Source organism: Enterobacter sp. 5-4 (genome assembly GCF_000612205.1).
GTDB classification, from domain to species: Bacteria; Pseudomonadota; Gammaproteobacteria; order Enterobacterales; family Enterobacteriaceae; genus Enterobacter; species Enterobacter roggenkampii.
Map to the genome: position 1 here is coordinate 1 of NZ_JFHW01000029.1, position 57,284 is coordinate 57,284.

Annotated in this window: 51 protein-coding genes; 15 read left to right on the forward strand and 36 right to left on the reverse strand. The window is 57.9% G+C overall.

Features of this window, described 5'->3' with window-relative positions:
- From AA74_RS01000000122370 to AA74_RS0119905, 24 genes are all read right to left on the reverse strand, one after another.
- Window positions 1–190 (reverse strand): hypothetical protein (locus AA74_RS01000000122370; protein ID WP_032667633.1); only part of this gene is annotated, 190 nt, incomplete at its 3' end.
- Between the two features lie 65 nt (window positions 191–255).
- Window positions 256–666, reverse strand: a complete 411-nt coding sequence (locus AA74_RS0119795) for a hypothetical protein (protein WP_223825724.1) — start codon at window positions 664–666, stop codon at window positions 256–258.
- A 231-nt stretch (window positions 667–897) separates the two neighbouring features.
- Window positions 898–2,316 (reverse strand): serine/threonine-protein kinase, encoded by a 1,419-nt coding sequence (locus tag AA74_RS0119800; protein ID WP_025913114.1) that lies wholly within the window; start codon window positions 2,314–2,316, stop codon window positions 898–900.
- 24 nt (window positions 2,317–2,340) lie between these two features.
- Entirely contained in the window at window positions 2,341–4,956 is a 2,616-nt protein-coding gene (gene tssH, locus AA74_RS0119805; RefSeq protein WP_025913115.1) for a type VI secretion system ATPase TssH, read from the reverse strand.
- A gap of 38 nt (window positions 4,957–4,994) precedes the next feature.
- On the reverse strand, window positions 4,995–6,038 hold the full coding sequence (gene tssG, locus AA74_RS0119810) for a type VI secretion system baseplate subunit TssG (protein WP_025913116.1): 1,044 nt from the start codon (window positions 6,036–6,038) through the stop codon (window positions 4,995–4,997).
- A complete protein-coding gene (gene tssF, locus AA74_RS0119815; RefSeq protein ID WP_023344384.1) occupies window positions 6,035–7,906 on the reverse strand; it encodes a type VI secretion system baseplate subunit TssF in 1,872 nt (623 codons plus the stop codon). Before tssF ends, tssG begins: the two co-directional genes overlap by 4 nt.
- A 2-nt stretch (window positions 7,907–7,908) precedes the next feature.
- Window positions 7,909–8,472: a type VI secretion system baseplate subunit TssE gene (gene tssE / locus AA74_RS0119820; protein WP_008502634.1), complete on the reverse strand. Its 564-nt coding sequence runs from the start codon at window positions 8,470–8,472 to the stop codon at window positions 7,909–7,911.
- Window positions 8,465–9,277, reverse strand: a complete 813-nt coding sequence (locus AA74_RS0119825) for a type VI secretion system accessory protein TagJ (RefSeq protein ID WP_025913117.1) — start codon at window positions 9,275–9,277, stop codon at window positions 8,465–8,467. Before AA74_RS0119825 ends, tssE begins: the two co-directional genes overlap by 8 nt.
- A gap of 9 nt (window positions 9,278–9,286) precedes the next feature.
- Window positions 9,287–10,285: a hypothetical protein gene (locus AA74_RS0119830; RefSeq protein WP_025913118.1), complete on the reverse strand. Its 999-nt coding sequence runs from the start codon at window positions 10,283–10,285 to the stop codon at window positions 9,287–9,289.
- A 16-nt stretch (window positions 10,286–10,301) separates the two neighbouring features.
- The gene (locus tag AA74_RS0119835; protein WP_008502637.1) at window positions 10,302–11,099 is read right to left on the reverse strand and encodes a PP2C family serine/threonine-protein phosphatase; all 798 of its coding nucleotides are present in this window, start codon (window positions 11,097–11,099) and stop codon (window positions 10,302–10,304) included.
- A complete protein-coding gene (gene tagH / locus AA74_RS0119840; protein ID WP_025913119.1) occupies window positions 11,096–12,856 on the reverse strand; it encodes a type VI secretion system-associated FHA domain protein TagH in 1,761 nt (586 codons plus the stop codon). The genes AA74_RS0119835 and tagH overlap by 4 nt, the downstream gene beginning before the upstream one ends.
- An 86-nt stretch (window positions 12,857–12,942) precedes the next feature.
- Window positions 12,943–13,296: a T6SS amidase immunity protein Tai4 family protein gene (locus AA74_RS0119845; RefSeq protein ID WP_025913120.1), complete on the reverse strand. Its 354-nt coding sequence runs from the start codon at window positions 13,294–13,296 to the stop codon at window positions 12,943–12,945.
- Between the two features lies 1 nt (window position 13,297).
- Window positions 13,298–13,720, reverse strand: a complete 423-nt coding sequence (locus AA74_RS1000000123150) for a putative T6SS immunity periplasmic lipoprotein (RefSeq protein WP_071580364.1) — start codon at window positions 13,718–13,720, stop codon at window positions 13,298–13,300.
- A 67-nt stretch (window positions 13,721–13,787) separates the two neighbouring features.
- Complete coding sequence (locus AA74_RS0119850) at window positions 13,788–14,270, reverse strand: type VI secretion system tube protein Hcp (protein WP_008502640.1); 483 nt, start codon at window positions 14,268–14,270, stop codon at window positions 13,788–13,790.
- A gap of 681 nt (window positions 14,271–14,951) precedes the next feature.
- On the reverse strand, window positions 14,952–15,617 hold the full coding sequence (locus AA74_RS0119860; protein ID WP_025913122.1) for a hypothetical protein: 666 nt from the start codon (window positions 15,615–15,617) through the stop codon (window positions 14,952–14,954).
- A 98-nt stretch (window positions 15,618–15,715) separates the two neighbouring features.
- Window positions 15,716–17,215, reverse strand: a complete 1,500-nt coding sequence (gene tssC, locus AA74_RS0119865) for a type VI secretion system contractile sheath large subunit (RefSeq protein ID WP_025913123.1) — start codon at window positions 17,213–17,215, stop codon at window positions 15,716–15,718.
- A gap of 3 nt (window positions 17,216–17,218) precedes the next feature.
- Window positions 17,219–17,743, reverse strand: a complete 525-nt coding sequence (tssB, locus tag AA74_RS0119870; RefSeq protein ID WP_008502644.1) for a type VI secretion system contractile sheath small subunit — start codon at window positions 17,741–17,743, stop codon at window positions 17,219–17,221.
- A 75-nt stretch (window positions 17,744–17,818) separates the two neighbouring features.
- Window positions 17,819–18,835, reverse strand: coding sequence for a type VI secretion system protein TssA (gene tssA / locus AA74_RS0119875; RefSeq protein ID WP_023293800.1), 1,017 nt, complete (start codon window positions 18,833–18,835; stop codon window positions 17,819–17,821).
- An 11-nt stretch (window positions 18,836–18,846) separates the two neighbouring features.
- Window positions 18,847–19,563 (reverse strand): type VI secretion system-associated protein TagF, encoded by a 717-nt coding sequence (gene tagF / locus AA74_RS0119880; protein WP_008502646.1) that lies wholly within the window; start codon window positions 19,561–19,563, stop codon window positions 18,847–18,849.
- Between the two features lie 16 nt (window positions 19,564–19,579).
- Window positions 19,580–23,200 carry a type VI secretion system membrane subunit TssM gene (tssM, locus tag AA74_RS0119885; RefSeq protein WP_025913124.1) on the reverse strand — a complete coding sequence of 1,207 codons (3,621 nt, stop codon included), beginning with the start codon at window positions 23,198–23,200 and terminating at the stop codon, window positions 19,580–19,582.
- A 3-nt stretch (window positions 23,201–23,203) separates the two neighbouring features.
- On the reverse strand, window positions 23,204–24,442 hold the full coding sequence (locus tag AA74_RS0119890) for a DotU family type VI secretion system protein (RefSeq protein ID WP_008502648.1): 1,239 nt from the start codon (window positions 24,440–24,442) through the stop codon (window positions 23,204–23,206).
- 17 nt (window positions 24,443–24,459) lie between these two features.
- The gene (gene tssK, locus AA74_RS0119895) at window positions 24,460–25,803 is read right to left on the reverse strand and encodes a type VI secretion system baseplate subunit TssK (RefSeq protein WP_025913125.1); all 1,344 of its coding nucleotides are present in this window, start codon (window positions 25,801–25,803) and stop codon (window positions 24,460–24,462) included.
- Between the two features lie 28 nt (window positions 25,804–25,831).
- Entirely contained in the window at window positions 25,832–26,335 is a 504-nt protein-coding gene (gene tssJ / locus AA74_RS0119900) for a type VI secretion system lipoprotein TssJ (RefSeq protein WP_023344389.1), read from the reverse strand.
- Between the two features lie 23 nt (window positions 26,336–26,358).
- A complete protein-coding gene (locus tag AA74_RS0119905; protein ID WP_025913126.1) occupies window positions 26,359–26,853 on the reverse strand; it encodes a hypothetical protein in 495 nt (164 codons plus the stop codon).
- A 1,004-nt stretch (window positions 26,854–27,857) separates the two neighbouring features.
- Here AA74_RS0119905 and AA74_RS0119915 point away from each other — a divergent pair.
- Entirely contained in the window at window positions 27,858–30,146 is a 2,289-nt protein-coding gene (locus AA74_RS0119915; RefSeq protein WP_025913127.1) for an FdhF/YdeP family oxidoreductase, read from the forward strand.
- Between the two features lie 21 nt (window positions 30,147–30,167).
- On the forward strand, window positions 30,168–31,064 hold the full coding sequence (locus AA74_RS0119920) for a LysR family transcriptional regulator (protein WP_025913128.1): 897 nt from the start codon (window positions 30,168–30,170) through the stop codon (window positions 31,062–31,064).
- Here the strand turns inward: AA74_RS0119920 and AA74_RS0119925 are convergent.
- Together AA74_RS0119925 and AA74_RS0119930 are read right to left on the reverse strand one after the other, a co-directional pair.
- A complete protein-coding gene (locus AA74_RS0119925) occupies window positions 31,043–31,801 on the reverse strand; it encodes a phosphate/phosphite/phosphonate ABC transporter substrate-binding protein (protein ID WP_025913129.1) in 759 nt (252 codons plus the stop codon). The two genes, AA74_RS0119920 and AA74_RS0119925, sit on opposite strands and share 22 nt — an antisense overlap.
- Window positions 31,794–32,765 (reverse strand): fatty acid desaturase, encoded by a 972-nt coding sequence (locus AA74_RS0119930; RefSeq protein WP_025913130.1) that lies wholly within the window; start codon window positions 32,763–32,765, stop codon window positions 31,794–31,796. The genes AA74_RS0119925 and AA74_RS0119930 overlap by 8 nt, the downstream gene beginning before the upstream one ends.
- A gap of 148 nt (window positions 32,766–32,913) precedes the next feature.
- Here AA74_RS0119930 and AA74_RS0119935 point away from each other — a divergent pair, with 148 nt between their 5' ends.
- Both AA74_RS0119935 and gap read left to right on the forward strand, forming a co-directional pair.
- On the forward strand, window positions 32,914–33,894 hold the full coding sequence (locus tag AA74_RS0119935; RefSeq protein ID WP_025913131.1) for a GlxA family transcriptional regulator: 981 nt from the start codon (window positions 32,914–32,916) through the stop codon (window positions 33,892–33,894).
- A gap of 78 nt (window positions 33,895–33,972) precedes the next feature.
- The gene (gene gap, locus AA74_RS0119940; RefSeq protein WP_021240396.1) at window positions 33,973–34,983 is read left to right on the forward strand and encodes a type I glyceraldehyde-3-phosphate dehydrogenase; all 1,011 of its coding nucleotides are present in this window, start codon (window positions 33,973–33,975) and stop codon (window positions 34,981–34,983) included.
- A 41-nt stretch (window positions 34,984–35,024) separates the two neighbouring features.
- On the opposite strand, the gene AA74_RS0119945 is transcribed toward gap, so the two are convergent.
- The gene (locus AA74_RS0119945; protein WP_025913132.1) at window positions 35,025–36,212 is read right to left on the reverse strand and encodes an MFS transporter; all 1,188 of its coding nucleotides are present in this window, start codon (window positions 36,210–36,212) and stop codon (window positions 35,025–35,027) included.
- Window positions 36,213–36,327: 115 nt separating this feature from the next.
- Between AA74_RS0119945 and AA74_RS0119950 the strand changes: the two genes are divergently transcribed.
- Together AA74_RS0119950 and AA74_RS0119955 are read left to right on the forward strand one after the other, a co-directional pair.
- Window positions 36,328–37,284: an AraC family transcriptional regulator gene (locus AA74_RS0119950; RefSeq protein ID WP_008502659.1), complete on the forward strand. Its 957-nt coding sequence runs from the start codon at window positions 36,328–36,330 to the stop codon at window positions 37,282–37,284.
- Between the two features lie 102 nt (window positions 37,285–37,386).
- Window positions 37,387–39,072, forward strand: a complete 1,686-nt coding sequence (locus AA74_RS0119955) for an alpha,alpha-trehalase (RefSeq protein ID WP_021240398.1) — start codon at window positions 37,387–37,389, stop codon at window positions 39,070–39,072.
- A 64-nt stretch (window positions 39,073–39,136) separates the two neighbouring features.
- On the opposite strand, the gene AA74_RS0119960 is transcribed toward AA74_RS0119955, so the two are convergent.
- Complete coding sequence (locus tag AA74_RS0119960) at window positions 39,137–41,239, reverse strand: TonB-dependent siderophore receptor (protein WP_025913133.1); 2,103 nt, start codon at window positions 41,237–41,239, stop codon at window positions 39,137–39,139.
- A 112-nt stretch (window positions 41,240–41,351) separates the two neighbouring features.
- Complete coding sequence (locus tag AA74_RS0119965) at window positions 41,352–41,606, reverse strand: GlsB/YeaQ/YmgE family stress response membrane protein (protein WP_008502662.1); 255 nt, start codon at window positions 41,604–41,606, stop codon at window positions 41,352–41,354.
- Between the two features lie 208 nt (window positions 41,607–41,814).
- Here AA74_RS0119965 and AA74_RS0119970 point away from each other — a divergent pair, with 208 nt between their 5' ends.
- Window positions 41,815–42,546, forward strand: a complete 732-nt coding sequence (locus AA74_RS0119970; protein ID WP_008502663.1) for a flagellar brake protein — start codon at window positions 41,815–41,817, stop codon at window positions 42,544–42,546.
- Between the two features lie 38 nt (window positions 42,547–42,584).
- Here AA74_RS0119970 and emtA read toward each other — a convergent pair whose 3' ends face one another.
- Window positions 42,585–43,196 (reverse strand): membrane-bound lytic murein transglycosylase EmtA, encoded by a 612-nt coding sequence (gene emtA, locus AA74_RS0119975; protein ID WP_008502664.1) that lies wholly within the window; start codon window positions 43,194–43,196, stop codon window positions 42,585–42,587.
- 107 nt (window positions 43,197–43,303) lie between these two features.
- On the opposite strand from emtA, the gene ldcA reads away from it, so the two are divergent.
- Both ldcA and AA74_RS0119985 read left to right on the forward strand, forming a co-directional pair.
- The gene (gene ldcA / locus AA74_RS0119980; RefSeq protein WP_025913134.1) at window positions 43,304–44,218 is read left to right on the forward strand and encodes a muramoyltetrapeptide carboxypeptidase; all 915 of its coding nucleotides are present in this window, start codon (window positions 43,304–43,306) and stop codon (window positions 44,216–44,218) included.
- 97 nt (window positions 44,219–44,315) lie between these two features.
- Window positions 44,316–46,049: a potassium/proton antiporter gene (locus tag AA74_RS0119985; protein WP_021240401.1), complete on the forward strand. Its 1,734-nt coding sequence runs from the start codon at window positions 44,316–44,318 to the stop codon at window positions 46,047–46,049.
- Window positions 46,050–46,144: 95 nt separating this feature from the next.
- Here the strand turns inward: AA74_RS0119985 and dadX are convergent, their stop codons facing one another.
- Both dadX and AA74_RS0119995 read right to left on the reverse strand, forming a co-directional pair.
- Window positions 46,145–47,215 carry a catabolic alanine racemase DadX gene (dadX, locus tag AA74_RS0119990; RefSeq protein WP_008500515.1) on the reverse strand — a complete coding sequence of 357 codons (1,071 nt, stop codon included), beginning with the start codon at window positions 47,213–47,215 and terminating at the stop codon, window positions 46,145–46,147.
- 9 nt (window positions 47,216–47,224) lie between these two features.
- Window positions 47,225–48,523 carry a D-amino acid dehydrogenase gene (locus AA74_RS0119995; RefSeq protein ID WP_025913135.1) on the reverse strand — a complete coding sequence of 433 codons (1,299 nt, stop codon included), beginning with the start codon at window positions 48,521–48,523 and terminating at the stop codon, window positions 47,225–47,227.
- Window positions 48,524–48,844: 321 nt separating this feature from the next.
- Here AA74_RS0119995 and AA74_RS0120005 point away from each other — a divergent pair, with 321 nt between their 5' ends.
- Entirely contained in the window at window positions 48,845–50,377 is a 1,533-nt protein-coding gene (locus tag AA74_RS0120005) for a SpoVR family protein (RefSeq protein WP_023293929.1), read from the forward strand.
- Window positions 50,378–50,493: 116 nt separating this feature from the next.
- On the opposite strand, the gene fadR is transcribed toward AA74_RS0120005, so the two are convergent.
- Complete coding sequence (fadR, locus tag AA74_RS0120010) at window positions 50,494–51,213, reverse strand: fatty acid metabolism transcriptional regulator FadR (protein WP_008500512.1); 720 nt, start codon at window positions 51,211–51,213, stop codon at window positions 50,494–50,496.
- A 201-nt stretch (window positions 51,214–51,414) separates the two neighbouring features.
- Between fadR and nhaB the strand changes: the two genes are divergently transcribed.
- Both nhaB and dsbB read left to right on the forward strand, forming a co-directional pair.
- Window positions 51,415–52,953, forward strand: coding sequence for a Na(+)/H(+) antiporter NhaB (gene nhaB / locus AA74_RS0120015; protein ID WP_023293930.1), 1,539 nt, complete (start codon window positions 51,415–51,417; stop codon window positions 52,951–52,953).
- Window positions 52,954–53,096: 143 nt separating this feature from the next.
- Entirely contained in the window at window positions 53,097–53,627 is a 531-nt protein-coding gene (gene dsbB / locus AA74_RS0120020; protein WP_025913136.1) for a disulfide bond formation protein DsbB, read from the forward strand.
- Between the two features lie 115 nt (window positions 53,628–53,742).
- Here dsbB and AA74_RS0120025 read toward each other — a convergent pair whose 3' ends face one another.
- From AA74_RS0120025 to AA74_RS0120035, 3 genes are all read right to left on the reverse strand, one after another.
- On the reverse strand, window positions 53,743–54,183 hold the full coding sequence (locus AA74_RS0120025) for a YcgN family cysteine cluster protein (RefSeq protein ID WP_008500509.1): 441 nt from the start codon (window positions 54,181–54,183) through the stop codon (window positions 53,743–53,745).
- 93 nt (window positions 54,184–54,276) lie between these two features.
- Complete coding sequence (locus AA74_RS0120030) at window positions 54,277–54,936, reverse strand: fumarylacetoacetate hydrolase family protein (RefSeq protein ID WP_025913137.1); 660 nt, start codon at window positions 54,934–54,936, stop codon at window positions 54,277–54,279.
- A 47-nt stretch (window positions 54,937–54,983) separates the two neighbouring features.
- A complete protein-coding gene (locus AA74_RS0120035; protein WP_008500507.1) occupies window positions 54,984–55,259 on the reverse strand; it encodes a YcgL domain-containing protein in 276 nt (91 codons plus the stop codon).
- Between the two features lie 123 nt (window positions 55,260–55,382).
- Between AA74_RS0120035 and minC the strand changes: the two genes are divergently transcribed.
- The 3 genes from minC to minE are packed head-to-tail and all read left to right on the forward strand — an operon-like array spanning window position 55,383 to window position 57,199.
- The gene (gene minC / locus AA74_RS0120040; protein ID WP_008500506.1) at window positions 55,383–56,090 is read left to right on the forward strand and encodes a septum site-determining protein MinC; all 708 of its coding nucleotides are present in this window, start codon (window positions 55,383–55,385) and stop codon (window positions 56,088–56,090) included.
- A gap of 23 nt (window positions 56,091–56,113) precedes the next feature.
- Window positions 56,114–56,926 (forward strand): septum site-determining protein MinD, encoded by an 813-nt coding sequence (gene minD / locus AA74_RS0120045; protein WP_008500505.1) that lies wholly within the window; start codon window positions 56,114–56,116, stop codon window positions 56,924–56,926.
- Window positions 56,927–56,929: 3 nt separating this feature from the next.
- Window positions 56,930–57,199: a cell division topological specificity factor MinE gene (minE, locus tag AA74_RS0120050; protein WP_008500504.1), complete on the forward strand. Its 270-nt coding sequence runs from the start codon at window positions 56,930–56,932 to the stop codon at window positions 57,197–57,199.
- The last annotated feature ends 85 nt before the right edge of the window (window positions 57,200–57,284 follow it).

Sequence of the window (57,284 nt, forward strand, 5' to 3'; positions counted from 1 at the left end):
ACGTCAGCAGATTCTGCGTCGGGATGGTCACCGTGACCGGCTGGCCCAGCAGCTTACTGCGGTCAATGCGTGCGTCCGTGCCGAGCACGGTCAGCGTCAGCGCGAACGACTCGGACATCGCCTCTCGGCCCGTCAGTTTCCAGAACAGAAGCCCCTCCACCGGGAGCTGAACGGTAATTCGGTTGAGCATAATCTTTATTCCATCTAGCTTATGCGATGCAGATAAGAGGTTCTGCATCTGTGATAAAGCGTCATTCAAGAAAGGGGCTTTTCCCTCTTGATCATCCAAAAAACAAGAGAGTAGATTTTCAGTGACTCTGATGTGACAAATAAACCTACATTCAACCAGATGTTTGAAAAATCAAACATACTTACTAAAAGAGGGAACAATGAGACCGAACATCTGAATGAAATCAAGCGAAATAATTCCTGAGCGAGTGCAAGTTTAACCGCTCCGATCTTTCGCTTGAAGAATAAACAGGCCGAAGTACACAAAGAGAGTAATAAAAGTAAGTCAAGCACAAAAAAAAGCATGACCAAAATGCTGAAACCATCACCTGCATAATAATGCAACGAATCACTAAACGCTTTTGCGTCAGAAATGAATGGAATTCTGTGCTGGCGAACTGAATTCACGCAATAAAGCAATATTGCGAGAAGATCCATACTTCCCCAGAAATACCATAGATGGCTATTTAAATGAGCGAGCTTGTTTTGTGTACGCCCGTTATTGTTATTTAAAAAAATGGGGGAGCACATATTGGCTTCAACTCAACCCTCCGGGTTAGGAATAAATTCAAAACGCACAAACAGGAGAGACAATCTTCTCGTACTCCTTTGAATGAAGCCTAAGACTTCAAAGATCGTACACTTCCATAGTCTCCCCTGTTTATATTCCTACGGATTCACCAGCCAGGTGCCCGGCTTGGTAATATCCAGCGTCTGGCCACGCGTTCTTCCGTTGCCCTGCAGTTCAATCTTCGCCTCACCAGCCGGCAGCTTGAGCGATGCATAGCCGTTGGTTCCCGGGCGCAGCGCTTTTGGCTCGCCGTTCACTTTCAGCGTTTCGCCGTCGAGGATGCGGATATAGACCAACGCAACAGGACTCGCGGCAGGCGGTGGCGTCTGCTGTGCCGTCGCCGGTTCGCTCACCTTCACCGTTTCTGGCTTCACGTCTGGGGCGTTCGCGGCGGTTTCGGTTGGACGCGTCTCTGCCGGTGCCTGCGCAGCCTGCTCTGGCGCATCTTTGCCGCCGCTAAACAGCATCGCGCCAGCGACAACGCCGACCAGCACGCCTGCGGCAACCATGCCTGGGATCCTGTAGCGACGCCAGTCGAGCAGCGACGCCGGCTGTTCTTCCTCCACCGGTACCAGCATGGTGCCGGGCTTTTTCGCCGTCAGCACGTCGTTAATCCCGGCGACCGGCATCTCTATCAGCGCGGCGAACTCATCGATGGACTGTGGACGGTCCTCCATGTGCAGCGCCAGCGCGCGGTCAATGGCCTGCAGCAGCGGAATGGAATAGCCCTGCGGCATGATTTCCACCAGCGGTTTGCAGGTATCCTGAATCGAGCGCACCACGCTGACCGGGGGCGGAGAACCCACAATTAGGGTACGCAGCACGGCGCCGAGGGCGTAAATGTCCGTCCACGGGCCCTGCTCGCTTTCGTTGTCGTCGGTGTACTGCTCAATCGGCGCAAAGCCCGGGCGCAGCATGGTTTCCGTTTCGTCGGAAAGGTTACCGATGGTGCGGCGCGCGGAGCCGAAATCGAGCAGCACCGGCAGGCCGTTATCCTGGATCTGGATGTTATCCAGAGAGATGTCGCGGTGCAGGTAGCCTTCGTCGTGGATGGTCTTGATCGCACCGAACAGCATCGGCAGCGTGCGGCGGATCCAGGCTTCGTTGATCAGCTCCGGCTTTTCCTCGCGCAGGCGCGAAAGCGTGGTGCCGCTGTAAAACAGCGTCCCCATGTAGGCCGTGTCGTTTTGCACCCAGAAACGCAGGACGTGCAGCAGGTTCGGGTGGTTAAAGCGCGCCAGCAGACGGGCTTCCTGGATAAAGCTGTTCAGGCCCGCGGAGAACGCTTTGCCAAAGCGCTCGCTGCGCAGCACCAGGGTCATGTCGTCGCCGCGTACGGCGAGCGAGGAAGGCATAAATTCTTTGATAGCGATAGTGCGTTCGAGCTGGTGATCCCACGCGCGATAGACAATGCCAAAACCGCCGCCGCCGATCACCTCTTTGATTTCAAACTCGTTGAAGCGGTACCCGACCGGGAGCGCGTTTGGGACAGTCCGATTGTTATCATTATCCGTCATCTTTTACAGTTCTCTTGATGATTATTACGCGGCAAACTGACAGTGAAACTCGCCCTGCTCGCAGGTGACGTGCAGACGTCGGTACTGTTCGTCGCTGCGGCTGGCGGTAAGTAAGATCTGGCTCATCTGAGGCAGCAGGGTGTTGGTCAGAATAGCATCCACCATGCGGCCGCCGGACTCCACCTCGGTGCAGCGCTGAACAATCTGTTCCACCACGCTGTCGTCAAACTCAGAAATAATGCTGTGATTCTCCTCCAGACGACGCTGAATGCGCTTGAGCTGCAGGCGAACAATCTGCCCCAGCATCTCGTCGCTGAGCGGGTAGTAAGGCACCACCAGCAGGCGACCCAGCAGCGCCGGTGGGAACACCTCCAGCAGCGGCTGGCGCAGCGCGCCGCTTAAGGCCTCAGGCTCCGGCATGAGGTCCGGATCGGCGCACATGGCGCTAATCAGCTCGGTGCCGACGTTGGAGGTCAGAATAATAATGGTGTTGCGGAAATCAATGTGGCGCCCCTCGCCGTCTTCCATCCAGCCTTTGTCGAAGACCTGGAAGAAGATCTCGTGGACGTCCGGGTGCGCTTTCTCAATTTCGTCCAGCAGCACGACGCTGTATGGACGGCGGCGGACGGCCTCGGTTAATACCCCGCCTTCACCATACCCTACGTACCCCGGAGGCGCACCTTTTAAGGTGGAGACGGTGTGCGCTTCCTGGAACTCGCTCATGTTGATGGTGATGACGTTCTGCTCGCCGCCGTACAGAGATTCGGCGAGCGCCAGCGCGGTTTCGGTTTTACCGACGCCGGACGGACCGCACAGCATAAAGACGCCCACCGGCTTGTTCGGGTCGTCCAGCTTCGCCCGGGAGGTTTTCACGCGGCGGGCAATCAGGTCCAGACCGTGACGCTGGCCGATAACGCGCTGGTTCAGCGTGTCGGCAAGGTTGAGTACCGCGTCGATCTCGTTTTTCACCATCCGGCCCAGCGGGATCCCGGTCCAGTCAGAGACGACCGCGGCGACCACGTTTTCATCCACCGCGGCAAACAGCAGCGGCTCGTCTCCCTGTAAGGCGTTCAGCGCCTGCTGCTGCTCCGCCAGCTGGCCGCGCAGCTCGGCGGTATCTTCTTCGCCCGCCGCGAACAGCGCGGCGCGCAGGCGGATAATCTCCTGCACCAGGCTGCGCTCTTCTTCCCAGCGCCGGGCCAGGGCTTCGCGTTTTGTCTCATACGCGTCGCGTTCTGCGCGTAATGCCGTGACGCGCTCGGCGTCACCCGCCCCCACGCGCGCTTCGCGTTCTGCGATCTCAATTTCCACGTCAAGCGCAGCAAGGTGGCGCAGGCAGTCTTCCAGCTGCGCAGGCGGCGCGCTCTGGCTCACCGCGACGCGGGCGCAGGCGGTGTCGAGCAGCGCAACGGCTTTGTCCGGCAGCTGACGCGCCGGGATGTAGCGGTGGGACAGCTTCACCGCCGCGCTGACCGCTTCGTCGAGCAGCAACACCTGGTGGTGCGTCTCCAGCGGCGACACGGTGCTGCGCAGCATCAGAATGGCTTTCGCTTCGTCCGGCTCGTGAACCTGCACCGTCTGGAAACGACGGGTCAGCGCCGGGTCTTTCTCAATGTACTTTTTGTATTCTGCCCAGGTGGTGGCGCCGATGGTGCGCAGCTGGCCGCGCGCCAGGGCTGGCTTCAGCAGGTTCGCCGCATCGCCGGTCCCCTGCTGGCCGCCTGCGCCAATCAGGGTGTGGATCTCATCGATAAACAAAATGATCGGCGTGGGGCTGGACTGGACTTCGTTAATGAGCGCCTGCAGACGGGCTTCAAACTCGCCTTTCATGCCTGCACCGGCCTGCAGCATACCGATATCCAGCAGCCACAGCTGAATGTTCTGCAGCGGCTCCGGCACGTCGCCGTCGGCGATACGCAGCGCCAGCCCTTCCACCACCGCCGTTTTCCCGACTCCGGCTTCCCCGGTCAGCAGCGGGTTGTTCTGACGACGGCGCATCAGGATATCGACCATCTGGCGGATCTCCTCGTCGCGCCCGACGACCGGGTCAATCTTCCCTTCCCGGGCGCGGGCGGTCAGGTCCTGACCGTACTGGGCCAGCGTCCCCTGAGCAGCCGGTACTGCACCCGCCGGTGCGTCGACAGCGGCAGCGGCCTGCTGCGTCTCTTTGCTGTTGGCGCAGATGGTATCGAACTGCTCAATCAATACCTCGACGTTAAGGCGGGTGAACTGCGCCGAAATGCTTTTCAGCACGTTGGCCAGGTTCCAGGTTTTGAGTATGCCGATCAGCAAATGGCCGCCGCGAATGCGGCTGACGCCAAACTTCAGCGAGCCGAAGACCCAGGCGCGCTCCACGGCGCTGTCGATATGCTCGGAGAGATCGGAAACGGAACTCGCCCCGCGCGGAAGCACATCCAGCGCGGCAACGATATCGCGCGTCAGCTGCTGCTCGTCGAGGGCAAAGTGGCGGATGACCTGCTGCAGATCGCCATCCTGCTGCTGCATCAGCTGATGCAGCCAGTGCACCAGCTCAACATAGGGGTTGCCGCGCAGCTTGCAGAACGCAGTGGCGCTTTCCAGAGAGGTAAATAACAGCGTATCCAGTTTGCCGAAAAGCACGGCACGGCTAATTTCTGACATGTTAGTTTCCATTAACAATGATTCGGTATACGGAAGGATTACCGCTCTGCGCGATACACCAGATCGCCGCGCGGGACAGGCTGCGGCTGAAGGCCCAGCCAGGTGTTATAGCCTAATCGCCCATTGCTGCCGAGCGTGGCGCCCTGCACCGCGTCTGCGCGCAGGATCACCCGCGTTTCCCATTCAAACTCCACGCCGGCGTACTGACGCACCCAGTCGCGCAGCTCGGTGACCCACGCTTCACCCGGCAGAAAGCGGTTGTACTCCTCCGCGCTCAGCGGGCCAATCTCGATGCGAAACTTATGCTGCACGTCGCGGACGGCGACGCCGAGAAAGGCGGATTCACCCATGCGCGGCATGCGGCGTCCTGCTCCCAGCTGCGCTTGCTCGCGCGTGGAGAGCGGCATCCACTGCGGCACGTTGCTGACCAGTTTGACCGGCGCCTTAAAATAGCTGCGCAGGATCTTCTCCAGCCCCTCCGGATCCCGCCCATGACGGGTCAGGTGCCCGGCGTGGGTAAAGCGCGCGTGCGCGCTCAGGCTGCCGTTGTCCATCTGACCCGGCTGGCCCATCCCAATCAGCGACGCCAGATAGCCCTCAAAGCGCTTGTTATCGGCGCGGTCCAGCGAGACGGTGGGCTGCGCATCCGCCCAGGCGCGGTAAAACAGCAGCGCCAGACGATGGTGGAACAGATCGGCAAACGCGCTCAGGCTGGTGTCCTGATGATGATAAATACGCTCGCGGGCGTACTCGGTCATGTGGACAGGCAGCGGGCCGTTCGGGCCAAACAGGCCGAAGCTGAGGATAGACACCTCATGCAGCCCGCTCTCTTCCCGCTGACGCACCCTGGCCAGCGTCGACGGAGCAAAACTCATCGACGGCTGCTGGCCGATGCGCAGCGGTTCAAATTTTGGCAGCGGCGCGCGGCCCAGCGGGTAGCGCTCGCCGCCCTGGGCATCAATGCGCCTTAACAACTGAAACAGATCGTAGCGCCAGGGCGTCTCGCGGACGCCGTGCCAGAACGCGTCCGGCAGCTTCGTCAGGCGATGCACGCGCAGCGGTGCAGTGGCGGCGTCACTCATATCAGCGCCCTTTTACCCATGCGCGGCGCCCAGTAGCCAATCTCGCCGCGCTGCTGACTCTTCAGGGTGAACTCGGTAAAGCTGTTGATGGAGACCAGGCGGGCAAAGAGGCGCTCCATCACGCTGCCAAAGAGCCACGGACTGGCCCCCGAAAAGGCTCGCTCATCCACCGTCAGGGTAATGCCGATCCCGCGGGCGAACACCACCGGGCCGGGTTCAGGCACGCGGCGGTGAACCGGCTCCAGCACGCAGTGGCGAACGCCCTCCACCTGACGCGCCACAGGCGTTTCGGCCAGGTTGGCGTACAGTCCTAACAGCTGACGCAGCGCGGCCGCCCCCTCCTCATTGTCACTGTCCATCAGGCTGAGGTAGTTCATCTGCAGCTGGCTGATAAGCCGCCAGGTGCTGAACCCTTCTGCCAGCGCCGGACGCGGCGGCGTCGGCCCTTTACGCAGGGTGAGGGATTTCACCGGCATGGAGTCAGCCATAATGAACTCCCCGAGCTCCTGCTGCAGCATCAGCGGCAGGTCACGGCTGGTGCAGAGCACCTCCGCAGAGATATAGCGCAGATTTTCCTGCCACGGCGCGTGCTGTTCATCCACCAGCGAGACGAAGACCTCCGAGCCGATATAGCCGGTACGGGTGCCGTAGCGCAGCGCGTGCTCGGACAGCACGCGCTGCTCGCGTCGCAGGGAAAAATAGGCCCCGTAGTTGCCCGCATCGCCGCTCCAGGTGCTCCAGAACGGACGAAACGTCTGGTCATCACGCTGGCCGTCCGCGCTGCCATAGATTTTTTTTACCGCGTAGATTTCATAATCCAGCGGACGGATGTTATCGACCACCAGATGGTATTCATGCTGACCGTCATTTAGCTTCTGCCGCGCCGCAACTTTCGGGAAAAGGTTGATGACCGGGGTGCAGTGCAGCGCCAGATGGCTGGCATCGACCACGCGCTCCAGCTGTTCATCCGACTTATCCAGCAGGATGAAGATGTCGAAGGCTTTTTCTTCTTCACAGCGCTGGATCAGCGTGCTCAGGCCGCTGAGGCTAATGAAGCGGAAACGGGCCGGAAACGCGAAATACTCCTGCAGCAGGCGATAGCCGTCAAAGTTGCGCAGATCGTCCGGCAGCAGCGCCTGGTCAGGCTCAAATCCCTCCTGGCGCAGCGCGTCCGTCGCCAGCAGCTGTCGCTGCGGCTGCGGGCTGACCGTCTGACAGACGATCCCGGCGTGGTGCTCCATCACCAGCTCCAGCAGCTTCAGCGCCTCGATATCCGGACCGGCGAGGAAAAACTCAAGACGGTCGAAATCCAGGTGCCCGAGATGTTGCGGGCCGTCGCAGGCGATGCGGATCCGCAGGGCGCTGCCGATCCCCCGCTGGCTCAGACCCAGCTGTGCGAGCGGCAAATCGGCAGGGACTCCGCCCAGCTCAACCTTGTCGATTTTCAGCGGCAGCAGGTTGACCTCGTGCGCCGTGGTATAGCTGCAGGTCACGCCGGTTTTTTTCAGCGCCAGGCTGTCCATCATGGTACCGCGCGGCACGATGAAGCCCTTGCTCAGGTCGCCCCGGCTGCTGTCGGGCAGAATCTCCGCAATCGCCATCGACGGCGTGGGCGCAAGATAGTTCGGCGCAATCATCTCCAGCAGACGCTGGGAGAAGCGCGGAAACTCCGCGTCCATTTTCATCTGCACGCGGGAGGTCAGGAAGGCGAACCCTTCCATCAGACGTTCGGTATACGGGTCCGCCACGTCGATGCCGCGCATGCCCAGCCGTCCGGCGACTTTCGGGTAGCGTTCGGCAAACTCGGCCCCCATTTCGCGCAGGTAGGCCAGCTCACGGTTGTAGTATTCGAGCAGTTTACTTTCCATGATTACCCCGCATCTTTCAGTTCAAAATGGCCGTTTTCCAGATCGACATCGGTGCGAAACAGAAACTCCAGCGGGTACGGCACGCACCATAAACGCCCTTTGATCTCGATGGAGAGCACGTTGTGCAGATCCAGCGAGGAGGTATCCGACACGCAGCGGACCTGCAGCCCCTGCGGCAAAATGCGTGGTTCAAAATTGATGATGGCCTCGGTGAGCTTGCGCTGAATGTCGTGCCATTCGATGTCCGACATTCTTTTCCCGGCCAGGGGCGCGACGCCGAAGTTAACCACCGAGCGGCTCACGTGCGGTAGCGCGCTTAAATCGCCGGAGGCATCGTGGTTGATGGTATTAAACAGCCACTGCAAATCGCGCAGCACATTGCGGCGCAGGGCGGCGTGGGTGATCAGATTGCTGTTGGCCGACTCACGCTTTTTTTCCGGGTCGTTATCAGTGAGGCGATCGAGCAGCGAGGGCTGCATTTTGTCGCGCGCCCCCACCTTCTCCTGCCTGCTGCGGGCTTGCCAGCCGCTGCGCAGCAGATCGCCTTCGCCAGCGGGATTACTCATCGGCTCCATCCGTCGCAAACGTCACGAGGCTTAACGACAGCAGCGGGCTTTCGCTTTGCTCGCTCAGCCAGGCCTTCTGGCCCTGGCCTTCATACAGCGTGCCGTCAGTATCGAGCGGGTGCCAGTCGGTGGTGCGCCCCAGTTTAACCGCGTCAGAGGCATCGGCCGCAAACGGGTAACGCGCCGGGATCTGGCACACCTGCTCCGTCCCGTCCGTCAGGCGCACCAGCGCGTGACGCCAGACCAGGTCGGTCACGCTGGCAGGCGCCTGGAAACGGATCTCCGCGATAGCGTTAAACGGCAGCCAGAAATAGCGCCCGTTGACGATGGTTTCGCACACCGGGCCGAGACGGGCATCGCCGTCCATCAGCCAGTCAAAGACCTGCGTCTCCTCGTTTTCGAGGGTAATCTGGCCGGGGGTGGCCTGCGCCTGCTCAAGGGCTTCCAGACGCAGCGCCTGCGCGCGCTCGCCCTCCTCGCTCAGCGCCGCCGCAAGGGTGGTTAGCCACGGCCACTGGGTTTCAGGCATCGCCGGACGCGCCTGTCCCGCCATCACCTGCGCGCGCTGCAGCTCGCCCTGAATGGACTGCTCCAGCAGCGTGACGGTGGGTTTCGCCTGCGGCTTCAGCGCCAGCCAGCTTTTCAGCTGGGTCAGGGCACGCGTCCAGTTGCCGCTAAGGGTTAAGAACTGCACGAACGCGGCGCGGAGGTCGGCATCCGCCGGACGAGCTTTGATTTCTGCTTCCAGACGCGCGAGCGCGTCGTTGAGCGACTCACCCGCCAGGTGTTGATAGAGCGTATTCATCGCCATTCCTTAATTTGCCGCGCGCCATGCGCCAACGGCCGGATCGCGCAGCTGAGGACGCAGGGTGTCAATCAGCACGATATTCAGCGGGGTGCCGGGTGCCACCCAGGCGCTCCAGGTTTTTTTCACCGCGGCGATACGCGCCTGCAGCTTTGCATCGTCGCTGGCGGTTTCACGGGAGATCTCCACCGCGACGGTGCCGTTGCTCTTCCAGCTGTTCAGGGTGCTGTCGTAAGGCAGGATCATCCAGCTCTGGTCGCTGTTTGGGGTGCTGAATACCATGCGCTCTTTGTTGACGGAGGTGATCAGCGCGTTTTCCGGGTCGGCGCTCTGATTCAGCCCGGTGACCGGGAAGCCATGAATGTACGTTACCGCCATCTCTTTCTGCCCGCCGTTGCGGGACTGCGACACAACGGTGTGTCCGCTCAGCCAGCTGCCATTCCCGCAGCGGGTGGTGTCAGAATCCGAAATGAAGAGCGCCGGTGCAGAGGCGCCCCCTTCCCAGAAGGTGCGCAGGTGGCAGCCGTCCTGCAGGGTAAACTCCTGCCACGGCGTACGGTCGGCGGCAACGGTACGGGAAGCCACGTTCTGATCGGGCGGCAGTAACGCGCCGCTGGCTGGGGTGGCGGTGACGGTCGCAGCAGGCGCGGCCTGCTCCTGTTTCACCACCAGCGCCCAGTCCTGCGCTTTGCCTGCCGTGCCCTGCGCCAGCGTGGTACCCGCCGGATCGTTGAGCGTCCAGCTGAGTTTATTGACTTTACTGCACTGGTGTTCCAGCAGCGCGCCAAGACGCGGCACAAAGTTCTCCAACACGGAGACGTCTTTCTTGCCGTTCGCCACAATGCGCAGCGCCACCTCAGGCTTACACCAGCTCTGCGGCGTGTTGTCTTTGATGTTGTCGATCCAGATATCCAGCTTCTGCGCAGGAGACTGCACGATGCGGAAATTTTCAGCCTGCGCGGTAGAGGTCGCCGCCAGAAGTGCCAAACCCGATAGCCAAAGTTTCATATCGTTCCTTGTGTGTCTAATCAGTTCCGCAGGGAAGAAATTGTGCTGCGTCAGAGAGGGTGTGCAGCAAAGTGGTGTCCTGAGGGTTGCCCATCCATACCGCCAGGGCAGTATAGTTATCCTGGGCATTCCCCTCCTGCTCGCCATTCTTTTGAATGATTTGGTTCATTAAGGTCAGCCACTCCTGCGGCGTATTCACCATATGCAGCGACTGCTTCATTTGCTCTTCGCTGACGCCGTGCCAGAACCCGTCGGTGCAGAGTAAAAAGGCATCACCGTCTTCAACCTGCACCACGTCGCTGTAGCTCGCTTCCGGCCCGCCGTTTTCAATTCCCAGCGCCAGATAGAGCAAATTGCTGTTCAGGTTGTCGGTCTGGTGCCCGGCATCTTTCATCTGCTGCACCAGGCTGTGGTCGGTGGTCACATGCCACAGCCATCCCCGGCGGAACAGGTACAGGCGGCTGTCTCCGGCATGGGCCCAGTAGGCCAGCCCGTAATCACGGTCAATGAACAGGCTAACCAGCGTCGTGCCCATCCGGCGATAGTCCTGAACGGCCTGCTGTTCGCTGAGAATAGTGCGATTCGCCGTCTGCACGTAGTCGCGAATATGCTGCGCATTAAGATGTTTGTCGCCATCAAAGCGGGAGATAATGCTGTTGCGGGCCAGCGCGGCGGCCACTTCGCCGCCCGGCAGCCCCGCGATGCCGTCGCAGACGACAAAGCAGGCTGAACGTTCCCCAATGGTTTCTCCCGTCTGATCCTGGTTGCTGGCGCGCGTCCCCTGGCGGGAGAGAGAAGCCGTTGCGATATTCATTTGTCTTCCGATCCGCTCTGTGAGTCTTTGTACTGATTGACCTCCATGTCATACGCATGAAGGAAGGCCTCGCCGAACAGGGTGTGGAAGTCGTCCTCAATCTCGCCCGCCGTCTCGCCATAGCTGCGAACAAAGTAGTCCCACAGGGCGGCTTTGCGGCTGCCCGGCAGCGCCAGACGCGAGGTCATGCCGTTCTGCTTCGCCTGCTCTTCCAGCTGTTCCGGGTTAAAGGACTGCAGCATCGCGGCAATAATGGCGCGGATGCCGGAGATCATGCCCAGCTGGTGCGCCTGCAGGTCGATCAGCGCGTCGCGCACGGATTTGGTTGGCGGCATAAAGCCCGGCATCGGTGTGCCGAACATCTGGATTAACACGGTTTTGCCGGTCGGCAACAGCTTGAACGGGTTGTTGGCATCGTCCAGCACCATGGTCATGTCGGCTTTTACGCCGCGCTTGAGAATGGAGCGCGAGGAGAGCAGCGCCACGGTCCCCTGGGAGAACATGCCGAGGATCTGCCCCAGTTGACGCATATTTTCACGGTCAAACTGCGGAACGGGCTGCATTTCGCTGAGCCCCATCCCCTCCAGCAGCGCCTCCAGCAGCTCGCCCTGCAGCACTTCGCCCTTCTCACCGCTGTTTGCCGTGGCGGTTGGGGCGGCGGCGTTATTGACCGGATCGATGCGCAGGCGGCCCTTCGGTGCCTGAGCGCTGCTGCGCGCAACGGCCTGTGGCGTCGGCATGGTGAAGCCAGCGTAATCCGGTCGCGCGGGTTCCTCTTCAGCACGCGGTTCTTCCTGCGGCTCAGGGGCGAACAGCGGAGAATCGGCCAGCGCGTCCTCTTCCTGCTCAGGTTCCGGCACGGGGGCTGGCTTCTCGTTAATCACGTCATCCGGATGGGTTAACGGCGCGCCGCCCATCAGCCCGAGCGGGTCGTCATTACGCGCGGCTGGCGCGCTGGACTTACCGCCAAACAGGGCCAGCGGATCGAGCTCATCCGTCCCCTCTTCGTTCGGAGCTGGCTGGGTCTCAACCGGTGGCACCAGCGTGGAAGGCGTAACGTCGTCAAAAATGCTCTCTTTTTTAAACAGCGCTTCGTCGCTGAACAGCGAGTCCGGATCGACATGCTTACGTTCGAGCGTGGGATCGCTGTCGTTGAACATCGCCAGCGGATCTTCGGCGTTACGCTCCGGGGCTGCAGGCTGGGAGAACGGATCGTGCGATGCCGCAGGCTGCGGTTTTGTACGGTTGCTGGAGATGCTGTCGGAGATGGAAAACTCCTGCATCAGGCTATCCCAGATCTCCGTTGGCACGGCGGTCGGCTCGGCTTTTCCACGGGGTGCGGCACTCGCCGGTTTCGGCTGCTGCGCAGGCGCAGGAGCCACGGCCGGACGCGCCTGCTGGTGCAGGCTGGCCGCCATGCGGCTCACGGGCTGCGTATCGTGGATCAGCTCGGTCACTTCGATACGGTAGTCATCAATACCGAGAATGTCGCCATCCTGCAGCTCAACCTGACGTCCCCGCTCCAGCGGAATGTCATTTAAAACCACGCGGGTGACGCTGCCGCGGTTGGTGACGCGGCATTCGCCCTGAGCGTCAACGTGAACAATGGCCTGCAGACGAGAGATGGTGCGGTCATTGTCCGGCAATACCAGATTGTTATCCGTACCGCGCCCAATGGTGCCGCCCGGGGCGTAAAAATCACAGCTGCTTTGCGGCGGCTGATGACCGGGTTTCGTAGAAATAATCGTGAATCGCATGGCGTATTCCTGCTGGTATGATTAGCGCTCAAACGCTGCCGCTCTCGGGGCGAGAACGGCGGCGTTTGGGGGCGATTCCATTGGTTCTATTTTGCGGTTTTGAGCGGACGAATCGCGTCGCTGTTGGCGATTAAGCTGCACTTTAAAACCTGATATTGACCCGGTTCGGTACCACCTACTTTCTCTTTCAGTAAAGAAACAATCACCTTGTCAGCTTTTTCAAAATTCTCAGCAGGGAGATTGCTTGCTTCCAGCCATGCGGCCGCACTGGCCTCTGCATCATCTTTGAGACTTTTACTGTCCGCAATCTTACTGATGCATCGATTTTGCACCCAGTTTTCAAAGATTTGTTGCTGAGAAAAAGCACTCACATCAGGAAGTGTTTGGGAACAAGCAACGGAGGCATTTAAAACCAATACAAGCAGCAATAAACGTTTCATTTCAGGCTCCAGAAAGTTGCGTTGGTAGGAATAACTTAAACTGGCCTGAGGGACCTTCTTCTAAAATGAAACGAGCCGCATAACGAATAGAACCGTTTTTCCCTGACACTTTCAGAGCAATATCATATTCTCCCGCTTGCCACGTAATCCCCGTCCACTGATGACATTGTTGGGTCGTTAACGTCACCTCAGGGCTAAACGTTGACGGCGGCGATATCGCCTTCCATTCATTTCCCGCGCGTTTCATTATGGTGGGTGAATGACTGGTGACAGGCGCGTCTACCCCAGAGTTAGCAGGTATAGCAAAGCAGGGCTCGTTGTTCTTTAGCGTAACCGAAAGTGGCTGATATTGTGCAGGATGAGACACACAGGCGTTCGCCATTAACGTGACTGCAAACACACCGAATAACTTTTTTATAACCATGCCCGCCGATACCAAGGGTTCTTGACGCTGATAAAGACCGGGGAAAATTCCCCGGCCACATGCGCAATTACGCTTCTTTGTTCTCTTTGATGTTCCAGCCAGCGCTACTTTCAGCACCTTTACCACCAGAAGTGGTCTGCTCCCAGTACTGCTGTTTCACTTTCGCAGCCTGGAATGCGTAGGTCACACCCACGGTGTCGCCGTTGTCAGCACCGGTGTACTGAACAGAGGTCACCAGCACATCTTCCAGCGTAATGCGGGAATATTCCACCTGCTGGCCGCCCGCTTTACACACGGACAGCTCAACCTTAGTCAGGTGTTTACCGCTGGCGCAGTGTTTCAGGATTGCTGTAGTGGATTTGTCGATCAAGGCATTAACGTGCAGATCGTTAAAGTTAACTTTACCGGCACCGCCGCCACCGCCAACGCTCATATTACCAGGCTGGGAAGCGCCCCAGGAGAAGGAGGTAATATCAGTCCAGCCGGTGTGGTTAGAATCTTTAGATTCGCCCGTAACACCCTCGACCTTCAGAAACATATCAATAGCCATAATATCTACTCTTCGTGGATGAAAATTATTGCTTTCGAAAAAGCACTTATATGGCAAACAGGAAAGCATGGGGCTGAATAAAACCGTCCATATTTTACCTCTGCCTCTAGCCTGACGAATTCGTACTTCGTACAGACTCTTCAGAGTGCCTGCAATTGCAACCACCCTAAATTTTGTTAGTTACACTTCATGGTAACTAAGCGCTAGACAATCATTCACTGTATCATCTAGAATATTTTCAATCGTCTATCATTCATCAAAGGCAACATAACATGAAGAAAATATTGTTATTAATACTTACCATTGTATTTTTAATTATCGCAATTTTCACAACTGTAGATCTTTTTCAGTCCGCCTGGTATGTATTTTCATTAGAAAAAGTCACTACAACTTCTGCAGGTTTACTTTTTGGAAAATTACTTTTCCTGCTGGTCATACTTTTAGCATTTTACTTCTCACTAAGATTTTTGCGCAAATCAAAGCCTTGATTTTAATTTTTCCGCAAAATAGTAAATAGCGATAGATGCAACTAAGAGAATGATTAATAGAGCGGCATTTATCGTTATTTCCAAGATGGTTACCGACCAATCAAAAACAAAAATATAATAGCCAAGAGTTGAGAAAAAAAGCATAAATGAAACAATAAGCATGAGATAGACTATAACGTACTTTGATGCTCTTTCAAACACGAGTAGCTCCTGCTAAAAACTGACTAAAAATCTCTTTATCTATGGCACCATGACTCTGTTGGAAATTTATAGCTTCAATAAATGGCTTAACATTATCTTCAACGAGAAAATATAACAAATCTAAATCGCCCGCACCACGCAACTCATAGTAAACATTTTTGTTTAATTTTAATAGATCGTATGAGGCATAAACTGAGCGAGAAATTGAAGCCCCCACACTTAATACACCAGTAAGCCCTGCAGAAACAAGAAATCGCGGCACAATTTTTGAAACGAATAGCGTAATTAATTCATTTACGAAAACCATTTTAAAGGCTATACCACCTACTTGCGACCCACCGACTTTTAGGAGGAGTTCCTTAGATTGTTCTTCAGATAAACCAGACAGATATCGTTTGACCACTGTATTGATTAACCGACGCACATCTTCTGATGTAAGCCCTTTTTTTATTAAAGTTAACAATCTAATTTTATCTGTTTCATTTCGCCACCGATGGTCTGTATCCAGAAAATCTTTTGTTAACATCCATAAGTCTTCTGGAATTGACATAAAACCATCGACCGCGCTGCGAGCGAAAATTTCTGGGCCACTTTGTTTACGCGTATCAAAAATTTTCAGCATGCCATCTGCAATTTCTTTTGGTGAACTCGTTCCCAAAGTTGATTCCTCCTGAGGTTCATGAATGTCGGTGGCTTTCTAGATGAATTTTGCCAATGTAGTTTACTTTGCCGGCCCTCCAGGGCCGGCACTCATCATCACGCGTCTTTCGTCTTCAGCGACGGCAGTTTAGATACCAGACGCAGAGAAACGGTCAGACCTTCCAGCTGGTAGTGAGGACGCAGGAAGAACTTCGCGGCGTAGTAGCCAGGGTTGTCCTCAATCTCCTGCACCTGCACTTCCGCAGCCGCCAGCGGTTTGCGGGACTTGGTCTCCTGGGAGGAGTTCGCCGGGTCACCGTCGACGTAGTTCATGACCCAGTCGTTCAGCCAGCGCTCCATCTCTTCGCGCTCGCGGAAGGAGCCGATTTTGTCGCGCACGATGCACTTCAGGTAGTGGGCAAAACGGCAGCAGGCGAACAGGTACGGCAGGCGTGATGCCAGACGCGCGTTGGCGGTGGCATCCGGGTCGTGGTACTCGGCCGGTTTTTGCAGGGACTGCGCGCCGATGAAGGCAGCAAAGTCGGAGTTTTTGCGGTGAACCAGCGGCATAAAGCCGTTTTTCGCCAGCTCGGCTTCACGACGATCGCTGATGGCGATCTCGGTTGGGCATTTCATATCCACGCCGCCGTCATCGCTCGGGAAGGTGTGGCACGGCAGGTTTTCCACCGCCCCGCCGGACTCCACGCCGCGAATTGAGGTGCACCAGCCGTACTCTTTGAAGGAGCGGTTGATGTTGGCGGCCATCGCGTACGCGGCGTTCGCCCAAGAGTAGCTGTTGTGGTTCTCGCCGTCGGTCTGCTCTTCAAAGTCAAAGCTGTCCACCGGGTTGGTGCGAATGCCGTACGGCAGGCGCGACAGGAAGCGCGGCATCACCAGGCCCAGATAGCGGGCATCTTCGGATTCACGCAGTGAACGCCAGGCGGCGTATTCGGTGTTCTGGAAGATCTTGGTCAGGTCGCGCGGGTTGGCCAGCTCCTGCCAGGACTCCATCTGCATCACGCCCGGTGCGGTACCGGTAATGAACGGACAGTGCGCCGCAGAACCGATGCGCGCCATTTCGCCTAGCAGCTCAACGTCCTGCGGGCTGTGGTCGAAGTAGTAGTCGCCGACGATGCAGCCAAACGGCTCGCCGCCGAACTGACCGTACTCTTGCTCGTAAATTTTCTTGAAGATCGGGCTCTGGTCCCAGCCCACGCCCTTGTAGCGCTTCAGGGTGCGGCCCAGCTCCTGCTTGGAGATGCTCATAAAGCGGATCTTCAGCATCTCGTCCGTTTCAGTGTTGTTCACCAGGTAGCTCAGGCCGCGCCAGGCGCTCTCCAGCTTCTGAAACTCTTCGTGGTGAATGATCTGGTTCACCTGCTGCGACAGCTGCTCGTCGATACCGGCAATCAGGTTCTGAATGGTGCGATAGGTGTCGTTCGAGAAGGTAACGGTATTTTCCAGCGCCTGCTGCGCCAGGGTTTTGACCGCGCTTTCGACGGCGGAACGGGCCTGATCGGTTTTCGGGCGGAACTCTTTGTTCAGCAGCGCGCTGAATTCATCCTGGCTGAACGCCTGACCCGCCTGCTGCTCGTGTTGTTGAGTCTGGTTGCTCATCGATTATTCCTCGCTACCTTTCGCGCTTTCGTCATTTTTCGGCAACTGGCTCAGGGATTTGAGCAGCGTCGGATCCTGCAGAATTTTTGCGATCAGCTCTTCCGCACCGTTTTTACCGTCCATATAGGTCAGCAGGTTGGAGAGCTGGGTACGCGCTTCCAGCAGCTTGTTCAGCGGCTCAACCTTGCGGGCCACCGCGTCCGGCAGGAAGTCATCCATGCTGTCGAAGGTCAGATCCACGTTGAGCTTACCTTCGCCGGTCAGGGTGTTGTCCACCTGGAACGCCACGCGCGGCTTCAGCGCCTTCATGCGTTCGTCAAAGTTGTCGATGTCGATTTCGAGGAATTTACGCTCGTCGACGGCCGGCAGGTTTTCCACCGGTTTGCCGACCAGATCGGCCATAACGCCCATCACAAACGGCAGCTGAATTTTACGTTCTGCACCGTAGATCTCTACGTCATACTCGATCTGCACGCGGGGGGCACGGTTACGTGCGATGAATTTCTGCCCACTGTTACTCATTGCCATGATGTTCTCCATCAAAGATGCGCGGTGAAGGTGAAACGCCAGGCTCCATGCCTGACGTCATAATGCCTGGACGCGCTATTCGCGGCGCCCAAAGATGTTTTCCAGTTGGTTAACGCCGTCTGGCGCCAGGTCGCGAATAATGTCCATAAAGTTAAGTTCTGACAGCCGCTGCACCCGTTCAATCATCAGCGGTGCGGGGTGGCTTGGTTCGTACTGCGCAAAATACTGCTTCGCTTTTTCCAGCATCAACTGGGCGTCGGCGCGGCTGGTGACCTGCACGCTGCGCCAGTCGGTCACCGGCTGAACGGGCTGCGTTGCCGTCGGCTGCTGTTCAGCCAGTGTCTCTGCCTGCGCTTCACGGTTCGGCAGCAGCTTGCTGATGTCGGTCACCTGACAGGCGCTGGCGACCAGCCCCACGGTTTTCAGCAGCTGCTCCATCTCAGGTACGCCGCTTTCACCGAGATGCCCGATGAGCAGCTCGCGAATGGCCAGCAGACGTTCGTTAATGACGATGACCGCGGCGGTCCCCGGCTGGTCGCCGCGAGCCAGCTCGTCAATCAGCCGCGGGCGCCCGCCGGGATAGTCCGGGCATTCGGTTTTACTGCCGTCCAGCAGCGCCTGGGCATCCCGCAGCGAAATTTCATCGCCGTTTGAACGCAGCAGCGAGGCGTTGCGTACCGCGACCGTCAGGTCGGATTTATCACTCAGCCCGGCGAGAGCGTTGATGCGGTAGAACGGGTCGGTTTCGCCATACTCTTCGAGCAGCGGATAGAGCGGCTCCCAGTAGCGGGCGATCGCCTCCTGCACCAGCAGTAATCCGTCCGCGTAGCCCGCCAGCCCGCGACGGCGGGTCCAGGCATGGGTTAACGCCAGCAGGACGCGAAGATCTTTGGTGCGGGTCAGCAGGCTGGTGGCGTATTTTTCGACCGTGTTCCAGTCAGCAGGCTCCGCCGGGATGATGGTGTCGCCAAACTGCTGTTCCGCTTTCCCAAGGCTTGCCTGGTTCATCGCCTGGAAGTCAGCGTCGTACTCCAGGTTTTCGCCGCAGGGGTTGTCGGGGCTTATGGGCGCGAGAAATTCTTCGATATTCATGAGATCCCTGCTTATTCAAACATAGGCGGATAGAGACCGTGACGGCCCGGACGGGCGCCCCCTGCCGGATCGAACAGCAGGGTGAAAAGCTGCCCGGTAAAGTTGCCGCTGTGCACGTGGGTGTAGAGCGGGTATCCGTCGCAGCGGTTGGTCCACCAGTAGCTGGTCTGACGCAGCGGGTCAAAGCACTCTGCCGCCTGAGGCCAGCCCAGCGTGCTCTGGCCGTCCTCGTCGTAGCCAATCACATCCAGGATGTCGGAGCGCTTTTGCGGCTCGACCGGCTGCGGCGCCGGAATGGACATCAGCATCTCGTCGAGCTGCGAGGCGGAAAAACTGTTGCGCACCGCGTGCAGCCCCAGGCGTCCAATCTGCTGATACCAGCTTTCGGCCTGGCTGAGCAGGCTGGTCGACCACTCTGACGGGGCGAAGCTCAGCTGAATGCAAACCGGGTATTGTCGGCCGACGCTGTCGCGCCCGGGCAGCAGACAGCCCATCTGGATCATCTGGCTGCCCAGCATGGGCGGTACCACAAAATTCCAGACGGGTGCTTTCTGAAACGGGCGCTCGCCGCTGCGCTGCTCTTCCTGCTGCCAGGCCAGCAGACCGACCTGGAACCAGTGCGACCACTGGCGCTGTAAGGTGTCAGGAAAGCGGCGCTGCAAAAAATCTCCGGCGCTGGGTAACTTGCCATACCAGCTGTAGCGGTTCATCGCAGGGGTATTCGTCATACGGCTGTCCTTGCGGTTATGGGCATGAGAAACGGGGAAGCTGGAACGGGTTGCGAATGCTGTTTGGCGCAAACTCCAGCGTGACCTGATGTCCGTCGACGTTGAAGGTGGCCTGACGGCTGAGGCTACCCGCCCCCGGGCTGGTGCTCGCTTTATCAAAGAAGCGGTTCAGCGCCCAGGAACCGTTGGTCACCAGCGTCGCCGTGCTGCCGTTCGCCAGACCCAGCTGCATGCGGACCTGGTTGGTGCCGCCCGGCCCCGGCCAGTTCATGATCTGCACCGCCTGCGGCCCGTGGCTGTAGCGCAGCAGCTGACCGTCCACGTCCAGGGTCAGGTTCAGAATGGTGTTATCCATTCGCACGGTGCGAACCGTCACCTTGAAGGACGGCGTGGTTGCGCCGTTAGCAAAGAAGGCGTCGCGAATCGACTGGGCCTGCTGGAACGGTCTCAGCAGCCCTTCGCTTCCCGGCAGCGTTTTTCCGTCGATGCCCGGCATAAAGCGCCAGTTGGCCTGGGTGGTGTCCACTTTGCTGGTCAGGTTATCGCGAAAGAAGGTATCCATCAGCCCGGTCCCCGGCGCAAACATGCGCGCGAGATCGTCAGGGGTGACCTCGGTGCTGGCGCTGCGCACCAGCGGGTAGCGACCGGCAATCGCCTGACGGCAGAACCCGCCCACCTCAACGCTAATGCGCTTACGCACGTTTTCCAGATCGCGACGCTGGGTGTCGCTGCTGGCGCCCACCGCCATGTTGCTGAACATGGTTTGCAGCCCGCCCGGCAGACGACCGGCGCTGGCCTGCAGGCGGCTGATCGCCTCCCCGCCCGGCGCCGGCATGCCGCTGTTGGCGGCATCCTGTACGGCGGTCAGGTAGCGATACAGCTCATCCACCTGCTTGAGAAAATCGTCAAACACGATGGTCTTCCCGCCCTTCTCCAGCGGCTGGGCCAGCTCAATCATCGGCGCGTAATGGTCGGTCACCAGCTGCTCCGGCGCCTGGGTAACCGCGGCGGCCTGCGTTGGCGCGTTGTCATTATTGCTGAACAGCGCTTCCAGCGTGCGGGTGGCGCGGCTGCTTTGCGCCTGCGCTTTACCCGCATCTTCCGGCGCTGGCGTATCGCGGGAGAGCGTCAGGACCTGGCTCAGGTTCTGCACCAGGCGGCGCAGCGGCGAGTTGGCGCCGGAAAGCAGGCGCGCGGTGTTGATGCGCTGGGAAAGGTCGGCGCTGTTATTCAGCTGAATGTCAGCGAGAAAGCGATCCCAGTTAGCGATAAAGTCGCGCATATAGAGCTGGCGCACGGCGTTATCGATCTGCTGTTTATCTTCCTGCGCCGTGGCGGCCCCCAGCACCCAGGCGTCGTCCTCGTGCAGGGCGGTGGTAACGCTGTCAATCTGGCCGTTAAAGCTTTTCCAGTAGCCGTCCGGCGTATACAGACCCGGAACGCCTTCGCTCACCGGCTTGCCGCTTTTGCGGGAAAATACCAGCTCGCTCTGCGGTCCGCCCAGGTCGGAAAGGGAGACCGGCTTCAGGTTGTCGTCATGCTCCAGCAGGCGCTTCAGGCGGCCGTAGACGCGGGTTGAAAGCGGCTGCTGGCCGATCATCGCTCTTTCGCGCGCCACCAGGGACTCGTCCTGCGCGTACGGCGAGGCCTGAATTTTCGGCTCCAGCAGCTGCGTCAGGTGCCATTCAAGCTGCTGCAGCTGTGCCTTCGTGACGTTCTGCGGCAGGTTACGCTGCAGGTTGAGCATTACCCACGAATGCAGGAATTTGCCGTCGTAGTGCTTCGGCTGATAGAGCATCTGATAGGCTTTCAGCGCCTCGTAGCTGTATTCCACATCGCTGCCGTTGTCGTTGCGAAGCCAGGTGGTGATGTGCATGGCGACGGCAGGGAGCAGCATCTGATCCAGCGCTTTCTGATACAGGGACTGAGAGGCATCGCTGACGTCATCCCCGCGATAAAGCCCCATACGGCGGGAGACCGGCGGATCGTTCACATCAAACGCGTCGCTTTTCGGCAGATCCACCAGGCTATTCAGCAGCGGCAGCAGTTCGAACAGATCACGCTGGGTCTGGTTCTGTAAGGCCTTGCTCTGCTGGTCGAGCAGCGGAACCTTCGCATCCACTTCTTCCAGGTAGGCCTTGTTTTTGGCATAGCTGGTGAGCCACAGTCCACCCAGGATCACCAGCAGGGCCAGCAGCGCCGCATAGCCAGACCAGATCACGGCCCGGTTGCGCAGCTCCCACCAGCGGTTTTCTCCGGCGATCCCGGCTTCCTGGAAGATGACGTTTTGCAGCAGGTTCTTGATGAAGAAACTCTGGCCTTTTGCGCCCGGGATTGGCGATTCTTTGCTGACCGAATCCCAGTTATCGCTCTCTGCCCCTTCCGGCAGCGACAGCGCGCGGTTCAGTTCGCCCATCACGCGGTCGAACGGCATGCCTTCCTGCGTCCCGCTGGCGAAGTAGATCCCGCGCGGAGAGAACTCGGTTTCGAAGTTCGAGCGGGCGAAGACCGTGCTGAGGTAATCCGCCAGCAGCGGACGCAGCGCGGCGAACTCCTGCGGGAAAAGATACGCTTCGGCGCGGGTCTTCGCGTCATGCTCTTTGAGCATGGTTTCCGGCAGCCCGGCGTCGAGGCGCTGCTGCAGCAGAGAAAACTCCTGCTGGAAATTGCCCATCAGGTCGTAATCGGCGTGTTTGGTTTGTTCCCACGGCAGCGTGAAGCCCCAAATCTGGTCGCGCTGCGCTTTATCGTAGTCGGCAAACCAGGCGCGGAAGCCTTTAAGCAGGTCGGCCTTGGTCACCATCACGTAGACCGGGAAGCGAATTCCCAGCTGTTCATGCAGCTCGGACAGACGCTGGCGCAGGTTCACCGCCTGCTGGCGGGACGCCTCGGCTGACTGGGTGAGCAGGTCAGAAATGCTGATGGTGACGATCACACCGTTGATCGGCTGGCGGCGGCGATACTTGCGCAGTAACCCCATGAACTGCAGCCATTCCCCGGCGTCCTGCACCTGCTCGCTCTCCTGGGTGGTATAGCGACCCGCGGTGTCCAGCAGCACGGCCTCGTTGGTAAACCACCAGTCGCAGTTGCGCGTGCCGCCAATGCCGCGCAGGGCGGTCTTACCGAAACGGTCGGCCAGCGGGAACTGCAGCCCGGAGTTGACCAGCGCCGTGGTTTTACCGGAACCCGGCGCGCCGATAATGACGTACCACGGCAGCTGATAGAGGTATTGCGTGCTGAAGCGCTGCGTCCACTGAGCGCCCTGTCCCGCCTTGCTGAAGTGCGCTTTTTTCAGCATCTGCGCGGCTTCATCAAAACGGCTGGCGAGGATCTGCTCCTCGTTGTTCAGTCGCTTCTGCGGATCCGCCGCTTCCGTGCTGGTGGTGTTCTCATTGAGCTTGTCCATCAGCTTGCGGTTCAGCCAGGCGTTATAAAGACGCGGCAGAATGTGGCCCTGCGCCCACAACAGATAGACCACGGCGATACTGATGATGCGGTTCTGTTCAGATTCAAGCGGCCGGGTGTCCACGATGGACAACAGCGGGCCAATCATCCAGATCACCGCCGCCAGCGCCGTGACGCCGAGGAAGCTCCACAGAATGCGGTTAGTCAGTATGGAAAGAAGAGTCGTCAGCATTCCTTAGTTTCCTTGCGGCAATCCGTTCAGCTCGGCCTGGGTATTTTCAGGCGACACCAGCAGAGTAATTTCCACACGGCGGTTACGGGCGCGGTTTTCAGGCGTCGTGTTCGGCGCCACCGGGTTAATCTCGCCCCGCCCTTCCGCTTTCACGCGGCCAGGCTGAGAGAGGCTTCCCTGCAGCATTTTCTGTACCGAGCGGGCGCGTTCCAGAGAGAGTTCATAGTTAGAGGCAAAGCGCGCGCTGCGGATCGGCACGTTGTCGCTGTAGCCCACCACCAGAATTTTGCCGCTCACGTTATTCATTGCCTGCGCGATGCGGTGGATGACCGGTTCATAGCGGTCGCGCACGACGGTCGAGGCAGAGGCAAACAGCCCGTCGCCTTTCAGGATAACCACGCTGCGATCCGCTTCGTCTTTCACCGCGACGAGGCCAGCCTCGATCTCCGGCTTCAGGAAGCCGCGCAGGTTTAGCACTGCCGGAAGCTGACGCGCCGGTTGCTGAATAGTGGTTTCCGGCAGCTGGGACTGGTAAATCTTCGCCAGCACCGGGTTGGTGCTGTCGCCAAGACGCCAGTTGAGCACGATATAAAACAGACAGGCGATAAACCCGGCCAGCGCCACGCAGGCCCAGAGAGGAACCATCGGCCGCCAGAGCTTGCGCAGCACCGGGCGATCTTCCGGATGGGGAGAAAGCGGCGCCGGATAGCTGCCGCGCACGCCGCGGATCATCTGCCACAGCCGCTGCTTGATGGTCTCAAGCTGGGTGCGGCCATTGTCCAGCACCCGATAGCGTCCTTCGAAGCCGAGCAGCAGGCAGTAGTTGATCATCTCCAGCAGCAGAATGTGCTCGCGCGGGTTTTGCGACAGGCGCGCCAGCAGCTGGAAGAACTTCTCGCCGCCCCAGGTTTCGTTATGGAACGTCACCAGCAGGCCGTTGCTTGACCAGACCCCGCTGCTGCCCCAGGGGGTGAGCGCGGCGGCTTCATCAAGCGCCGTACAGAGGCAGTAGCGTGCCCCGACGATCACTTCGTAGGGCAGCCCCGCCTGCTGACAGCGGACTTCGAAACGGCGAATTTCATCGATCAGGCGCTGGCGTAACGCCACCTGGTCGTCGTGCGATACCGAATGACGGATCTGCGGAATCGCATTGAGCAGCGGATTGGCGGCCGCCACCAGCTGATTGTTGCTACTGGCCCCGGTGAACGCGGCATCGCTGCCGGTATCCTGTCGTTCCTGCATATTAAGCGCTCGCTTTATTATTCTGTCGGGCTACGGATGGCCCAAAACTCCATATCCAGCCCCGGGAACTCCCCCGCAAGGTGCAGGGCGAATGCGCCGGACTTATCCATCTCGTGCCACAGCTCGCTGCCCTTTTCGAGCTCAAAGTAGCTGTAGCCGGCATGCCACGGGATCTGCGGCGGTGCAACCGGCATGGCGCGCAGCATAATGCCCGGCAGCTGAAGCTGAACCAGATCGCGGATTTTCGACACCGGTGCGACCTTCATCTGCGCCGGGAAATGGGTTTGCAGGTGTTCGCCCGGCACGTTGGCTTTGACCGCCAGCACGAAGCCGAACTCACGCACCATGCTGGTTTCAGGCACCGTGGCGATGTTGAGGCCGTGAGAGCGCTCGTTAAGCGGCAGCTGGATAGCGTGGTCTTCCATCACCAGCGACAGCCCCTGACGCAGCATCAGCATCAGCTTGCTGAAGCAGTTCGCCAGATCGTCATGATCGTAAATCGGCAGCACGCTTTCGGCGGTACGCTGCGACGTCCAGGTGGCGAGCTCGGTGGCAAACGGCAGCCAGCTGCGCCAGAGCGTTTCCGGGTGCAGCAGCGGGAGGGTTTTTAAATGAGACACCTCGCCCAGATGACGGTTAATCAGCGACAGCAGCGTAAACTCGATCATTTCAGAGGTGTTAAAGCGGCCGGGCTGGCGCAAACGGCCGCCAATCTGCTGGCTGCGCTGCACCAGTAAGCCGTGCAGATCGTTGATCATGCTGTAGATCTGCGGGCTGTTATTGGCATTGAGCATCGGCGGGATGTAGCTGTTGTCGAGCCGCACGTGGTTGTCATTACGCTTCTCGGTCACAAACGCCACGCCGATGGCGGTCCACTCCGCCGTGAGGTCTTTTTCGAGCATCAGGGTCAGACGCAGGCGGCCAAACTGGACGGTAGCATCCCCCACCGACATGGCGTTATCGTCCTCCACCTCCTGCTCGAACGCGATAAAGCGCGCCAGCGAGGATGGCTCTTCGCTGAAAATCACCTCTTCTCTCTCGCCACGACGAACCGGCAGTGCGAGCACCACCTTTTCGTTGGTGAGATTGTCAGGAATTTTCAGCGGTACAGGACCGTTGCGCCCGTTGCGCACCTGGAAAAAGGTGCCGTCCGGCAGCAGCCCACTGCAGTAGCTCAGGGCAATGCATCCCTGACGAAGCATCGCTTCATCCAGTTCAACGTCGAGAAAGCCCCAGAGATACGATCGCTGCAGCGCGCCCCATTCACGAACATGGTTGAGCAGATAGCTTTCAGTCCGCTGAAAATGGTGTGGACGCAGGAACATGCCTTCGGTCCAGACGACCTTTTCTGCTTTCGTCATGATGATGTGTTTCCTGTTTAGAAGCGCGTTACTGGCTGATGACCCGAATGCCGTTCACGTCGAGAAAAACGTTGGCCTGAAGTTCATCGGCGGACCATTTCCAGAACTGGTAGATATGATTTTCGCCAGGCACGGGCAGAGGGAGTGAAACGCGCCATTTTTTGCCATCCAGCACCTGGTACTCCGCCATCACGCCGATGTAGCGAGCCTCCGGCGAGCTTTGCCCGCTGAGAGTTTTTGACAGCTGTCCCGGCATCAGGAAGAACACATCGCTGTTCAGCAGATTCGCGCCAAGCGTGGCTGACGCGTTGTTCTGCAGGGAGTAGAAGTCGCTGGACATGAAATCCGCATCGGATTTCAGCAACAACACCCGAACCTTAAGCGGCGCAGATTCATTGATTTGTGGATGAGCCTGAAACTGCAGATTGTAGCGGGAGGGGTCGCTGTGTGAAGACGACGAACAACCACCGATCAACGCGAAAATCATCGCGTAAAAGAATAACCACAGCCTATGAAAATTTTTATTATTCATAAAAATGCGCTCATGAAAGCCGTTTAGTTCAGGATCCAGGTACCGTTAGCGCTGTCTTTGCAGGCTTTGCTGTTGCCGTCGACATCGACACAGGTCGCTTTTTTACGCGTCTTATGGCGAATGGCCTGTTTACGCACGGCGGCGTCGTACTGGTCGGCCTTGATAACGGCGCGCATCGGAACGTAACCAATCAGCTGCTCGTTGCCTTCATCGGCAAGCGCCATCCAGTAGTGTTCAACCTGACCCAGCACCACGTACGTTTTTCCGGTATCAAGAGTGCGGATAACTTTACCGCCGAAGTCAGGACGGCTCATCAGAGAGGCCGGATACATGGCACGATACGGCTCGTTAACCGGCGTGAACTCCGCCGGCGGCGTCACAGCGTGACGGTGGGTTAAGGTGACGCCGTTGACCTGGCTGGTCTCGATCGTATCGTCGTTAATCACAGGTTTCTGCGGTGCTTTACAGCCCGCCACCGCCATTACAAACAGAAGTGAAAACAGTACGCGCATTTTCATATGCTTTTCCGTAGCGATATTTCGATGATGGAGATTAGGGGATGAAGTTTGACTTAAGTGCTATTGTTAAAATAGCCAGGATATTTTCGGGGCGTTACTATTTTAAGGGCATAGCTACCGCACGAGCCTTTCAGAATAAGGCCCAGTGTCTTCCTGACATATTTTGACAAACGGTAAACAAGTTTACATGAGCTTCGTATCAATTCAATATTTACCGCCGCGTAACTGTTGGTAAATGAAGCAGTCGGAAAATTATAGGATTAATCCTATGATAAAAAACGATAAGGCCCATCCTTTCTTATTCCTCCACCACAAAACCACATAACGCCATGTTTTATAGACTAAAAAACACAAAAGAGAACCAATTTCATTAACGCAATCACGCTATTATCGCCACTACCATAATTAGTAGAATTCGCGTTTTTTTGATGTCAAAGGAATATATCCCAGATGAATTATTTGTTGCACTAACAGGGTATCTTTAATATTGAAGACGCTTCATCGCCTGGGTGAGAATATTTCACTTATGCAGAAAAATGTTAATTTCATGCCGCAAAAAAAGCGTATATTTTAGGCCGTAATAATTCCACTGCCAGGTATACCTTATATCTATTATTCATTAAGCCTGAGTAAACCTTCCTGTCATTTCCTCAAATGAAAAATGCCTCCGGCAGCCCGCCAGCCGCGAATCGTGGCGATATCTCCAGCGCAACAGCTTCATTCGATGTTTTACTGGTGCTACATACTTGACTGCTCACCGCCATCTATCTCGCCTACCGGACGATAGATAAGATTTATTATTAAAATGATAAATATTCGTTATAATTTCTTTAAATATTTAAACACCAGACCAGATAAATTACTGTAATAAAAAGAGTTTGCGTTAAGGCATTTTCCCGTTCCGTATGTGCGTTACCATCCGGCCGTCATTGCTTTCACCTATTGCTCTCGTCAGTGATTTTTTGAGCTCAGGCGTTGTGTGATCGAACAAATCAGGAGTGGGTATGAACAAGAAAAGACGCTCGGTGCCAGGCATCAGACACTATGACGGCCCTGCTGGCGGCTGGGGCGCACTGAAAGCGACGGCGATTGCGGTACGCACCCAAATGGATACGTTTGACGCCCCGGCGACGCTGCTGCGCACCAACCAGCCTGACGGCTTTGACTGCCCGGGCTGCGCGTGGCCTGATAAAGAACACAAATCGACGTTCCAGTTCTGCGAGAACGGCGCCAAAGCGGTGACCTGGGAAGCGACCAGCAAACGCGTCACCCCCGCGTTTCTGGCTGCAAATACTGTCTCCTCGCTGCTGGCAAAATCGGACTTTGAGCTGGAAGGCTACGGTCGGCTGACGCATCCCCTGCGCTATGACCGTGCGAGCGACACCTTCCGCCCCGTCGACTGGGACGAGGCGTTTCAACGCATCGGCGAAGTACTGCGCGGGCTCGAGCCGAACGAGGTCGAGTTCTATACCTCCGGACGCGCCTCTAACGAAGCGGCGTATCTGTTCCAGCTGTTCGCCCGCGAATACGGCACCAACAACTTCCCCGACTGCTCAAATATGTGTCACGAGGCCACCAGCGTTGGTTTGCCCCGTTCGATTGGCATCGGGAAAGGGACCGTCTCGCTGGACGACTTCGACAAGACGGAGCTGGTGATCTCCATCGGCCATAACCCCGGTACGAACCATCCGCGAATGATGGGGACCCTCCATGAGCTGGCCCGTCGCAACGTGCCGATTATCGTCTTTAACCCGCTGCGCGAGCGCGCGCTGGAACGTTTTGCGGACCCGCAAAGCGTGATTGAAATGGCGACCTACGGCTCCACGGATATCGCTTCGACCTATTTCCAGGTGAAGGCCGGGGGCGATGCCGCCGCGCTGAAAGGGATTGCCAAACACCTGCTGGAAATGGAGTCCGAACGCGGGGACGTGCTCGATCGCGCGTTTATTGCCGAACACACCCAGGGCTTTGAGGACTTTGCCGCCGATATCGCGCAAACCCGCTGGGACGAGATCGAACGCGAGTCGGGTCTCAGTCAGGCGGCGCTCAAACAGGTGGCCGAGGCGTATGCGAAATCGAATGCCACCATCATTACCTACGGGATGGGCATTACCCAGCATAATAAAGGGACGGCCAACGTCCGCCTGATTGCGGACCTGCTGCTGATGCGCGGGAATATCGGCAAGCCCGGCGCGGGAATATGCCCGCTGCGCGGCCACTCAAACGTGCAGGGGAACCGTACCGTCGGGATTAGCGAGAAACCTACGCCGGCCTTCCTGAACCGTCTGAAGGAGGTTTTCGGCTTTGAGCCACCGTCTCACCACGGCCATGACGCGGTGCAGGCCACCCAGGCGATGATCGACGGCCGCGCGAAGGCGCTCATCTGCCTCGGCGGTAATTTTGCGGTGGCGATGCCCGACCATGAACGCGGGTTCCCGGCCATGGGCTCCCTGGATTTGAGCGTCCACGTCGGCACCAAGCTCAACCGTACCCATCTGCTGGTGGGCAAAGAGACCTTTATTTTACCGTGTCTTGGCCGTACCGAGCTGGATGTTCAGGCCAGCGGCCGCCAGTCCATTACCGTTGAAGACTCGATGTCGATGGTCCATGCCTCATCCGGCAAGCTAAAACCCGCCTCGCCGTTGCTTCGGTCAGAACCCGCTATCGTCGCGGGCATGGCGAAAGCCACCCTGCCGGATACCCGCGTGGACTGGATGACGCTGGTTGAGGATTATGACCGTATCCGCGATCTGATCGAGCAGACCATTCCGGGGTTTGAGAACTACAACGCGCGGATCCGCGTTCCCGGCGGCTTCCGTATGCCGCTGCCGCCAACGCAACGTCTCTGGCCAACGGCGACGGGAAAAGCGATGTTCTCGGTCTTCGACGGCGTACACGAGAACGCCAGCGGTGAAGGTGAGCACGTCCTGCGCCTGATCACGCTGCGCAGCCACGACCAGTACAACACCACCATTTACGCGCTGGATGACCGCTACCGCGGCGTGTTTGGCCGCCGCGACGTGCTGTTTATGAACGAAGAGGATATGGCGCAGTCAGGGCTGGAGCACGGCGACCGCGTGGATATCGAAACCGCCCTGCCCGGCAACGGACAGCGTCTGGAAGACATTACCGTGGTGGCGTACAACATCGCGCCGGGGACCGTCGGGGCCTATTATCCGGAGGCCAACGTGCTGGTCCCGCTTGATTATCTGGATAAGGACAGCGGTACGCCGTCGTATAAATCCGTTCCGGTTCGCATCACCCTGCGCTCAAAAGAGATCCGCATGCTGTAAGCCGATCGCGCAGAGAAAAAGATGGATATTAAACAGTTAAAATATTTAATCGCGCTCGACGAGACCCGCCATTTTGGCAAGGCGGCCTCGCAGTGCAACATCACTCAGCCGACCCTTTCCATGCGCATCCGCAGCCTGGAAGAGGAGCTCGGGCTGGTACTGATTGTGCGCGGGCAGCGCTTTGAAGGGTTTACGCCGGAGGGTGAACGCATCCTCGCGTGGGCCCGCGCGCTGCTGGCTGCACACGACGGGCTACAGGCGGAAGCCGCGCTGTGCAAAGGTCAGGTGGTGGGCGAACTCCGTCTGGGGATGGTGCCGCTGGCGAGTGTGGATCCGATGATCTTTATTCGCCTGCTGACGGAAAAATACCCGGAGCTGACCTACAGCCTCTATTCCATGTCCTCCGCGCAGATTGCCGACGGCGTCAGCCGCAATCAGCTTGAGCTGGGGATTTGCTATCTCAACAGCATCGACACCAGCCTGTTCGATATTATCCAGCTTCCCAAAACGAAGATGGGCCTGCTGCACGACGTCCGCCATTTCCAGCTCGGCCAGGAGACATTGACCTGGCGCGATCTGACGGATTTTCCGCTGGGGTTCCTGACCAAAGGGATGCATTACCGGGCGCATATGGAGGCCAGCTTTAAGTCTGCTGGCATTGAACCGAGGTCCGTTTTCGAGAGCGACTCCACGTTCCAGATCATCCAGGCGGTGCAAAGCGGCGTGTGCTGTGCCGTGATGCCGCTGAACAACGGGCTGGAAGATCTGAACGGCCATTTCAGGATTGTCCCCATCGCCGACGCGGATATCGAGGCCCCTGTCGGCCTGATTATGCGCCGGCAGAAACCCGTCTCCTCGCTGGCGCTGCGCTGTTTTACCGACGCGCAGGAGATCTATCACGCCAGCAATGAGGCGTAGGCCTGACGCGTCACCACGCTAAAACCGCGGATCAGCACCGCGTCGCAAACGGCCCGGTGCTCCGGCGAACTCACCAGCGCGTGGAGCGCATCGCGAAGGGCGTTCAGGGTCTCAGGCGAGGTGCGGGGCGAGGTAATGAGCGGCAGCCCTGGCGTCAGAGGGGTATGGTCAATGACCGCCAGACCCGTCAGGCTTTCCGATTCGTGACGCTGCAGCAGTGCCCAGGTGACACAGTCGATGGCCGCGATATCCCCTGCCCCGCGTTTGACATCAATCAGCGACTGGCGATGGCTGCCGCTGAAGGACGTTTGCGCGAAAAACGGCTCCTGAGCCACCAGAGGCGCCACTTTTTTTCGCAGCGCATTGTAGCCGGACTGCGAGTCCGCAGAGTTACAGACCGCCCGTCGTCCGCGAAAATCCGCCAGCGTGAGGTGCCGATCCTCCTCGCGCACCACCAGAAAGCTGCGGTAGTGGAACCCTTCGCAGCCCGGGGCCGCGTAGTGAAAACAGCCGACGACCTGCACGTCCGAAAGCTGCGTGACGAGCGGATAACCGCAGGCCTGGCTGAGGACAAGCGCAGGCTGTCGCCAGTGCGTGAGCGGATCGGACTCCGGCCCGTCGGGGACATCTTCGACGGGCACACCGCGAGCGGCCAGCAGACCCTTTACCGCCAGCCAGAGCGCGCGGGTGTCGGCGCGATCCACCGCATACATGGGAAACGCCAGCAGGTTACTCATATCCCTCCTCCTGTTGTTTTCCGGGGTGAACGGTGACGTCGACGGGCCTGGCCCAGAACTGGCGCAGCCATTCACCGTAGCCCCTGACGAGAAAACCGCGGTTTCGCTCCCGGTACGCCTCCCGGTTTTGCTGGTAGATCGCCTTCAGCCCGTACCACGGCACGCCCGGTAAATCATGATGTACTGAATGGTAGTTGAGATTCAAAAACAGTATCCGCCAGAACAGCCCGGCCTCGTTAATGACGGAGCGTGCCAGCGGATCGTCCGCCGCGCGGTGTTCGAAAAACGATCTCACCTTGGTCAGCGCCAGCGCTGGATAGCTGACCGCGAGCACAAACCAGACGGGGGAAAAACCAACGTGCGTCATCCAGGCAAAGAGTGCCGCCAGCAGCGTGATGTGAACCAGCCACATCGTCATCGCCCGCAGGTGAAAATGACGAAACGCCGCCCCGGCGCTGCCCAGCGTCTGGACGATATCCAGCAGCGGCGCCAGCAGAAGCCGCCCGGCAAAGGTATTTCGGGCCCGGATCAGGCGCTTCTGCCAGGGGGAAAAGCGCGCCCAGCTCGCCTCGGTAAAATAGTACGACTCCGGGTCATCCACCGGATGGGTCAGGCTATCGTACCGATGGTGGGCCAGATGGGAATCCCGGTAGAGGCCATACGGATACCAGACCGCCAGCGGGAGCGTGCCGAACAGCTGGTTAAGCCAGGCAAAACGGGTGGGATGCCCGTGGATAAGCTCATGCTGCAGGGACATATACCAGGCGGTAAACCCGATCAGCAGCAGCGTGGCGGGCAGCAGGCCGAGCGTTTGCCAGAACGCCAGCGTGGCAAACCAGCCCGCATAAATCGTGAACATTAACAGCCAGGTGGGCAGTTCGCTTCGCCATAAGAAACCCGACGCGAGGCGGTGAATTTGATTGCGTTGTTGCGGATGTAAATAGAGGGAGCTTCGTTTACCCATTCCTTCAGACGCCGTTTCGCCAGAGACAGTGCCCTGACGATCGGGGATTACGCCTGAAATCACAAACAACTTAAATCGCTTTGCTTTGCCAGAAACGTGAAGTGCGGGCACGCTTGACTTATTCTGTATTAAAGGTACTTTTCAGGACATGAAGAAGATCCTGATTATCGTTCCCGACGGCGGCATGCTGTTTGAAGCCGCCGGTATCGCCGACATTCTGATGCAGGCCAACCGGCTGCATCCGGAAGGGCTGGCGCATACCCGCTACCGGATTATCATCGCCACCACGCAGCCTCACCAGGTGATCCACGGCCAGTCCGGCCTGAATCTGCTGGCGGACTATCGCCTGCCGGAGCTGGATCCGCGTGAACCGCTGGACACGATTATCATCACCGGACGCGGCATGAACGAGCAGGAGAGCACGGCGGTGGTGGACTGGCTGCACCTCGCTGCGCCGCACGCCCGGCGGGTAGCCTCTATCTGCGGCGGCGCGATGCTGCTGGCCCAGACCGGCTTGCTGGACGGTCGGCGCGCCACCACCCACTGGCGGCTGCTGGAGACCCTGCAAGCCCAGTACCCGTCAATCCAGGTCGAAGGCGGCCCGCTGTACATTCAGGACGGCCCTATCTGGACCTCCGGCGGCGTGAGTTCCGGATTCGACCTGACCCTGGCGCTGGTGGAGGACGACTACGGATTTACCCTCGCCCGCGACGTGGCGCAGGATATGGTGATGTACCTGCGACGTCCCGGCGGACAGCTGCAGTTCAGCCGCTACAGCCTGCAGCAGCCGGGCACCGCAGGGCCGATAGGCGAAGTGCAAAGCTGGATCCTGCAGAACCTCACCGCCGATCTGTGCGTGGAGAACCTGGCCGAGAAAGCGGCGATGAGCCCGCGTAACTTCACCCGCGTGTTTACCCGCGAGGCCGGGGTCTCGCCTGCCCGCTACGTGACCGAAGCGCGACTGGCCGCCGCCCGCCAGCTGCTTGAGCAAACCCGCGATCCCCTTGAGCGCGTTGCGGAGCAAAGCGGATTTGGCACCAGCATTAATTTACGCCGCATCTTTGAGAAACAGCTTCACCTCACGCCCGGCGAATACCGCCAGCGCTTTCACTGCCGCAAGATGGCGTAATCTGATCCTTTTTTGTCATTTACGCCAGCCGGCCCGACGCCTACAGTGACTCCAGACAACAGAGATAAGGAGTGCACCATGGTTAAGGTCGGTATTAACGGTTTCGGCCGTATCGGACGTAATGTCCTGCGCGCGGCGCTGGGCAACCCGGATCTGCAGATTGTGGCCATTAACGATTTGACGGACAGTAAAACCCTCGCCCATCTGCTGAAACATGATTCCCTTCTGGGCAAACTGCCCGCGCCCGTTGAAGCGGGTGACGGTGCGCTGCAGGTGGACGGCCAGCGGATCGTGGTATTTAGCGAACGCGACCCGGCGAATATCCCGTGGCGTGATGCCGGGGTAGACGTGGTGATTGAGGCCACCGGCTTCTTCACCGAGCGGGAGAAAGCGGCGGTGCATATCACCCACGGCGGCGCTAAGCGCGTCATCATTTCCGCCCCCGGGAAGAACGACGACCTGACGATTGTGATGGGCGTCAACCATGACCAGTACGATCCCGCCCGGCACGCGGTGGTGAGCAACGGGAGCTGCACCACGAACGGTCTGGCACCGGCCGCTCAGGTGCTGCATCAGCAGTTCGGAATTGAGCATGGCCTGATGAACACGACGCACGCCTACACCAACAGCCAGGCGCTGCACGATCAGCCGGAGAAAGATCTGCGCGGCGCCCGCGCGGCGGCGCTGTCGATTGTGCCCTACTCCAGCGGCGCGGCGAAAGCGCTGGGGAAAGTGATCCCCTCCCTGGACGGCAAGCTGACCGGGTACTCCCTGCGCGTGCCGGTGCCGGTGGTGTCGATTGTCGATTTAACCGTGACGCTGAGCCGCAACGTGACCGCCGAAGAGGTGAATGACGCGTTCCGCAACGCGGCCGCCAGCGGGCCTCTGAAAGGCATTCTGGGCTATAGCGATGAACCGCTGGTCTCCAGCGATTACCAGGGTGACCCGCGCTCCTCGATTATCGACGGGCTTTCCACGCTGGTGATTGGCGGGAATATGGTGAAGATCCTGGCGTGGTATGACAACGAATGGGGCTTCTCTAACCGCCTGGTGGATCTGGCGGTATTGATGGATAAGAAAGGGCTGTAAACCTGAGGCCGGGTGGCACGAACGCTCACCCGGCTAAAAAATCACTCCGCTTTCACTTTCACACCCATAAACACAATCACCATCGCCGTCACCAGCAGCAAACCGCTGCCCGCGAACACGCCGCTGGCACCGTTAAGATCAAATACCGCCCCACCTCCGGCCGCACCGGCGCTTATCGCCAGCTGAATTGAGGCCACCAGCAGCCCCCCTGCACTTTCGGCTTCATCCGGAACGGTGGTCGCAAGCCAGGTGGACCAGCCCACCGGAACCAGGCCAAATGCAAAGCCCCACAGCGCAACCAGCAGCCCGTCCAGCATGGCCAGATGACCAAAGGCGACCATCATGAGCGCGAGAACGCCCATCGCAAACGGCACCAGCGCCAGCGTCAGGCGCAGATTACGTGCCAGCAGATGCCCGGCCACGGAGGTGCCCACAAAGTTGGCGATGCCAAAGCCCAGCAGGATCAGAGAAATGGTCTCCACGCTCGCCTGCCCCACCGTCTCCAGGAACGGACGCAGGTAGGTAAAGAAGGCGAAATGGCCGCTGAAGATCAGAATGGTCGCCAGCATGCCGCCGATCATCCCTGGACGACGCAGCACGCGGAACAGCGTACTCAGGCTACCGCTGCTCTCCGGCTTCATGGACGGCAGCACCCAGAGCTGCCACAGCAGCGCCAGCATGCTCGGCAGAATGCAGAGAATAAAGACGTTGCGCCAGCCTATCAGGCTGCCCAGATAGCTGCCCAGCGGGGCCGCGACCACCGTGGCAATTGATACGCTGGAAAAGATTACCGCCAGCGCTTTCGGCACTTTATCCGCCGGAACCAGACGCATCGTTGTCGCCGTCGACATGGCCCAGAATCCCCCGATGGCTATCCCCAGCAGCAGACGTCCCATGAGCAGGACGTGCAGGTTGGGCGCAAAGGCCACCAGCAGGCTGGAGATAATTTGCAGCACCGAGAAAAACATCAGTACCCAGCGGCGGTCGATACTCTTGGTTGCCGGGGTGATCAACAACCCGGTGACCAGCGCCACCAGCGCGGTGGCGGTGACCGCCTGTCCGGCCATCCCCTCGGTCACGCCCAGGCTCGCGGCCATGGGTGTTAACAAGCTGGCGGGCAGAAATTCTGCCGTAATCAAACCAAATACCCCCAGCCCCAGTGAATAGACGGCCCGCCAGGCGGGTTTTGCAGGCGCTACCGCCTCGCTCGCCGCGACACATGAACTCATCTGTTGATCTCCCGTTATAAAAATGTGACTACTGTCGCAAAAGAATAGAAGGTTCACCCTGGACGATCTATGACATATAATCTCCACTTATTGATTATTCGTCCGGAGTTGCACCATGACCGTACAGTCACCCGATTTGATCAGCGAACTTTTACGGGGCATGCGCCTGTCAGGCGTGAAATACCGGCGGATTGAAGCCAGCGCGCCCTTTGGCGTCGCGTTTCATCAGGCTCCCGGCCGGGCACAGTTCCATTTTGTGAGCCACGGTAGCGCCCTGCTGCGCATGGAGAGCGGCGCAACGTTCGAACTGAGCGGTGGCGACGCCCTCTTTATTCCCGGCGGGAATTCCCACGCTTTGCTCTCTGACGAGCAGGCCACCCTTACCCCGGTCAACGCCTTTCCGAGCGAGCCTATCTGCAGCTCGGTCTGCGCCATTACCTGCGAGCCCTGCCCGGAGAGCGAGAACACCCTCATTTTTAGCGGGTGCATGGATTTTGAGCTGGGCGGGATGCAGCCGCTGATCAAGGCGATGCCGGAAGTGATGATGGTTAGCCGGCTGATGTCCACCTGGCCGGAAATTCATCCGCTGCTGGCGGCGATGGAGCGGGAATCCGCGGCGCGTCAGGCCGGGTATGCCGGGATCCTTGCGCGGCTGGCCGACGTGGTGGCGGCGTTAATTGTGCGGGGCTGGGTTGAAGGCGGCTGTGGCAAAGCCACCGGCTGGGTGCAGGTGCTGCGCGACCCGCGCCTGAGCCGGGCCATTTACGCCATGCACCAGCAGCCAGGGCTGAACTGGAGCGTGGCGGATCTGGCAAAAGAAGCCGGGACTTCCCGATCCGTTTTCGCGGAACGGTTTCTCGCGGCGACGGGAACCACCCCGGCAAAATATCTCAGCGAGCTAAGAATGCGGCTGGCCATTCAGTACATTCGCCATGAAAACCAGCCCATTGAAACCGTCGCGCTGCGGCTGGGGTACGGATCGCTGGCGGCCTTCAGCCGGGCGTTTAAGCGCATCATTGGCCATGCGCCGGGCACGCTGCGGGAAGCCAGCCAGACCGCGGAAGAGGTCTGAAAGCGCGGCAATATTTAACGCGAAGCGGGCAATATTCGTCTAAGGTTTTCAGGTGATTGACAACAGCGGTCACGCTGTTTAGTGAAGACAGGAGACGAACTGATGATAAGACCTCGTACACTACGCCCCGCGTTTTTGCCCCTTGCGTTAGGCGGCGCGCTGCTCGGCGTAACGACACTGGGCTATGCCGACGATAACCCCGCAACCCAGACAACCTCACCCGATATTTTACTTGGCCCTCTGTTTAACGATGTGCAGAGCGCCAAACTGTTTCCCGATCAGAAAACCTTTGCGGATGCCGTCCCCAAAAGCGACCCGCTGATGATTCTGGCGGACTACCGGATGCAGCATACGCAGTCCAGCTTTGACTTACGCCACTTTGTCGAGATGAACTTTACGCTCCCTGCGGAAGGGGAAAAATACGTTCCGCCTGCTGGACAAAGTTTACGTGAGCACATTGACGATCTCTGGCCCGTACTGACGCGCACTACCGATAAAGCCAGCAACAAATGGGATTCCCTTCTCCCGTTACCGAAGCCCTACGTTGTGCCCGGCGGACGTTTCCGCGAGGTCTACTACTGGGACAGCTATTTCACCATGCTGGGACTGGCAGAGAGCGATCATTGGGACAAAATCAGCGACATGGTGGATAACTTTGCGTATGAGATCGACACCTTCGGCCACATTCCCAACGGCAACCGCAGCTATTACCTGAGCCGCTCCCAGCCGCCGTTTTTCTCACTGATGGTTGAACTGCTGGCGACCCATGACAGCGACGCGCTGAAGAAATATCGTCCGCAGATGGAGAAAGAGTATGCCTACTGGATGGACGGCGTCGATGCCCTGCAGCCGGGCCAGGCCAACAAACGCGTGGTGAAACTGGATGACGGCGCTGTCCTCAACCGCTACTGGGACGACCGCGATACGCCGCGCCCGGAGTCCTGGCTTGACGATGTGAATACCGCGAAAAGTAACCCTAACCGACCGGCAACCGAGATCTACCGTGATTTACGGTCCGCCGCGGCTTCGGGCTGGGACTTTAGCTCCCGCTGGATGGACGATCCGCAAAAACTCGGCACCATCCGGACCACCAGCATTGTGCCCGTGGACCTGAACGCCCTGATGTTCAAGATGGAAAAACTGCTGGCCCGGGCAAGCCAGGAGAGCGGCGATGCCGCCAGCGCAAGCAAGTATGAGACGCTGGCCACCGCGCGCCAGAAAGCCATCGAGAGCCACCTGTGGAATGATAAAGAGGGCTGGTACGCCGATTACGACCTGAAGAGCAAGAAGGTACGCAATCAGCTCACGGCGGCGGCCCTGTTCCCGCTTTACGTCAAGGCGGCGGCGCAGGATCGTGCCGAAAAAGTCGCCGCGGCAACGTCCTCTCGTCTGTTGAAGCCGGGCGGGATAGCGACCACCACCGTCAACAGCGGCCAGCAGTGGGATGCGCCAAACGGCTGGGCTCCGCTGCAATGGGTGGCGGCGGAAGGGTTGCAGAATTACGGGCAAGAGAAGGTCTCGATGGACGTGACCTGGCGCTTCCTGAAAAACGTTCAGCATACTTATGACCGGGAAAAGAAACTGGTCGAGAAGTATGACGTGTCGACCACCGGTACGGGCGGCGGCGGCGGCGAATATCCGCTGCAGGACGGCTTCGGCTGGAGCAACGGCGTGACCCTGAAGATGCTGGACCGGGTCTGCCCGAAAGAGAAACCGTGCGACAGCGTGCCGGAGAATCGGCCTGCGGCGAATGACGAGGTGGCGCCGGTGAAAGCATCGGCGCAGTAAGGGAGTATTGCCGGGTGGCGGCTACGCCTTACCCGGCCTACTTTTTGCCCTCACAGGGCCTTGTTCAGAAACTGTAACTTGCCCCAAGCTGATACGTTCTGTCCCGCCCAATCCAGCAGTTGGTCGCGTCGTAGCAGGTCAGCGTCTCTTTGTTGGTGATGTTCTGCGCGCTGGCTTTAAGCGTTAGCCCTGCCAGCGAAGGCAGAATTTCACCCATCCGGTAGGATGCCGACAAATCGTACTGCGTGCTGCCCCCCAGTTTACCCGCATCGTTAGCCGGTGAGATTTCCATTGGCCCGGTGTAGCGTGCGCCCGCGCCCAGCATCAGCCCTTTCAGCGGCGTGTTTTCAAAGGTGTAATCCCCCCAAAGGTTGAAGGCATTCTCCGGCACCTGCGTTGGACGTTTACCTTTGTACTTGTCATCTTCCGTATTGATCGCGTGGGTGTAGGCGTAGTTGGCAATCAGCGTCAGGTTGTCCGTCGGGCGGCTGATGGCAGACAGTTCCGCCCCTTTGGATTCCACTTCCCCGGTCTGACGATAGTTCAGGAAGCCCGGATCGGAGGTGACAACATTTTTCTGGCGGATGTTAAACACCGAGGCGGTAAAGGTGGTGGCGTAATCCGCCAGCAGATATTTTACCCCACCTTCCACCTGCTTGCTGGTGGTCGGTTTGACGTCTTTCGCCACGAGCGTGCCCTGCGGCGACACCGGCGCAAAACCTTCGGAATAGCTGATAAACGGCGAAATCCCGTTATCAAAAGCGTAAAGCGCGCCCAGACGTTTGGTGACGCGATCCTGCGATACCCAGGCCTTATCACCGTTTTGCAGATAATTAGTAGTGACGGAGCGATAATCATCGTAACGCAGGCTGGCCAGCAGATTTAACCCGCCAAACTCCACCTGATCCTGCAGGTAATAGCCGTTCTGCTGATAGCTCAGACGGTTTTTCTGAGCGGTATACAGCCCTAATGCGCTTTCGCTGATTTGCGAATAGTCAGGATTGCGCATATCCATGCCCGGCGTGGTCGACGCGTAACGGTAGTGGAAATGGGAGTTCAGCTTCTGATAGTCAAACCCGGCCAGCAGATGGTGTTGCCAGTCACCGAGCGCCACGGTTTTGGTGACCTGGTTATCGATGTTGAAGCTCTGTAGATCTTCATCGGTGGTGTAGGCAAAACGGTTGAGCTGATAAACCTCGCTTCCCGTGCCCGTTGCATAGACGCTGCGCTGATGCGTGTCGACGTCGAAATAGCGCGCCTTCTGGTTAAAGCCCCAGCCGCTGTCAAACTCATGCTCAAAGCTGTAGCCCAGCATCCACTGACGCTGCTTAAACCCGCTCCACTTATCACCGGCGTAATCGCGCTTGCCCGCGTATGTCGAGCGCAGGTAGGCGATCGGAAGCGGGTTAGACGGCGTCAGGCTCGGGGAGTTCTGCGCCAGCGCATCCAGGGTGAGGCGGGTTTTGCTGTCGGGTTGCCAGGTGACGGACGGGGCAACCAGGTAGTTTTCATACCGGGTGGTGTGCGGCTGATCGTCATTTTCCGTCGCTTTACCCAGCAGGCGGTAGTTCCAGTCGCTGTTGGCAATCTGCCCGGTTGAGTCGAGATAGCCCTCTTTCAGGTTGCGGTTGCCGGTGTCAAAACCGAATTCGGTTCGCGCTTCCCGCTCGGGCTTTTTACTCTGGATATTCACCAGCCCGCCCGGCGAGCCGCCGCCGTAGAGAACCGATGAGGGGCCTTTCAGGATATCAACGCTGTCAATCAACAGCGGATCGATGCGCGCTTTGGTATTGCCGGTGACGTTATAGGGTAACTGCAGCCCGTTGTAGAACTCCTGGTCGACGGTAAAGCCACGAATTTTATATTCGCTCATGTAGGAGGTATTTCCCCGCACTTCGGTTGAAACGCCCGGCGCATAGCGGAGGATTTCATTCACGGAATTCGCATGGCGCTTGTCAATTTCCGGCGCAGAGAGGGTCGTGATGACCTGCGGCGTTTTACTTTCAGCTACGGCCGATTTCGTGGCGCTGTTCGTCCAGGCCGGCAGCGCGCTGCCCTGCTCTGCGCCCGTGACGACGATAGTGGATTCTTCGGCGAATGCCGGAGCGTGCAGTGCGAGCGTGATGGCGCCTGCCAGGGCGCAAAGCGTAAAACGAGAGGGAGTCATAATGTCGTCTTGTTGTCAGATGCAATACGGAACGACAATTATTATCATTTACATTAACAAATCAATACTCAGGTAAAAAAACGGCCCTCCGCAGAGAGCCGTTTACGTTATCTTATGCTCGTCGCAGTAACCTGAATATGCCCAGCACCACAATGGCGCCCACGACAGCGACCAGAAAACTGTGCAGGTCAAAACCACTTATGTTGCCTCCGAAGCCAAACATCGTCGCCAGCCAGCCGCCCACAACCGCACCAACGACCCCGAGTACGCAGGTCAAAATAAAGCCGCCGCCATCGTTTCCCGGCATGATCAATTTCGCGATAGCGCCAGCAATAAGACCAAAGATAATCCAGGCGATGATACCCATAGCGATGCCCTCTTGCAGGTTTAACGCATGTGCAGAAAACCATCTGCACAGCTAACTTAAGTATAGGTCATCGCCGGAAAATCATTTTCTTGTCACCGACTTATCTTTGCCTAAACAGGCAAAAAAAACTCACCGGTTTGTATTAAGTTTCATTGCAGATTGCCGATAACGCTAAGACAGTCTGTCATCTATCAAGGAGCCATCCGGCGTGAGTCATTACAGTGAGCAGTTCCTCAAGCAAAATCCGCTGGCTGTATTAGGGGTATTACGCGACCTGCAAAAAGGTGAAGTGCCGCTGCGCATCAGCTGGTCGAATAATCAGTTCATCAGTAAGATCCTTGACGCCTCGCAGGAGCGGCTGGTGATTGATTTAGGCAGCCAGGAGTATGAAAACCGCGCGGCGCTGAAGGCGGAGAATATCGCCGTGATGGCCGAAACGCAGGGCGCCAAAGTGGAGTTTGTCCTGTCGCGACTGGAACTGAGCGAATACCAGGGGCTGCCGGCCTTTGTGACCCCGCTTCCCACTAATCTTTGGTTTGTCCAGCGTCGTGAATATTTCCGCATCAGCGCCCCGCTTCACCCTGCCTACTTCTGCAAGGCCAAAATGCCGGACAAAAAAGAGATTCGCTTCCGTCTCTTCGATCTGTCGCTGGGCGGTATGGGCGCGCTGATGGATACGCCGAAGCCTGACGGACTGGTAGAGGGCATGCGGTTCACGCAAATCGAGCTGGATATGGGGGGCTGGGGGCGCTTTTATTTCGATGCACAGCTGATTGCCATCAGCGAACGCACCGTCGTGGACAGCAAAAATGAAACGATCACCACGCCGCGTCTGAGCTTCCGTTTCCTCAACGTCGGACCTGGCGCTGAGCGCGAACTGCAGCGCATTATCTACTCCCTGGAGCGGGAGGCGCGCGAACGCGCAAATAAAGTTCTGTAAAAAACATCGGGCAGCGTGACCGCCGCCCGTCTGCGGCATTACATGGCATCCATCGCTTTCTGCACTTTCCAGATATAACGAGGCGCCTGTGGTGCCGGGTGATTTTTCACCACATGCTCAAAGAATTCGTCTTTGTCCATGCCGTTAATCTCTTCTATCGCCTCTTTGCGGTCAGAGGAGAAGGTTCTCAGCAACGCGCCGGCGCCGTTAACGTAAGACACCACCAGCGCGTACTGCATGACCTCCGGATCCTGAATCCCCTTCAGCACGCCATGCTCCATGATGCTCAGATAGGCCGTGCCCATTGAAATGTTGCGCTCCGGGTTCTTCAGCTCGCTGGTCGACGGCTGGCCGCTCCAGCCCATGTAGCGGTATACCTCTCTCCCCGCCGTTGACGCTTTAAGCTGCATCAGCCCCACCGCGTTCGACTTGCTGACAAGCGTGGGGTTACCGCCGGACTCCACCGCAATGATCGCCGTGATGAGACGCGGACTGACGCCCCAGGCTTTCCCGGCTTGTTCACTGATCGGCATCCACTGCATCGCCCGCTTCACCGGCACTTCCGGGTTCCAGGGCGGGTTTTGATAATCATGTTTTGAACTACAGCCAGCGAGCAACACAATCAAAAAAGCAAACCATCTCAATTTCACGTCATCTATCCTTATAGCCGGTCATCGCGGTGCGCCGCCCCTTGAAGCAGGCGGCGTATACGCGGCATGATATAGACAATTAGTTTCTCATTCAGCAAGGAATTGCCATGTCTCAGATTCATCTCATCGCGCCGTCGGGCTACTGCATTAACCAGGACGCGGCGCAGCGGGGCGTTCAGCGTTTGCTGGAATCGGGCCACCAGGTAGAAAATCAGACGATTATCCCCCGCCGCCAGCAGCGTTTTGCCGGTACCGAAGCGCAGCGGCTGAATGATATCAACAGCCTGGTGAACCTGAAGGGTGAAAACCGGATAGTGCTGGCGGTGCGCGGCGGATATGGCGCGAGCCGGCTGCTGGAGAGCATTGACTGGCAGGGCCTGGCGGAGCGTCAGCAGCAGGATCCGCTGCTGATATGCGGCCACAGCGATTTCACCGTCATCCAGCTTGGGCTGCTGGCGCTGCATAACGTCATCACCTTCAGCGGCCCGATGCTGGCTGGTAACTTCGGCGCGCCGGAGCTGGAAGCGTTCACCGAGGAACATTTCTGGCGCGCGCTGCGTAATCCCACCTACAGCGTGGAGTGGCAGGGGAATGGACCGCACTGGGAATGCGAAGGTCAGCTTTGGGGCGGCAACCTGGCGATGCTGGTTTCGCTCATCGGTACGCCGTGGATGCCGCAAATCGAGGACGGCATTCTGGTGCTGGAAGATATCAACGAACATCCGTTCCGCGTCGAGCGCATGCTGTTGCAGCTCTATCATGCCGGTATTCTTGAGCGCCAGTCCGCGATTGTGCTGGGCAGCTTCAGCGGCGCTGCCCCGAATGACTATGACGCGGGTTACTCCCTGGAAACCATGGTCGAGTTCATTCGCTCGCGGCTGGATATTCCGGTGATCGCCGGTCTGGACTTCGGTCATGAGCAGCGCACCGTGACCCTGGCGCTGGGGGCGCACGCCTCCCTGATCCACAATGATTCCGGCTCCCGGCTGACCATCAGCGGCCATCCTGTCATAAAGGCATAAAAAAGCCGTTATACCCCCTTAATAAAACGCTGTTGCCGTCGTTAATATGTTAGGGTTTTAGTAACAGCGTTAACATTGAGGTGGGAGTAAGAGAACATTGGATGCCGCAGCGATAATCAGCCTTTTCATTCTGGGTTCGGTCCTTGTAACCAGCAGTATTTTATTAAGTTCATTTTCATCGCGTCTCGGCATACCTATTCTTGTTATTTTCCTCGCCATCGGCATGCTGGCCGGCATTGATGGCATTGGCGGTATCCCTTTCGATAACTACCCTTTCGCCTACATGGTGAGTAACCTGGCGCTGGCGGTGATCCTGCTGGACGGCGGGATGCGCACCCAGGCGAGCTCCTTCCGCGTGGCCTTAGGGCCTGCGCTGTCGCTCGCCACGGTCGGCGTGTTGATTACCTCCGGTCTGACCGGGATGATGGCCGCGTGGCTTTTCCATCTGAATATCATGGAAGGTTTGCTGATAGGCGCCATCGTGGGCTCAACCGATGCGGCTGCGGTGTTTTCCCTGCTCGGCGGTAAAGGGCTTAACGAACGCGTTGGCTCCACGCTTGAGATTGAATCCGGCAGCAACGATCCGATGGCGGTGTTTCTCACCATCACGCTGATTGAGATGATCCAGCAGCACGAGACGGGCCTCAGCTGGATGTTTGCGTGGCATATCCTGCAGCAGTTCGGGCTGGGGATTGTTATTGGCCTGGCGGGGGGATACCTCTTACAGCAGATGATCAACCGCATCTCGCTGCCCGCGGGGCTTTACCCGCTGCTGGCCTTGAGCGGCGGCATTCTTATTTTTGCCGTTACCACGGCGCTGGACGGCAGCGGCATTCTCGCCGTCTACCTCTGCGGGTTCCTGATGGGCAACCGCCCTATTCGCAACCGCCATGCCATTTTGCAGAACTTCGACGGCCTGGCATGGCTGGCGCAGATCGGCATGTTCCTGGTGCTCGGTCTTCTGGTTACCCCATCGGACCTGCTGCCCATCGCCGTTCCGGCGCTGCTGTTGTCTGCGTGGATGATCTTCTTCGCCCGTCCGCTGTCGGTATTTGCTGGCCTGCTGCCGTTTCGCGGCTTCAACCTGCGCGAGCGCGTCTTTATCAGCTGGGTGGGTCTGCGCGGCGCGGTTCCGATTATTCTTGCGGTCTTTCCGATGATGGCCGGTCTGGATAACGCCCGGCTGTTCTTTAACGTGGCCTTCTTCGTGGTGCTGATTTCGCTGCTGTTCCAGGGAACGTCCCTCGGGTGGGCGGCGAAAAAAGCCAAAGTCGTGGTACCTCCCGTGGGCTGGCCGGTGTCGCGGGTGGGGCTCGACATTCATCCGGAAAACCCGTGGGAGCAGTTCGTCTATCAGCTGAGCGCCGACAAATGGTGCGTGGGCGCTTCGCTGCGCGATTTGCACATGCCGGCCGAAACGCGCATTGCCGCCCTGTTCCGCGACAATGTCCTGTTGCACCCTACCGGCAGCACCCGCCTGCGCGAAGGGGATATTCTCTGCGTGATTGGCCGCGAGCGTGACCTGCCCGCGCTGGGCAAGCTGTTCAGCCAGTCCCCGCCGGTGGCGCTGGACCAGCGTTTCTTCGGCGATTTTATTCTGGAAGCCAGCGCCAGGTTTGCCGATGTGGCACTGATTTACGGCCTGGATGAAGGTGCTGAAGACGGAGATAGCCAGCAAACGCTGGGCGAAATCATCCAGCAGCGGCTTGGCGCTGCCCCGGTCGTGGGCGATCAGGTAGAGTTTGCCGGGATGATCTGGACGGTAGCAGAGAAAGAAGATAACGCGGTAAGGAAAGTCGGTTTGAGGCCGATGGAAGAGGAAGCGGAGTAGCGGTTTTTTTGCCGGGTGGCGGCTTCGCCTTACCCGGCCTACAAAACCCTCGAACGTAGGCCGGGTAAGCGTTAGCCCCACCCGGCGAACATACGTTACACCGTCACAACCGGCACCCTCGGTGCCAGGGCACACATCAGTTCATACCCTACCGTGCCCGCCGCGGCCGCCACGTCATCAATTTTGATTTCGTTACCCCACAGCTCGACCGGGGAACCGATACCCGCCTGCGGGCAGGGCGTCAGGTCAACGGCCAGCATATCCATTGATACGGTGCCTACCGTTCCCGTGCGGACTCCATCTACCCACACAGGCGTACCGGTCGGCGCAATGCGCGGGTAGCCGTCGGCATAGCCGCCCGCCACGATACCAATCCGCTGCTCGCCCTTTGCCCGATAGCGGCTACCGTAGCCCACCGTGTCGCCAGCTTTCAGGGTCTGCACACCAATGATTTCGCTGCGCAGGGTCATAACCGGCTTCAGGCCGCTGTTGGCGATATCCTGCCACTGGCCCGAGGGCGACGCGCCGTACAGAACGATCCCCGGACGCACCCAGTTGTAATGCGCCTCGGGATGCCACAGCGTGGCCGCCGAGTTGGACAGCGAGCGCGGGCAGTCCAGCCCTTCTGCAGCCTGCTCAATGCGGACCATGGCATCGGCGATACCGTCCGGTTTTTCCGCGTCGGCAAAGTGCGCCATCAGCGTCATTTCACCCACGTTCTTCAGGGCGCGCAGCTGCTGCCAGACCGTATGCACCCGCTCAGGCTGGAAGCCCAGGCGGTTCATACCGCTGTTGACCTTGAGATAGATATCCAGCGGCGCGTGGAGCTTCGCATCCTGAATCGCTTTGATCTGCCAGTTGCTGTGAACGCTGGTGGTCAGCCGGTACTTATCCAGCAGCGGCAGATCGTCGGCGTGGAAGAAGCCCTCCAGCAGCAGTATGGGCCCTTTCCAGCCGCGCTCGCGCAGCAGAATGGCCTCTTCAAGATTGAGTAACGCAAAGCCATCGGTGGCGCTCAGCGCGCTCCAGATACGGTCAATGCCGTGGCCGTAGGCATTCGCTTTCACCACCGACCACACGCGTGCGCCAGGTGCTGCCCGACGAACAATCTGCAGGTTATCCTTCAGGGCCTGCAGGTTCAGCTGAGCGAGAACAGGACGGGACATGACAACTCCTTAGTTATGTGCGCCGTGCAGGTGCTGTGGACGCGACGGCGTAAACCCCGATTGATAGCGCGCGACACTGAGATCGTCAAACGGAATGGCCGACGTGCGTCCGGAAATCAGGTCGCTCAGCAGCTGCCCGGAGCCGCAGGCCATCGTCCAGCCAAGCGTACCGTGTCCGGTATTGGTCCACAGGTTTTTGAACGGCGTGCGCCCCACAATCGGCGTGCCGTCCGGCGTCATCGGACGCAGGCCGGTCCAGAAGGTCGCCTGCTCGACAAAGCCACCGCGCGGGAAGAGGTCCCCCACCACCATCTCCAGCGTTTCACGACGCGGTTTCAGCAGTTCGGTGTTGAAGCCGACGATCTCCGCCATGCCGCCTACGCGGATGCGGTTATCGAAGCGGGTAATGGCGATTTTATAGGTTTCATCCAGAATGGTAGAAACCGGTGCGCCGCTCTCCTCTTTTACCGGAATGGTCAGCGAGTAGCCTTTTAGCGGGTAGACCGGAATATCGAGGATGCCCTTCAGCATCGCGGTGGAGTACGAACCAAACGCCATGACGTAGGCATCCGCTTTGATCACCTCTTCGCCACACTTCACGCCGTAAATTTTTTCCCCTTCCGACAGCAGCTTGTCGACAGAGGTGTTGTACCGGAATTTCACCCCTGCCTGCTCGCACATCTGCGCCAGACGCTGCGTAAAGAGCTGGCAGTCGCCGGTTTCGTCATTCGGCAGGCGCAGGCCGCCCGTCAGCTTATGCGCCACTTCCGCCAGCGCAGGTTCAACCTGACCAAGCTGGCTGGCTTCCAGCAGCTGATACGGTACGCCAGCATCTTCCAGCACGGCGATATCGCGGGTGGCGTTTTCATACTGTTGTTCGGTGCGGAACAGCTGGAGCGTTCCGCCCTGACGGCCTTCGTACTCAATCCCGGTTGAGGCGCGCAACGCTTTCAGACAGTCGCGGCTGTATTCCGCCAGGCGCACCATGCGCCCTTTGTTCTCCATGTAGTGGCGTGTGTCGCAGTTGCGCAGCATCTGCCACATCCATTTCAGCTGGAACTGCGTGCCGTCAAGGCTGATGGCCAGCGGCGCGTGGCGCTGGAACATCCATTTAATCGCTTTCAGCGGAACGCCCGGTGCTGCCCACGGTGCCGCATAGCCCGGAGAGATTTGCCCGGCGTTCGCCGCGCTGGTTTCCAGCGCGGGGCCTGACTCACGATCGATAACGGTGACGTCATGTCCCGCCTGACTTAAATACCAGGCGCTGGTTACCCCAACGACACCACTTCCCAGTATGACAACACGCATAGCCACTCCATTATGTGCAAAAGAACAATCTTCTAATTACAGATTGATAACCTAGTTGAAAATATTATTCAACATACGACTTTTTTATGGTGACTTACCTCACACATCCCCCAGCATCAGGGGATAGTGCTAATTTGGGATCTCCTGCTGCGCGTTATTTTTAACCAGCATAAAATGCTGAGAGACACCGTTTTTTTGCCGTATCAAAAACGCGAAATCGCAAAGAAAAAATTTCTGCCCCAGCACGCTTTTTAACACGTTGATCTATGCTTGAAAGGAGGCTCTCCAGACAGAGAGAGCACCCACAACGAGGGCGCGCTAATGGCTACTATTGATTCCCTGAACAAGGACAACACACGTCTGAGCGATGGACCCGACTGGACCTTCGAGCTGCTGGATGTTTACCTCGCCGAAATCGACCGGGTTGCAAAACTGTATCGCCTGGATACCTATCCCCATCAGATTGAAGTCATTACGTCCGAACAGATGATGGACGCCTACTCCAGCGTCGGGATGCCGATTAACTATCCGCACTGGTCGTTTGGTAAGAAATTTATCGAAACGGAGCGGCTGTATAAGCACGGGCAGCAGGGTCTGGCGTATGAGATCGTCATCAACTCCAATCCGTGTATCGCCTATTTAATGGAAGAGAACACCATTACCATGCAGGCGCTGGTGATGGCGCACGCCTGCTACGGGCACAACTCCTTTTTCAAGAATAACTACCTGTTCCGCAGCTGGACGGATGCCAGCTCCATCGTCGATTACCTGATCTTCGCCCGTAAATACATTACCGACTGCGAAGAGCGCTACGGCGTGGACGAAGTGGAAAAACTGCTCGACTCCTGCCACGCGCTGATGAACTACGGCGTAGACCGCTATAAACGTCCGCAGAAAATCTCCCTGCAGGAGGAGAAAGCACGGCAGAAAAGCCGCGAAGAGTATCTCCAGAGCCAGGTGAACATGCTGTGGCGCACCCTGCCGAAGCGTGAGGAGGAAAAAACGATCGCCGAAGCGCGTCGCTATCCGTCCGAGCCGCAGGAAAACCTGCTCTATTTTATGGAGAAGAACGCCCCGCTGCTGGAGCCATGGCAGCGTGAGATCCTGCGCATCGTGCGCAAGGTCAGCCAGTATTTCTATCCGCAAAAGCAGACGCAGGTGATGAACGAAGGCTGGGCGACATTCTGGCACTACACCATTCTCAACCACCTGTATGACGAGGGGAAAGTTACCGAGCGGTTCATGATGGAGTTCCTCCACAGCCATACCAACGTGGTGTTCCAGCCGCCCTATAACAGCCCGTGGTACAGTGGGATTAACCCGTATGCGCTTGGCTTCGCCATGTTCCAGGACATTAAGCGTATCTGTCAGTCGCCGACGGAAGAAGACAAGTACTGGTTCCCGGATATCGCCGGATCTGACTGGCTGGAAACGCTGCATTTTGCGATGCGCGACTTTAAGGATGAGAGCTTCATCAGCCAGTTTATGTCGCCGAAGATCATGCGTGACTTTCGCTTCTTCACCGTGCTGGACGACGACCGCAACAACTATCTGGAGATCTCCGCAATCCACAACGAGGAGGGATACCGTGAGATCCGCTCTCGCCTCTCTTCCCAGTACAACCTGAGCAATCTTGAACCCAACATTCAGGTGTGGAACGTGGATTTGCGCGGTGACCGCTCCCTGACGCTGCGCTATATTCCGCACAATCGCGCGCCGCTGGATAAGGGGCGTAAAGAGGTGCTGAAGCACGTGCATCGCCTTTGGGGCTTTGACGTGCAGCTGGAGCAGCAGAATGAAGACGGGAGCGTCGAGCTGCTTGAACGCTGCCCGGCGCGGTTGAATACGCTGTAGTCCAGCCTTTTTTGCCCGGTGGCGCTACGCTTACCGGGCCTACAAAACCCGTAGGTCGGGTAAGGTGCAGCCGCCACCCGACGAAAAAAAACCTCTCACACGAGAGGTTTTTTATTTCAGCGGCTCTGAATCGCCAAATCACCCGGCAGCGTTTTCTGCATACGGTGCCAGATTTCACCGGAATCGTGACCGTAGCGGCGCACTGTCTCATACACCTGATCGTGCAGACCTTCGGAGCACAGCTTGCTCAGCTTATGGTAAAAGCCCAGCGCCAGGCTGCGGGCTTCGGGATTGGCAAAGTAGTGGCGGCCAATGCGGGTGTAGAGTCCCTTCATACCGTTGAGGATCAGACCGTACACCGGGTTGCCGGAGGCAAACGCCAGGCCACGGAAGACGTTGTAATCGAGGGTGGCGAACGCGTCGGCGTGATCTTCCACCTCGTTGGCACTGGCCAGCACCGCAAGCGCATCTTCCGGATGCTGGCGGAAAGCCGTACGAATAAAGATCGTCGCGATGTTGGTGCGAACGGAGAGCAGATTATCAATGAGCTGCGGCACGCTTTCATGATCGAGACGCGCCAGCGTTTCAAGAATGTTCAGCCCGGAGGTTTCCCAGAAGTTGTTCACTTTTGTTGGCTTGCCGTGCTGAATCGTCAACCAGCCATCGCGCGCCAGTCGCTGAAGCACTTCACGCAGCGTGGTGCGAGTGACGCCAATCAGTTCAGAGAGTTCGCGTTCAGCCGGAAGAATGGACCCCGCAGGGAAACGATTATTCCAGATGCTTTCAATGATGTACTCTTCCGCGAAACCCGCCGGGCTCTGCGCCTTAATGACCATAGTGAGATTTCCATTACACAGCTTTTGCAAATTGGACTCATCATACCAGAGGCGTGCAGTGGCAGGTAGCGCGGCAAAGAGAGAAAAGAGGGATCGCCGTTTCATTTTTATGAAATTTACAATGCAGTCTTATCCGCGTCTGGACCGTGAATTTTGCGTATACTGATGTTTTGTCTTACTTGACGGGGAAGGACGTCTGTCGTGGAAATTTCTTTTGGGCGCGCCCTGTGGCGCAATTTTTTAGGCCAGTCTCCTGACTGGTACAAACTGATACTGCTGGTGTTCCTGGTCGTTAACCCTCTCCTCTTTTACGTGAACCCGTTCGTTGCCGGGTGGCTGCTGGTCGCGGAGTTTATCTTCACCCTGGCGATGGCGCTGAAATGTTATCCCCTGTTGCCGGGCGGATTGCTGGCGTTTGAAGCGGTAGTGATTGGCATGACCTCAGCCGAGCATGTCAAAGCAGAGCTGGCTTCAAATCTTGAAGTGCTTCTGCTGCTGATGTTTATGGTGGCGGGCATCTACTTTATGAAACAGCTGCTGCTGTTTATCTTTACGCGCCTGCTGCTCAGCATTCCGTCGAAAATGGTTCTCTCGCTGGCGTTTTGCCTTGCGGCGGCCTTCCTGTCAGCCTTCCTGGACGCGCTGACGGTCGTCGCGGTGGTGATAAGCGTCGCGGTGGGGTTTTACGGTATTTATCACCGCGTGGCCTCCTCTCGTCCGGGTGAGGATCTGCAGGATGACAGCCATGTCGATGCGCATAACCGTGAGGTACTGGAGCAGTTTCGCGCCTTCCTGCGCAGCCTGATGATGCATGCCGGCGTCGGTACCGCACTGGGGGGCGTGATGACGATGGTGGGCGAGCCGCAAAACCTGATCATTGCGAAAGCGGCGGGCTGGCACTTCGGTGATTTTTTCCTGAGAATGGCCCCGGTGAGCGTGCCGGTGCTGATCTGCGGTCTGGCGACCTGTTTGCTGGTGGAGAAGTTTCGCCTCTTTGGTTACGGGGCACAACTCCCGGAGCCGGTACGTCAGGAACTGCATAAATTCGATCTGCAGAGCCGACGCCAGCGGACGCGCCAGGAGACGCTGCGCCTGATTGCACAGGGGATCATCGGCGTCTGGCTTATCGCCGCGCTGGCGTTCCATCTTGCTGAAGTGGGGCTGATTGGTCTGTCCGTGATTATTCTCGCCACGACCTTTACCGGCGTGACGGATGAGCATGCCATCGGCAAAGCCTTTACCGAAGCGCTGCCGTTTACCGCCCTGCTGGCGGTGTTCTTTGCGGTCGTGGCGGTGATAATCGACCAGCACCTGTTCGCGCCGATTATTGCCTTTGTCTTACGGGCATCGCCGGATGCTCAGCTGTCGCTGTTTTACCTGTTTAACGGCCTGCTCTCGTCAATCTCAGATAACGTCTTTGTCGGGACGGTCTACATTAACGAGGCTAAGACCGCGATGGAGCAAGGCGTGATCAGCGCCGGACAGTTTGAACTGCTGGCCGTGGCGATCAACACCGGTACCAACCTGCCGTCGGTGGCGACACCCAATGGCCAGGCCGCCTTCCTGTTCCTGCTGACCTCCGCCCTTGCGCCACTCATACGTCTTTCTTATGGAAGAATGGTCTGGATGGCCCTGCCCTATACGCTGGTGCTTACGATCGTGGGATTGCTTTGCGTCAAAATTACCCTTATTCCCTGTACGCAATGGTTGATACAAGCGGGTATACTTGCGGCGCAGTAAACACTGCAACTCGGGCAGTTCGCTGCCCGTTTGCCTTTTCGCACGATAAACATCCAATTACGTTTTATTTCGCCAGGTACAGGTGGCGCGAAAAACGAATTCGTTTACACTGCGCTTTCTAAGCATGTTCCAGGGAAATGATTATGTTGAGATTTTTAAACCAGTGCTCCCGCGGTCGCGGAGCATGGTTGTTAATGGCCCTTACCGCCTTTGCGCTGGAAATGGTCGCGCTGTGGTTCCAGCACGTAATGGGACTCAAACCTTGCGTGCTCTGTATTTACGAACGCTGCGCGCTGTTCGGCATTATGGGGGCTGGCCTGGTCGGCGCGATTGCGCCAAAGTCGCCGCTTCGCTATGCCGGGATCGTAATCTGGCTGTACAGCGCCTGGAAAGGCATTGAACTCTCCTGGCAGCACACGATGATGCAGCTGCATCCGTCACCGTTTATGACCTGCGATTTTGCCGCCCGCTTCCCGAGCTGGCTGCCGCTGGACAAATGGCTGCCGCAGGTGTTCGTTGCCTCCGGTGACTGCTCCGTTCGCCAGTGGGAATTCCTGACGCTGGAGATGCCGCAGTGGCTGGTGGGCATTTTTGCCGCCTACTTCATCGTGGCGCTGCTGGTGTTGATCGCTCAGCCGTTCAAACCGAAGAAACGCGATTTGTTCGGACGTTAATTCGCCCGGCGGCGCTTCGCTTGCGCGGGCCTACGGTTTTGTAGGTCGGGTAAGCGCAGCGCCACCCGACACAACAGCGCACAATAAAAAACCCGCTTCGGCGGGTTTTTTAATCTCAACGGGTCGGGTGGTTCATGATGTGATCTTCCCAGTCCCGCACCTCGGACTCTTTCACCGCAATGTGGCGCACGGAGATACGTTCGCCGTGCATCGCCGCTTTTGAACCGGTCAGCAGGGGGTGCCAGTCAGGCAGACCTTTCCCCTCCGCCAGCAGGCGATACGCGCAGGTATGCGGCAACCATTCAAAGGTGGGCAGATTCTCACGGGTTAATTTAATGCAGTCTGGCTCGAACTCGAAGCGGCGCTCGTAGTTGCGGCACTGGCAGGTTTTGATGTTCAGCTGCTTGCAGGCCACGTTGGTGAAGTAGATTTCGTCCGTGTCTTCATCCATCAGCTTGTGCAGGCAGCACTGACCACAGCCGTCGCATAAGGATTCCCATTCCGCGTCGGTCATGTCGTCGAGAGTTTTGCTTTGCCAGAAAGGGATGTCGTTCATCAGGATGTCCACACGTCAAAAGAAAGCGCACCTTATAACGAGTCTGGCACGTCGTTGCAAGTTTTGCCGCCCTTTTCAGGCGGCAAGAGGAGGTTACAGCACGCGGGTTTTCAGCGACAGGCCGTTAAAACCAACTTCAAGTTCATCACCGCTCGCGAGCGGACCAACGCCTTCCGGCGTGCCGGTCAGGATCACATCACCTGGCTTGAGGGTAAAGAAGCGGCTCATGTAGGCGATCAGCGGCACAATCTTATGGATCATGTCTGCCGTGGTGCCCTGCTGGCGGATTTCACCGTTAACCTTCAGGCTGAGCGGCGTATCCTGCGGATCGCCGGTAAATTCGCTCACCGGCACAAACGCCGAAATCGGGCAGGAATTATCAAACCCTTTGGCTTTTTCCCACGGCTGCCCCGCTTTCTTCATTTTACCCTGCACGTCGCGTAGCGTCAGATCCAGCGCCACGCCGTATCCGGCAATCGCTTTCTGCACATGCTCTTCGGAGGCCTGACGCAGCGTTGCGCCGATCAGCACGGCGAGTTCCACTTCGTGGTGCACCGAGCCGAGCCCCTGCGGCAGGGCCAGCGGCTGGCGAATATCGCAAAGCGCCGTTTCAGGCTTAATGAACAGAACCGGCTCTTCTGGCGTCGCACTGCCCATCTCCTGAATATGTTTTGCATAGTTGCTGCCCACGCAAACCACTTTGCTGACGGGATAATCCAGTAATGCACCTTGCCAGTGATGATGTTGATACATGGTCGACCCCTAAACGGTTGATGTGTTGTGCTCAAAAACAGTTGAGGCTATTTTTTCCCGTTCGCCTCAAGATGCTGTTTTAATAAATTCTCGGGTGGCGGCGGAAGCTGTAAATAATAGCCCTGCTCGGCTAATGCCGTTTTCACTTTCTCCAGATCGGCATTCACCAGTTTCTTGCGACCATCAAGCGGCAGCAGCATCGCCATCTGCGGTCGGCCAAAGCTCTTCATTAATTCTTCAGGCACGCGTGAAAAATCGTCTTTCTTTTCGACATAAAGATAGGTCTGGTCACGGGTTGTACTTCTGTAGATCACACAAAACATGTTTTTACTCTGAATTAATGGGTGGTTGCTTGCCTCAATATACTCCTGACTATAACATGCCTGATACTCTTCGGAATATCGCAGCGAGTGGTTGCGGTTAATAGCAAATTGAGTAAGGCCAGGATGTCAAACACGCCCATCGAGCTTAAAGGCAGTAGCTTCACCTTATCAGTGGTACATTTGCATGATGCAAAACCCGAGGTTATTCGTCAGGCGTTAGAAGACAAAATCGCCCAGGCTCCCGCCTTCCTGAAGCACGCCCCTGTTGTTATCAACGTCAGCGGTCTTGAAGCGCCGGTTAACTGGAAACGTCTCCAGCAGGCCGTCTCCTCGACCGGACTGCGTATTGTCGGCATCAGCGGCTGCAAAGATACTGAACTGAAAGCGGAAATTGACCGTGCGGGGCTGCCGCTTCTGAATGAAGGCAAAGAAAAAGCCCCGCGTGCGGCACCCGTTGCCGTCGAAACGCCCCCTCCTGCGGCGCAAAACGTTACAAACATCACAAAAACGCGAATGATTGATGTGCCGGTTCGTTCCGGTCAGCGCATTTATGCACCAAACTGTGATCTGATTGTTACAAGCCACGTCAGTGCTGGCGCTGAGCTGATTGCAGATGGCAATATTCACGTTTACGGTATGATGCGTGGACGTGCGCTCGCAGGTGCAAGTGGCGATCGGGACGCGCAAATATTTTGTACTCACCTGACGGCGGAACTGGTGTCCATCGCAGGTGAATATTGGCTGAGCGACAAGATCCCAGCCGAATTTTATGGCAAAGCGGCTCGCCTGCTTCTGGCAGACGACGCGTTGACCGTTCAACCGTTGAATTGATCCCTTTTTAACAAGGAATTTCTATGGCACGCATTATTGTTGTTACTTCGGGTAAAGGAGGCGTTGGCAAGACCACCTCCAGCGCGGCCATCGCTACTGGTTTGGCCCAGAAGGGAAAGAAAACCGTCGTTATCGACTTCGATATCGGCCTGCGTAACCTCGACCTCATCATGGGATGTGAGCGTCGCGTCGTGTATGACTTTGTGAACGTCATTCAGGGCGATGCCACGCTGAACCAGGCGCTGATTAAAGACAAGCGCACCGAGAACCTCTACATTCTCCCGGCTTCTCAGACGCGTGACAAAGACGCCCTGACCCGTGAAGGGGTAGAAAAGGTGCTCGACGAGCTGAAAAAAATGGAGTTCGACTTCATCGTCTGTGACTCCCCTGCCGGCATCGAAACCGGTGCCCTGATGGCGCTCTACTTCGCTGATGAAGCAATCATCACCACCAACCCTGAAGTTTCATCCGTGCGTGACTCAGACCGCATTCTCGGGATCCTCGCCTCTAAATCCCGTCGTGCGGAAAATGGCGAAGACCCGATTAAAGAACACCTGCTGCTCACCCGCTACAACCCGGGCCGCGTGAACAAAGGTGACATGCTGAGCATGGAAGACGTGCTGGAGATCCTGCGCATTAAGCTGGTGGGCGTTATCCCGGAAGATCAGTCCGTGTTACGCGCCTCTAACCAGGGCGAGCCAGTGATCCTTGATACAATGGCAGATGCAGGTAAAGCTTACGCCGATACCGTTGACCGTCTGCTGGGAGAAGAACGTCCTTTCCGCTTCATTGAAGAAGAGAAGAAAGGTTTCCTCAAACGCCTGTTCGGAGGATAAGTTATGGCATTACTGGACTTTTTTCTCTCGCGGAAAAAGAACACCGCCAACATCGCAAAAGAACGTCTGCAAATTATCGTTGCGGAGCGTCGTCGTAGCGACGCCGAGCCTCACTACCTGCCGCAGCTGCGCAAGGACATCCTGGAAGTGATCTGTAAGTACGTGCAGATTGACCCGGAGATGGTGACGGTGCAGCTGGAACAAAAAGACGGGGATATTTCGATTCTGGAGCTGAACGTGACGCTCCCGGAAGCGGAAGAGTCGCGTCCGTAGGTTTGTGATTTCGTCGCCCCGGTAAGCGCAGGGTATGAACCGGAAACATGGGTAACACTTTAGACCGGATACATGGGTAACAGTT

Excerpts from the sequence above, each read along its gene's own strand:
- AA74_RS0119945 (WP_025913132.1), bottom strand. The coding sequence starts at position 36,212 with ATGAGTTCATGTGTCGCGGCGAGCGAGGCGGTAGCGCCTGCAAAACCC.
- AA74_RS0119960 (WP_025913133.1), bottom strand. The coding sequence starts at position 41,239 with ATGACTCCCTCTCGTTTTACGCTTTGCGCCCTGGCAGGCGCCATCACG.
- minC (WP_008500506.1), top strand. The coding sequence starts at position 55,383 with ATGTCAAACACGCCCATCGAGCTTAAAGGCAGTAGCTTCACCTTATCA.
- AA74_RS0119965 (WP_008502662.1), bottom strand. The coding sequence starts at position 41,606 with ATGGGTATCATCGCCTGGATTATCTTTGGTCTTATTGCTGGCGCTATC.
- tssA (WP_023293800.1), bottom strand. The coding sequence starts at position 18,835 with ATGAATATCGAAGAATTTCTCGCGCCCATAAGCCCCGACAACCCCTGC.
- ldcA (WP_025913134.1), top strand. The coding sequence starts at position 43,304 with ATGTCTCAGATTCATCTCATCGCGCCGTCGGGCTACTGCATTAACCAG.
- minD (WP_008500505.1), top strand. The coding sequence starts at position 56,114 with ATGGCACGCATTATTGTTGTTACTTCGGGTAAAGGAGGCGTTGGCAAG.
- AA74_RS0119905 (WP_025913126.1), bottom strand. The coding sequence starts at position 26,853 with ATGAAAATGCGCGTACTGTTTTCACTTCTGTTTGTAATGGCGGTGGCG.
- AA74_RS0119950 (WP_008502659.1), top strand. The coding sequence starts at position 36,328 with ATGACCGTACAGTCACCCGATTTGATCAGCGAACTTTTACGGGGCATG.
- tssJ (WP_023344389.1), bottom strand. The coding sequence starts at position 26,335 with ATGAATAATAAAAATTTTCATAGGCTGTGGTTATTCTTTTACGCGATG.
- AA74_RS0119845 (WP_025913120.1), bottom strand. The coding sequence starts at position 13,296 with ATGAAACGTTTATTGCTGCTTGTATTGGTTTTAAATGCCTCCGTTGCT.
- AA74_RS0119925 (WP_025913129.1), bottom strand. The coding sequence starts at position 31,801 with ATGAGTAACCTGCTGGCGTTTCCCATGTATGCGGTGGATCGCGCCGAC.
- tagH (WP_025913119.1), bottom strand. The coding sequence starts at position 12,856 with ATGCGATTCACGATTATTTCTACGAAACCCGGTCATCAGCCGCCGCAA.
- AA74_RS0119800 (WP_025913114.1), bottom strand. The coding sequence starts at position 2,316 with ATGACGGATAATGATAACAATCGGACTGTCCCAAACGCGCTCCCGGTC.
- tssG (WP_025913116.1), bottom strand. The coding sequence starts at position 6,038 with ATGAGTGACGCCGCCACTGCACCGCTGCGCGTGCATCGCCTGACGAAG.
- AA74_RS0119930 (WP_025913130.1), bottom strand. The coding sequence starts at position 32,765 with ATGGGTAAACGAAGCTCCCTCTATTTACATCCGCAACAACGCAATCAA.
- AA74_RS0119920 (WP_025913128.1), top strand. The coding sequence starts at position 30,168 with ATGGATATTAAACAGTTAAAATATTTAATCGCGCTCGACGAGACCCGC.
- AA74_RS1000000123150 (WP_071580364.1), bottom strand. The coding sequence starts at position 13,720 with ATGGTTATAAAAAAGTTATTCGGTGTGTTTGCAGTCACGTTAATGGCG.
- AA74_RS0119915 (WP_025913127.1), top strand. The coding sequence starts at position 27,858 with ATGAACAAGAAAAGACGCTCGGTGCCAGGCATCAGACACTATGACGGC.
- tssF (WP_023344384.1), bottom strand. The coding sequence starts at position 7,906 with ATGGAAAGTAAACTGCTCGAATACTACAACCGTGAGCTGGCCTACCTG.
- fadR (WP_008500512.1), bottom strand. The coding sequence starts at position 51,213 with ATGGTCATTAAGGCGCAGAGCCCGGCGGGTTTCGCGGAAGAGTACATC.
- dsbB (WP_025913136.1), top strand. The coding sequence starts at position 53,097 with ATGTTGAGATTTTTAAACCAGTGCTCCCGCGGTCGCGGAGCATGGTTG.
- tssC (WP_025913123.1), bottom strand. The coding sequence starts at position 17,215 with ATGAGCAACCAGACTCAACAACACGAGCAGCAGGCGGGTCAGGCGTTC.
- tssM (WP_025913124.1), bottom strand. The coding sequence starts at position 23,200 with ATGCTGACGACTCTTCTTTCCATACTGACTAACCGCATTCTGTGGAGC.
- minE (WP_008500504.1), top strand. The coding sequence starts at position 56,930 with ATGGCATTACTGGACTTTTTTCTCTCGCGGAAAAAGAACACCGCCAAC.
- dadX (WP_008500515.1), bottom strand. The coding sequence starts at position 47,215 with ATGTCCCGTCCTGTTCTCGCTCAGCTGAACCTGCAGGCCCTGAAGGAT.
- AA74_RS0119890 (WP_008502648.1), bottom strand. The coding sequence starts at position 24,442 with ATGCAGGAACGACAGGATACCGGCAGCGATGCCGCGTTCACCGGGGCC.
- AA74_RS0119935 (WP_025913131.1), top strand. The coding sequence starts at position 32,914 with ATGAAGAAGATCCTGATTATCGTTCCCGACGGCGGCATGCTGTTTGAA.
- tssK (WP_025913125.1), bottom strand. The coding sequence starts at position 25,803 with ATGACGAAAGCAGAAAAGGTCGTCTGGACCGAAGGCATGTTCCTGCGT.
- AA74_RS0119830 (WP_025913118.1), bottom strand. The coding sequence starts at position 10,285 with ATGAAACTTTGGCTATCGGGTTTGGCACTTCTGGCGGCGACCTCTACC.
- tssE (WP_008502634.1), bottom strand. The coding sequence starts at position 8,472 with ATGAGTAATCCCGCTGGCGAAGGCGATCTGCTGCGCAGCGGCTGGCAA.
- AA74_RS0119835 (WP_008502637.1), bottom strand. The coding sequence starts at position 11,099 with ATGAATATCGCAACGGCTTCTCTCTCCCGCCAGGGGACGCGCGCCAGC.
- AA74_RS0120030 (WP_025913137.1), bottom strand. The coding sequence starts at position 54,936 with ATGTATCAACATCATCACTGGCAAGGTGCATTACTGGATTATCCCGTC.
- AA74_RS0119825 (WP_025913117.1), bottom strand. The coding sequence starts at position 9,277 with ATGAATACGCTCTATCAACACCTGGCGGGTGAGTCGCTCAACGACGCG.
- tssH (WP_025913115.1), bottom strand. The coding sequence starts at position 4,956 with ATGTCAGAAATTAGCCGTGCCGTGCTTTTCGGCAAACTGGATACGCTG.
- tagF (WP_008502646.1), bottom strand. The coding sequence starts at position 19,563 with ATGACGAATACCCCTGCGATGAACCGCTACAGCTGGTATGGCAAGTTA.
- tssB (WP_008502644.1), bottom strand. The coding sequence starts at position 17,743 with ATGGCAATGAGTAACAGTGGGCAGAAATTCATCGCACGTAACCGTGCC.
- AA74_RS0120005 (WP_023293929.1), top strand. The coding sequence starts at position 48,845 with ATGGCTACTATTGATTCCCTGAACAAGGACAACACACGTCTGAGCGAT.
- AA74_RS0120035 (WP_008500507.1), bottom strand. The coding sequence starts at position 55,259 with ATGTTTTGTGTGATCTACAGAAGTACAACCCGTGACCAGACCTATCTT.
- AA74_RS0120025 (WP_008500509.1), bottom strand. The coding sequence starts at position 54,183 with ATGAACGACATCCCTTTCTGGCAAAGCAAAACTCTCGACGACATGACC.
- AA74_RS0119850 (WP_008502640.1), bottom strand. The coding sequence starts at position 14,270 with ATGGCTATTGATATGTTTCTGAAGGTCGAGGGTGTTACGGGCGAATCT.
- AA74_RS0119795 (WP_223825724.1), bottom strand. The coding sequence starts at position 666 with ATGGATCTTCTCGCAATATTGCTTTATTGCGTGAATTCAGTTCGCCAG.
- gap (WP_021240396.1), top strand. The coding sequence starts at position 33,973 with ATGGTTAAGGTCGGTATTAACGGTTTCGGCCGTATCGGACGTAATGTC.
- AA74_RS0119955 (WP_021240398.1), top strand. The coding sequence starts at position 37,387 with ATGATAAGACCTCGTACACTACGCCCCGCGTTTTTGCCCCTTGCGTTA.
- AA74_RS0119995 (WP_025913135.1), bottom strand. The coding sequence starts at position 48,523 with ATGCGTGTTGTCATACTGGGAAGTGGTGTCGTTGGGGTAACCAGCGCC.